The sequence below is a fragment of the Leptospira sp. GIMC2001 genome (assembly GCF_028462125.1).
Classification (GTDB): Bacteria; Spirochaetota; Leptospiria; order Leptospirales; family Leptospiraceae.
Window position 1 is genome coordinate 1 of sequence record NZ_CP115467.1, and the last position, 57,671, is coordinate 57,671.

Consider the following 57,671-nt stretch of genomic DNA (forward strand, 5'->3'; position numbering starts at 1 on the left):
AGTCAGTTTCCTTTAGTTAATTACAAAATCCAAGAATTCAATTTGCGATGTCGGATATCCGACAATTGAAGAGAAAAATAGATTTTTCCTTGATGAAAAACGACCTATAACTAACGCTTCAAGAGGAGAGCCCAGGCAATATGATCACAGTTTCAATAGCAAATCAAAAAGGTGGAGAAGGCAAAACTACTACTTCACTTAACCTTGCCATAGGCTTAGCCAGACGTAAAAAAAGAACCTTATTGGTTGATATGGATCCTCAGGCTAATTCCACAGGAATTTTTATTAATCCAGAGACTGCCTCTAAAAATATTTATCATGTTTTCCAAAAGAAAGCAAAGATGAAGGATGTTATCGTTCCCGTTTACAATGAGAGTCTGTTTCTCGCTCCATCGTCAATGAACCTTGCAGAGATGGAAGCTATGAGCAATAATTCTGTCGAAGCTCCCTATATTCTACGAGATTCCCTCCAGACAATAGAAGCGGATTTTGATTTTTGTATAATTGATTGTCCTCCAAGTTTGTCCATATTTACGATCAACTCTCTCGTTGCCTCTAGTTTTGTGATCATCCCTCTCCAAGCTGAAAAATTCTCCGTGGACGGAATTGTTGGACTCCAGCAAACCATTACAAGCATAAAGAAGCGGATAAATCCAAATCTTGAAATTATGGGAGCATTGATCACTCAGCTCAAGCCTCAGACACTTTTGACCAAAACAATAGTTCCGGTACTAAATAAGTATTTTAAAATATTCGAAAATAGTATTTCAGATGGAGTAGCTGTTGGAGAAAGTCACTTAGCCAAAAAGTCCGTTTTTGATTACAATAAATCAAGCAGACAAGCGCAAGAATATGAAGGATTCGTCGAGGAGGTTCTAAGTGAGCTCAAAGGGTAAAAGATTAGGTTCTCTTGCAGATGTTTTTAAATCGGAATCATTAGATGGTACTATTCGCAAAATTAGATTAGATAGAATTCGACCCTCAACTCTTCAGCCCCGACAAGACCGGAAAAAAGGTGTTGAGGAATTGGCACTTTCACTCAAAGCAGAAGGACTTCTGCAGCCTATTGTTGTTGCCCGAGATGTCAACGATGAGGATGGATTCAAAATCATTGCTGGTGAGAGAAGATATCACGCCGCCTCGAGTCTTGGCTGGAGTGAAATTGAGTGCAAAATTTTTGACAGAAATGAAAAAGAAATCTATAAATTGGCCATCATCGAAAACCTTCAGAGGGAAGATCTTTCTGCTTTTGAGGAAGCGGATGCTCTCAACCATTTAAAAAAGGAATACAAATATACGGATTCGGAACTTGCCGACATGTTCAGCAAAAGCCGAAGTTATATGACAGAGATCATTAGTATAGTCGGAATGTCTGCCAAGGCAATGAAGACTTGCAAAGAACTGGAAATCAAAAACAAAAATCTCTTGGTTCAAGCAGCTCAAGCGGAAAAAAAAGGCAATTTCGAAGAATTCCTCGAAAGATACAAATCGGGAGAACTCAGAACCGTAAAAGAAGCAAAGGAGTTCAATCGAAGCCCAGGAATCGAAGAAGTATCCAAAAGTTCTCCCCAACCTTCTCCCTTGTTTCCAAATCTAAAAAATTCGGATCAGAACAAAAATCCGGGGATTCGCTTCATCAAAAAACCAGACTCCGTGAACATAGAATGCTCAGATCCGGCCTTATTGATGGAAATTTACAAATTTGTAAAAAAAGAAATACCGAAAAAATTCAACCTCTAACTAAACATGTACTAACTTGACATGTACTTAGACATATTTTTTCCCAATTTTTGCCACGAATTGGGTTGACAGAAAGGAAGAAATAGAGATAATGTGACATAATCTAGTAAACACCAATGTAGTACTTCTTTGGTGTCTGGGAAAGCTATACCTATATACAAGTAGCACCCAGTTAGAAAAAAAACCCCTGGGAATCCAGGGGTCGGGTGATCCCGAAGGAATGTTGTTGGATGAGACATAATTTAACTTATGTCGTATTAAAGTCAACTCCCTTTGGGCATTTTTGATTAAAATTAGGATTTTTTTTGCAGAATCCTCAAAGGGGTGAGATATGAGCGAACACCAACCATACATTCGTATCATGACGGATGTTATAGACTCAGGGGTCTGGGCCCTGCTGTCTTCTTCTGCCCGGACACTTTATCCGGTGCTATTGAAATTCTCAGACTTCCATTTTAAGCCTGTTTGGCCGAATACAGAAACATTGATGGGTCTGACTGGATTCAAAACCAAGAAATCTATTGTGGAGGCAAAGCGAGATCTGGAAAAGCACGGACTTATTCATACGATCGCAGGATCCGGAAGGAAAAGCACAAAGTTTTATTTTCTTTTTGATTATGAGGGTTCTAAAATTACACCTCTGGGCGATACAGGAATACCCCACAGGGTGGCAAATCAGTATGCCTCTGGGGATTATGAGGGTAGTTCAAAGGGGGTTATGGATGGAACCCCGAACCATATTAAGATAACTATTAACAATAACCAACATAATAGAACCAAAGAATCAGGAAATGAATCTGACGATTCGGAGTTTTCAGAAGAAAAAAAACAATCCAAAGAGTTATCGAATTCTAAGATGAGTCTGGCTTCCCTTTTGGAAGATTTCGGTGCAGATGTTTTCTATTATGCTTATCGTGAAGCAGAAAAGCGAGGACTTCATAGCAACCTTCAATATCTTAAAGCTATCTGCAAGAATCGAGTGCAGTTCTTGCAAGATTCGCTTAAAAATGGGCAGTATTCAGCTAATCGGATCCCTTCCCCTGTTTCTTGGAAAGGATTTTTGGAATGGGCTGAATCTCACCTTTCCACCTCTTCAGCAAACGAATTTAAAAAATTGGATATTTGTGTAGATGGATCTGTACTCTGCGTGAACAGTTCTATCTCAATTGCACAAAAAAGCTTAATTGAGCGGTATTTTTCGGAAGAAGCAGAATCGAATCTCACTGTGGTTTTTGCTTCCCCTAAAGTGGAGAACAGAATTTTTTGAATTATATGAGTAATGAACCGATCCGAATCAGTCATCCTAGGCTAGTCCAGCCAGTTGGCATCCAAACTGAAGGAATTTTCGAAGAAAAAAATGGACAAGTAGTATCTTATCTTCAAGAGACCGACAAGTCTGGTCTCACTTCATTGATTATCCAATTGAGTCCTGATAACAATCATTTTAACCGAATTGAACTGCACCCACTAACAGGCGAACACGATGCCTTCCCGGATGCCTTTCGCATCGAGATGTCTCAAGATGGAAAATATTGGGAACCTATCATTCAGGAATCTGGATATAAGCGTGCACAGAAAACAGTCGCTGCTTGGAACTTTTCACTCACATCAGCTAAGTATGTAAAATTCATCGGCAAAATTACAAGAAGAACGGACTCAGGAAAATTTCGATTGGCTTTTGGTCAATTCTTGGTTATGATTTCGGGGATAACGAAAATTGATGCGAGTAGTGAAGCAGATCGCCTGAGAGTAAAAGAAAATCTCATCGATACAAGACCTGATTACGGTTGGGCATCATTGGAGAAATCAGAGCCTAGCGAAGAATTTTTGACATTTGATTTATCTGCCATCCACCGAATCGAAGAACTGCGGTTGCTATCCAAGAAAGACGAAGAAACAAATTTCCCGGAAAAATTTACAGTTTTCTACAGCGAAGATGATCTTTCATGGCATCAGCTTATGGAAGAGCCGACTTTTATGGCTGAGCCTGGAACTTGGTACAGATGGAGATTTCTTCCAGTAAATGCAAGATTTGTTAAAATAATTTGCAAACAAGAAAGATATGGTCAAAAAACAAAGTATCTAACAGAGATTATAGAAGTAGAATTTTTTGCTTCTGCTGATGCTGGAGATTCTGAAAAGTCCAGTAAAACTCAAGGACCACTTCCTTATGCTTCCGTTCTTAGGTCGGGAATGGTTAGGCTTGCTGTTGACGGAGAAACGAGAGAAGGCGTTGCCGTACAAGGTAGCGATAGGAGACTCAGAGAATCTACTACTGAGTACAAAGGTATCGTCGAACTTGCAACAGATGGTGAAGATAGACAAGGCGTTGTTGTTCAAGGAAATGATCGTAGACTTAAAGAAGCAACTGAGCTTGCGCATGGTTTAACTAGACTTGCTCGTTCGGGCGAATCTAAGTCTGGTGTAGTAATCCAAGGAAATGACGAGAGACTTCGCAAGGCTACGACTGAAAATCCCGGAATCGTTGAGCTTGCATCCGACGGAGAGACACGCCCTGAAGTTGTTGTTCAAGGAAATGACAGGCGTCTAAGACGAGCAACTTTTCAAGATCCGGGTTTGGTAATTTTGGCACAAGCAAACGAAACAATTCCTGGCAAAGTAGTGACGGGTGATGATCCACGACTGCGAGATGCTACAACTGAAGCAAAAGGGATTGTAAAACTTGCTTCAAATGGTGATGAATCACCTCTTTCTGCTGTTCAAGGTAATGATAAAAGGCTTCGTGTTGCAACAACCGAAAATCTAGGTATCGTACAACTTGCACGCTCAGGTGAGTCCAAATCGGGCGTCGTTGTTCAAGGTGATGATAAAAGGCTAAAAACGGCCACAGTGGATGATGCAGGAATTGTGACGATTGCTCTGGATGGATCTTCTACTCCAGGCAAGGTGGTTAGTTCTGATGACAAAAGGTTGAGTGATTCAAGGCTCCCCTTGCCCCACGAGCACAATTATGCGCCAAAAGATCACGACTATGCCTCACATACTGGATTGATTCGTTTGACCGGAAATGTTGCATCCCCATTCCAAGGTATATTTCCGCCACCTAATAATCATTCTGCGATTTTTGGTAAAAATGAAAATCCAGAAGGTGCTGGAATTTCGGCAGTTGGCGGAAGAGATGGAGTGATTGGATTTGGAGATCAATCTGGCGTCTTCGGAATGTCAGGTTCAACGTCTCAATCATCTAGTGGAATACTCGGAATTAGCAAAGCAGGTTATGGCGGAGTTTTTGCGTCACAGTCTGGTTATGCGATTCATGCTTCGGGTAACGGTATTCCTGAGCGTAATGTTCCTGGATCAAACAAAGCGGTTTTTGCTGAAGGTGACAGTGTTTTTAAAGGGAGCGTTGCAATTCATTTCCGTGAAAATACGGATTGTATCGCACGGATTTTTCAATTGGATACACGAGACGTAGTTGGTGTGGGAGATCTCTTGATAACAACTGACGAACCAGGAAAACTTGCAAAATCCAAAAATCCTTATGCGACCAATGTTATTGGAGTTTTGGTAAGTCATGCGAGTCTCGTTTTGGGCGCACCCAAGAAAAATAACAATGATGGATTGGTTGCAGTGTTTGGAGTCGTTATGTTGAATGTGGATCCTTCGATGGGAAATATCCAACCAGGTGACTTGCTTGTAAGTGGTCTTGTTGGCGGCTATGCAGTAAAAGCAGATCCAAACAAAATCAAGCCTGGATGTCTAGTTGCCAAAGCACTTGAACCTTCCAAAAAAGAGCGAGGATCGATCTTAGTTATGTTATCTCTGGGCTAGAGCAATATATTTATTTTCTAGTTCAGTTATTGCACGTTCACCTTCGCCTTTCAGTGATTTGGTGAACTGATTGACATATAGATCAATATGTGCTTGGACAACCGACAATTCCTTATTTTGAGAATTTTGCAAAATGTATTCTTGTGGAATAACCGGATTGTTCCAAGCGAGTTCTAGGCTTTTTTTTAAAGTTGCATCAACTTCCTTCTTTATATCATCGGAGATGGATTTCTTTATAGCAATGCAGCCGAGAGGAATCGGATAGCCCGTTTCATCTTCCCACCATTGACCAAGATCTGCGACGAGTTCTAAATTGAAGTTTTGATAGGTAAATCTTTCCTCATGAATGATTACACCTAAATCAGCTTCTCCATTCATTAACTTAGGGATCACTTCTTCATATCTTACAAAGGATATGGGTAGTTCTTTGGACAATTTGTTCGAATAGAGTTCGAGCAGCAAGTTTGCTGTTGTCATTGCGCCTGGTGAGAGAATTTTCTTTGCAGAATGGATTGATGTATTGCTTCCCTTTTTACGAATCAGCAGTGGCCCACAATTTCTTCCGAGAGCTGCACCCGAATCCAATAGTTCATAATTTTGCCTAAGCTGAAAGAAAGCAGCAAATGACAATTTCGTAATATCATATTTACTTGCGCGTGCTGATTGATTGAGAGCTTCCACATCCTTGAGTTCTTCTTGTATCGTGATCAGATTACTTAGATTGGAATGAACAAGATGATAAAATAAAAAAGTATCATTAGGACATGGAGAGTATGCAAGGGTAAGATTGCTTGGTTGATTCATGAAAAATTCTTTTCCTCCCATCCAGATTTTCTAAACTGACTTGGAATTCCAATTCCATAACACTAGGGGGAGATTGCTGTGGCTACAAAAATCCAAAAATACGGATGGTTTCCTGAATTTGTAATCAGTATTGTTTATTTGGTTTCCAAATTTGTTTTTTCGAAAGTGTATCACTATTTTCCCGATGGAAAAGTTAAAAAACTCGACCTACCCTACCCCACAGTCTATTTCGCAAATCATGTTGCTGAGTCCGATATCCCTGCTCTATCCAGCGTGCATATGTTGGTAAAAAGCCCTCGTGTAAAATATACAATTCCTACTCGTGAAGATATGATCCAAAAGAATTTTCTAGTGAAAGAATTTCGACCTAAGGGAATTGCAAAATTACTTCTGCATTTTATTGATAAAACGAATATTTTGCCTGCACTTTTTAAAATTGTTGGAGCTGTCCCCGTCAAACGGCCATTTCGCGACAATGCTCGCGCCCTTCTAAAAGAAGGATCTATGCGTGATCAGGTTGAGAAGGATTGGCAGGTGCTTGCGGATAATATAGAAAAAGGAAGAAATGTGGTAATTTTTCCAGAAGGTGCATTCAGCGATGATGGATACTTAAGACAAGTGAAGAATGGAATTGCTTATCTGTCCAAAAAACGCGATGATTTGAATTTTTTCTATTTCAACTTTACTTATGATTATCTATCTCGCAAGAAACCTTCAGTGCATATAAATTTTGGTGAAATTTTTCATGTTCCGCATTCTTTACAAAAAGAAGAGATTGCTGCCAATATTAAAGAGCGTTTGGGCAAATTATTTGTTGTAACTCCGGGCAATCTATTATCATTTTTTGTTCTAACGACAGAAGATTTCGTAGGTAAAACTCGAGATTGGATCAAAGATCGTGTCTATGAATATGCAACAGCAATTAAGAAGATAGAAGGCATAAGTATCGCAGAAGGTCTGCTAAATGGTAAAGATTCTCAGGCATTGGATAAGATTCTAGATTTGATGATTTCGAAGAAAATTATTTCCTTAGCTGGATCTGGCACTTTGAATAAAGGATCTCGTTATGATGATGAGAAATCTGGCGAGAAAGTAAGAAATTATAAAAAAGAAAGACCTTTTCTCTATCACAGAAATCAACTTAAGTTTCACGAAAAAACGATATCGGGTGCAATCAACCTTATCAAAGAGAATAGTGTATTACATACTTCATCGGTTGTGTAATTAATACGACCCTAACTATCAAAAATAGAAAAAGTATTCCGCAACTATAAAGAAATCCAAAATCTTTATAGTTCGGAAAGTAAGCCTTAGCAATGATCACGATTGGTACTGTCATCGTAAACATTCGAGCTAGATTATCAAAACTTCTCCAATAACCTTGTTCCCCTATGGTGATCACTCCGAGAGTCCCGGCAACTGGTAGTAATAATAAAGCCAAATAGACTCTTGATTTTGAAGTATATTGAAAGATATTCCAAGCGTTAGCGATCAATTGAAGATAGATGGCAAATAAAAAGAATTTGATAGATTCTCGTGCAATCTGCTTGACCGATATAGGATCAGTGAATTCTAAACTTTTGACAAAACCAAAAAGTGGATAGTCAATCATGTCCAAGAATCGCAGAGGTAATGTCCCAGCGAACGGAACTTCGAGAGACTGCGACCAAAGTAAAAAACATATGTAAGTGATAATTGGAATGAATAAATACAGAGTTTTTTTGAAGTTTTTTTCTATTATAAAGAATAACAAAAGAGGTGTGATGATAAAAAGTGCAGTTTCGCGAACGGTAAGAGCAAAGCAAAAAATTATCACACCAAATATAAAATAATAATCAATTTGTTTATTGTTCCTTGAATGAACTTTCCTTTCCATGATTTGCAATCTTTCAAACAATACTAAATAAGTTGCTATGATGGAAAGAGATACAAGCAAGGGATCGGAAACTAATAATAAAATTCCGAGCAATGAAAATGGTGAGAGAAAATAAAACAAACTAAGAAAGTTCAATCTGTCCGCTTTGAATTCCAGCTTTTTGATATTCGCTTTGTTGGAGTCTTCACTTGGTTTTATCCGTGAAGTGATTTTGTAGAGAATACAACTGGAAATAATATGCAGACTCGTGAGAATGAATAGGCTCGAATACGGATAGGATCTAGCACCGAAGAATGGAATTGTGATTCCTGCAATGATGGAGAGTCCAAGCCTATGAAAACGGAAATAAAATGAATCAAGGGTTGGAAAAGGGAGGCTTGATCCTTCATAAATATACCTAGCTATTAGAAAGAAGAATTGACCATCATATCCACCCTCTTTGAACAGAATGAACTCATCAGGAATATACAATGGATTCAACTGTGCAAATCCGCTCCAAATTCCGATCAAGGCTGAGAGATTCCAATCATATTGCGAAATCTTCCATAGTATTAAAAAAGATATTGTTATTAAGAAGACTACAGTTGACAATATGGGAAATCTCTTTTTCATAGAACCCAGTTTGTAAGATCTATAGGGAGTTGTCTTCTGAAAAAACTATTTGATACAATGCAGCATATGTACAAATCTCTTGAGGAGCTCGGCCCTAAGAAATCTTTTCAGATCATGAGAGGCTTAGGTTATGAGAAACTTTTTGCTCTAACCGAAAAAGCGGATCGGTCCAAGATGTTGTATCTATCCAAGAGATTGTCCGACGAAGTAATCATTGAGTTGGTTCAAAAATTACCGGAGCCTCTTTTGTTAGAGACAATGGAAACTTTACCAGAGGAAGACATTGCTTATTTTCTCGAAAATTTTTCTGTAGAAGATATAGTAAGAATCTCTAAAAAAATTCCGCCTGCCTGTGTTCGCTTGATGGTTATGGATCTTACTAGAGAGGCTTTGGTTGAATCACTCAATCAAGTTGGTATCGATAAAACGATTGCGTTATGGGAACTTCTTGGTACTGAAAAAGTAATTGAGCTTGCAAGCAAGTCTGGAATGGACAAGCTAACAAAAATTGCATCAACTCTAACATTGGATCAATCAAAGGAGTGGATTACAAAAAGAGGAATTGATGAGATTCCGATATTTCTTGAATTCTTTGGCGTAGAGAATATGCTATCGCTTTTTAAAACGATTGGCTTTGCTGCTTCACTCAGTCTCATTGAAGTCCTTGGAACAAAAAAGATGATGGAAGTTTCCAAAAAAATATCAGGTATGACTCTTGCGACTAAGATTCCTGAATTGCCTAAGTCAATGATTGCAGCATCGAACAAGAAAAAAGCGAAGAAGAAGACAAAGAAAACATCCACAAAAGCAAAGAAACCAGCAAAGAAGAAAACTAAGAAATCTATCTCGAAAAAAAAGACTTTAAAAAATAATAAAAATTGAATCTCTTATTATAAATATTCTTATTGTCGATGTATTAGGATTGGTATTACGAAAACGATAAAATTAGTTTTCGTATTCGCTAAGTTCTGGAGGAGTATAGTTGCCTTCAGATCCACCCAATTTGACTGCATCATTTAATTCATTCTCATAGGTTGCGAGTCTTTTTTGGATAGAATCTTTTTTCGATTCTAATAGATTTTTCGTTGTCTCAGAGAAGCCATTTCTCTGCTCAAATGTGGTTTTTACATAATCGAGTAATTCCAATTTTTCTGTGGATTCCAATCTCTTGTTTTGATAGAAATAGATCTTCTCATCAGGATTCAATTCATCACCGTACAATACTCGCTCATAGAGAGAGTTCATGGCTGCTTCACGTTTTTTCTGAGAAGCTTCTTGTTCTGGTGTGAGCTTTCTAGGAATATAACGGTTGTTAGGAAAGACTTTTGCAAGATTTTGGAATTTATCGATTGCAAGTTGTTTGCGTCTAGCTCTTTCTTCTGGCGTGATTGCTATTGGATTGGATGGATTACTGCTTGAGGATTGGGTATCTAATGTTGATGAACTAGAAAAATCCAAGAAACCATTCTCTGAATCAAATAGCGAAGAATCTTTTTTTTCTGATAGCAAAGCTTCTCGGCTATTGCTATAGTTTACATCCTTTGCTGATTCCAGAGATCCATCTGCATTTCTTTTTTTTTGATTGGATGGAAGGAAAAGAAAATAGGCAAGAATTAGAGAGATGATTGTTATTAAACTGTATAGAATGGTTTTCTGGTTCATTGCTTTAATTTAGGTAATTCTACTTGGAATGTAGAACCCTTCCCCTCTTCACTAAAGATCGTAATTTCACCACTCATTTTTTCAATTAAAGATCTTGTTATCGAAAGACCAAGTCCTGTTCCTCCGATTTTTCTGTTCGCATCACTTGGAACGCGAAAGAATCTTTCGAAGATAGAATTTTTGTATTTCTCTGGAATTCCAAGTCCTGTATCTTTTACTATGAAGAGTATTCTATCTTTATCTGTTTTCAAGTCTAGATGAATTTCCCCTTGTGATGTATATTTAATCGCATTTACAAATAGATTGGAAACAATTTGCGAGAATTCAAATCGAATTCCTTTAATAAAAATCCCACGTTCAAGTGTAGGAATAATTTCCAGTTTCTTTTCATTGAATAGATGAGAATTCATATGGATTACATCTTCGATTACTGTAGCTGGATCAAAAATTTCTATCGCTTCATTCTCGGGTTCAGGATTCACTTTCTCAATCTTGAGTAAGTTCTCGATGAGAAAGCTAAGTCTTTTTATATTTTTATCAATGATATTGAACATTTCTTCATTTTCCGGTTTGGATCGGATGTTAGGATCATCGCTAAGCAGTTCAAAATATCCACGAATATTGGTCATGGGTGATCTGAGTTCATGACTAATATTGGAAATAAATTCATGCTTAGCTCTCTCCGATTCGAGGCGTTCACGGTTATCACGAAGAATGATCTGGTATCGTTTTTTGGGACTAACTAACATCGAGTTGATGGAAATGTCCACACCTAATCTTGTTCCGTCCTTCAGAACAATTTCTCCATCTGGAATATGGAGCATTGAATCTGTGCGATCTTTTTTGAAATAGAGAGAAGACCGAATGTTCTGTCCGACAATGAGGTCATCAATTTTGATTCTTGAGAGATCTGTTCTTGAATATCCAGTCATCAATCTAAATTGTAGATTGGATTCGATGATCTCGCCTGAGTCCGCATCAACTATAAATAGAGCTTCTCTGGAAAACTCAAATAGATAGCGATACCTCTCTTCGGAATACTGCAAATTTACTGAGTTTCTGTCTAATTTGATTTCTAGAATCGAATTGATATTTTCTAATTCAATAATATGCTCATTTAGTTTAAAAATTTCTGAATTGAGATAGTCTAGCATATTATTCATATGAATACGAACTCGGTTGTCTATTCGAAGGCTATCATCCAAATTCAGTCTAGAATCTAAATTGCCTTCCAGGAAATCCAATGAAATGGAAATCGCATCGGTAATAAGATTACGAGTGTAATTCTGCTTACGATAGTTGATGAGACTTGGTGAATATTGCGTTGCTGCTCCAGGGGATTGAAATGTTGGAAGATTGGGAATAAATTCATTTGTTGCCTCGAGTGAATCCCATATTTCCGAGAAATCCATGATTGAATCAACTTCGCTAGGTGTGATCTCTCTCTTGATTCCTCGAAAGAAATGATCCTTCATAAGATGCCCAAGAGATGCAGTATTGCCTCTCCAATGAAAAAGTTTTTCGGAGTGAAGGTGGTTTCTCATCAAGAGCTGCTTGAATTCTCCAAGACGATAATGTGGATAATGAGTCGTCAAATTGAATTCTGTTGCGAGCATATCAATTCTTTCTGGGTTGCAGTTGTTGATAAATTCGATTCCGCTTTTTACCGCTCTCAGTAGTTGATCCACTTCTTTGGGAAATTTGCTAACAAAATGTCCGTTGAAGACAAGCATAGTAGCTGGAATATGTTGACCAGCAAGATCTGGTAGAGTGTACATTTCGTTCATCGCAAACGAATTGAATTTGTTCAAGAAAGGTATAAAAAATGAGTCACCAACCGTTCCAAGTGTATTGGCATTTCTTAGATACTTTTCGTACAGATAGTATGGAACTTCAACAAATCGAAGTTTGGGAATTTTGTCAGTAAAATACTGTTCTATAAATTTCTCCGTAAAAAACCTTTCGGGAGAGAGTGCATTTGGTACGGGAATAGTATAGGTTTTGTTCTTAGCGATTTCGTATGGCTTGAAATAGGCACGCGCATAGAAACTCATAGGCGAATGTGATAGATACATTCCTTTGAAAAGTCGCTTGATCTTGGATTTCTTGAGAAAGGAATCGTATATATAAGTTGTTGTTGGGATTTCCGCGCAATCAATTCGCCCAGCTTCAAGCAATGTTAGAATGCTTTTGTAGTCCACACAGGATCTGAGGTTTACCCCATTTCCTAAATTATCGAAAAAGCCTTTCTTTGCGGCTAGAGCAACCGGAAGAGAAGTAATCCGGTCGGTTATCATGATCTTTATCACTTCTACTAAAAGCTTATGGTTAGAAAAAAAACATAGAGTTTTTTTAGAAAATATACCGATGTGACATAATATGAAGATGACTGACATTCCCTCTATTTCTAAAATTTTCGATCGGATTCGAGAAATTGAGAATCTAGTATCACCGAAAAAACCCCAATCTGCGGTAGAAATTCAGCCAAATCTATCCAATCAAGAGAAAAGTTTTCAGGATTATATGCAAGATGGAGTCAAGAATTCAACGGAAATCAACGCTTTTGACTCGAATGCAGTTAGAGGTATAGAAAAAGAACCCTCCAGTCTATCCCCATTAGAGAATAAAATTCAAGTTGAGTCTGCCAAAAATGGACTGAATCCTGACTTGGTAAAAGCACTCATCCAGACAGAATCCAACTTCAATCCTCGTGCGGTGTCGCCTAAAGGAGCACAAGGTTTGATGCAGCTTATGCCAAGTACGGCGAAGATTCTTGGTGTTGAAGATCCAATGGATCCGATGGAAAACGTTGAAGGCGGAACCAAATATCTTGGAGATCTAATGAATCAGTTCCGTGATACTAAGCTAGCTCTTGCAGCATACAATGCAGGTCCAAACGCAGTTAAGAAATACAATGGGGTTCCACCTTTTCGTGAAACTCAAGACTATCTACAAAAGATTGAAAAGCTTATGAATCAAAAGACAAATATCAATATTGAGAATTTGAATAGCCTATAAATCTCTGCTGCCATCTTAGAAAATTTAAAAAAGGTCTTTTCTCTTGCATACTTGCAATTGTGTCTTCTAGTTTCTTTCTGTACAGATTTGTCTCAGGTTCTTTAGCAATTCGATCTTCTATAGTTTTGGAGATTAGAATGGATTTCTGGCCCAATGGATAGAGTTCTACTTTTCTATCCTTACGCTTGATCGTATAGCGCTTGTTAATCTCGTTGAGGTCAGCTTGCCATATATCATCAATATGCAAATAGCTAAAGTCTTCTCTAGTGCTTGCGCCAATGTATTTATGTGCGATCTTGGTCTGGAAGAATAGATAATTAGAAAGGACAGGATTGCTATACACTTGCCCAATCCCTTGGATTCGAGATTGCGATCTCACATAGTCTTCTTTTATATTTTCCAATTGGTCATCTAGCTTGCTATCATAGCTGCTATAATTGTAAAAAATCACTGCAAATATGGATATTATGAGAATGCCCGTAAAGGTTCGTGTGTTCAGTTCTTTCTCGGTTCCAAGCAATATATTCCCAATTGCGAGTATTAGAATACACGGACCAAGATGGAAAATTATGAGACTCCAATGTGCAATCAGATCATAGAAAGATGTTTGTGAAAAGAAATCGACTGCCGAAAAACTGATTAGCATAACTGCTAGGACTGAGAAGTAAGAGATCATGATGATGAACGGAATGTTCTTTCTTTTGTAAAACACTGTTGTTCTTGAACGCACTGCCTGCATGGATTTAGTGCCTTGATAGATTGTAAAAATACTAAACCCAAGTAAGAACATTCGAAAATCAGAAAAGAAAGCAACGATCACAAGTGCTGGAAACAATAAAAGATCGAGAAAAGTTTCCATTCGAAATGTATGAAAAATCAATAGAATAAAAACGAGTCCTAATAACTCATTGAAGTATGTTAGAGGAAATTCATGAGATAGAGGAAGAAAAGAAGCGAGATAGACCAAGAAGTAATGGTTCGCTTTCCATTGTGTTTTTCTAAATAGAAGTAGTAGAAGATGCAAGCTAATGCTAAAAAGTAAAGCTGCAAGTGATTGAAAAGCTGTAAGATAATTGAGTGAGAATAAAGACTTCCAAAAGTACAAAAGCATTATAGGAAGAGGTTCATCGATTCCAAAAAAACTTCCACTTTCAGTCACAGCCCGCAGATTTGCAAGATAAGAGTAGGTCTCTGGATTGGCAGGCACTGGTCTCTGAAACAAAAAGATCAGAAATATCACAAAAAGAATGAGAATGGAAAGGAAAAACTGAAGCGGATTGAGAGGTTTTTTATCTTGATTCATTTTTTTTCCAACAGTTTTTCTCAATCCTGTTTTAAAATTTAGCTGAAATTATTCCAGAAGATTTTACCTTTTACATAAGAAATGTAATAACTGGATAAATATGGATAAAAAAGACCACATTCTCTATGACGAAAAAGGTAACCCGACTAAGGACAAGCCTTGGATTTTTCGTACTTATGCTGGGCATACCAATGCTAAAGCTTCCAATGAACTGTACAGAAAGAACTTATCTAAAGGACAGACTGGTCTCTCTATTGCATTTGACCTGCCTACTCAATGCGGATATAGTTCGGATCATGATGTCTCCAAACCTGAAATAGGCAAAGTTGGGGTTCCGATCAATTCGTTAGAAGACTTCAGAATCCTCTTCGATCAGATTCCTATTGAGGAAATGAATACTTCAATGACGATCAACGGTACATCCATGTGGTTATTGTCTCTTTATATTGCTTTAGCTGAAGAACGTGGTGTTCCATTGGCAAAATTGCAAGGCACAACCCAGAATGATTTGATAAAAGAATACCTTGCAAGAGGAACTTATATTTTCCCTCCTGCGGAATCGATTCGTATAATCGTTGATATGTATGAATATTGTCTACATAACATTCCGAAATGGAATCCATCGAATATATGTTCATACCATTTGCAAGAAGCGGGTGCAACTCCAAGTCAGGAATTGGCTTTTGCTCTAGCAACGGCGATCGCAATCCTCGATTCTATCAAGGAAAGAAATTGTTTCACAGATGAAGAATTCGAACAATGCGTGGGTCGGATTTCATTTTTTGTCAATGCTGGAATTCGTTTTGTGGAAGAAATGTGCAAGATGCGCGCATTTGTTGAGATGTGGGAAGAAATCACAACAGAACGTTATAAAGTTAAGAATCCAAAGTACAGAGTGTTCAGATATGGCGTTCAGGTAAATTCACTTGGACTCACTGAAGAACAGCCAGAAAACAATGCTTGGAGAATACTCATTGAAACCTTAGGGGTTACATTGAGCCGGAATGCAAGATGCCGTGCTCTCCAGCTTCCTGCATGGAATGAAGCGCTCTCACTTCCGCGACCTTGGGATCAACAGTGGTCTCTTCGTCTTCAACAAGTTCTTTCCTATGAGACTGACCTTTTGGAATATCCTGACCTTTTTGACGGTTCAAAAGTTGTAGAAGGAAAAGTAGCCGCACTCAAAGCAGAAGCCTATTCCGAAATACATAAAATTTTGGATATGGGTGGTGCGATCAAAGCGATTGAAACAGGATACATGAAATCACAATTGGTCAAATCGCAAACGGACAGATTGTCCAAGATCAACTCGGGTGAGTTAATCATCGTTGGTAAGAATAAGTGGACAGATGGAACTAAGTCCCCTCTTCTCGAAGGAGAAGACGGCGGAGTTTTCAAAGTCGATCCTAAATCGGCAGAACAAACTCTATCGGTATTGAACCAAGTAAAATCGAAACGTGATGTTTCGCGAGTACAAGCTGCACTCACAAGATTGAAGTCAGAAGCTAAGTCTAACGTGAATTTGATGGAAGCATCGATCGAGTGCGCGAAAGCTGGAGTGACTACTGGTGAGTGGTCAGATACTTTGAGAGAAGTTTTTGGTGAATACCAACCACCTACTGGAGTTGAAGGACAGTCTCTCAAAATCGAAGATGAGAAAACAAACCGAGTTCGAGCAAAGGTAAATGCATTCCTAGAAAGAACGGGACATCGTCCCAAGATTGTTGTCGGAAAGCCTGGGTTAGATGGCCATTCAAATGGTGCTGAAATGATCGCTGTATCAGCAAAACATGCAGGCTTTGATGTGATTTACTCCGGAATTCGTTTGTCTCCAGAAGATATCGTTCAATCAGCTGTAGAAGAAAATGCGGACGTTATTGGAATTTCGATTCTTTCTGGTTCGCATAATGAGATTGCCGCACAGATCTTCAATGAACTAACACACTATAAGGCGGGAATTCCTGTCATTATGGGTGGTATTATTCCAGAGTCAGATTTTGCGAGTCTCAAGAAACAAGGAATTCGTGAGGTTTTTACTCCGAAAGACTATGATCTGATGACTATTATGGAGAAAATCATCGATTTGGTATCGTCTACACAGGCTGCTGCCTAAAAGATCGAATTGGACCATCAAGGAAATGATGGATTGCTTGATGAAACGGAGCTGACTGCCCTACTCCGTGACGCTTGCAATCTTGAGAAATATGCTATAGCACGTGTTATATCCCATCTAGAGCGTTCAGATGGGAGGATGCGTCGTCGTCAAATTTTCCAAAAACTGCATAAAATGGGAGTCCCTGAAAATAAAGGATTCACTGTAGGAATTACAGGTACTCCTGGGGCTGGCAAATCTTCCCTGATCGGCGAGATGATTCGACATTTTCTTGCTATCGAAAAAGACAAATCGATTGCAATTGTTGCGATTGATCCTTCCAGCCAGAGTTCGGGTGGATCAATTCTTGGTGATAGAACGCGCGTTATACTGCCAAGGCGAGAGAAAAGAGTGTATTTTCGTTCGCAAGCTTCTCAATTAGAGCTCGGTGGCGTCAATCCATATACTTATCATGTTATTCGATTCTTGCGCTATCTATTCGATTATGTGATCGTGGAAACTGTTGGAATTGGACAAAATGAGATAGAAGTGTCTCTACTATGTGATCTATCCTTTCTTGTTTTGCAGCCATTAGGTGGAGATCAAGTGCAATTTATGAAAAGTGGGATTATGGAGACTCCCGATGCCTTCATCATCAATAAATGTGATGAGGAGAGTCTTGCCAATTCCAGCTATCATTTGCTTCTAACTACTTTAGAGTTTCTAAAAGATGTTCTCCCTGGTCGCCAATTACCGCCGGTATTTAAGACATCGGTGGTCAAAAAAACTGGAATCGAAGAAGTATATTCGCATATTGCACAGCGACCATCACCCAAAGATCAAAAAGTAGAAGCTTGGAATCAACTAGAAAAGTGGATTCGAAACGAATACGGAAGATTTGGCGTGCGAATTGTCCGCTCTGATCGGGATTCCATTTTTGCTAATAGTAAAAACTACGAAGAGATGGAGAACCGCTTTTTGGAGTTACTCAAAGTTAAAGCAAGCGATGAGTTGGTTTAATGGCTACGCACTTACATTCCCCCAGCACAATTTCCTTCGGAAAGTTATGCTGGACAGGTCACGATAGATAGTTTACCGTTAAGTCCAGCACCACAACAACAAAAGAGCGTTAGCGGCTGAGTGGTGCTGGGGGATGTAAGTGCTCCGCACGGGCTGAAGAAATCCCAATTAATTGATGCAAATTTAATTTACATAAGAGCAAAGTGAAATTGGTAGACTACTTATCTTAATTAGGCACAATTTCCTTCGGGAAAAATACAGTTCACACAAAGACACCGCAGTACCTGCCCTAAGTGGCTGGATTAAATCGATGTATGGTATATTTTTATTTGCTTTAAATCACGTATGTCGTTTTCAAAAAGGCAAAGTATGATTAAGACAGGTTCAAATTTAATATCTTAATGTTCCAAACTTTCCGCGATAGATAAAATTCTATAATTTCCAATTGGTTTCTGCATCTCAAGAGCTGTATTTCTGCGAAATCCTTGATAATGGGTAACAAAATTCTTTTTACCAAAAGGAAACGGGATTCCATCCGGTAGACATACAAAAACCTCATTCATTTTAGCTGATTCGCATATATGATTGAGGTTTTGATCAGTTTAGAACTAATTAAGTCAGATTCTTATTCTTTTCTAAGTGTTACAGTTTCTGTTCCATCTGGATGCATATTCGATTTTTAGATCATTCTAATAAATTACTGATTTTGTATCGCTCTAGACAATATTCGCCAGAAGGATGCGAAATCTTTTGGATGGACTGCAATTGAGATTTCGTATCTTCTGCCCGTTTGGCTAGTTTCGCATGGAGATTTTCATCTTTGCATGAATAACTGATGAACACGAGTTCATCGAAGTCGCTCCAAGTCTTCCATTTGTGTTTGTTATCATTTCGTATCTTCTGAGTCTTGTAGCGATCCAATCGAATCTTTAAATCAATCTCAGATGCGATCAGACGCCCTGACTTGTCGTAATTGAATCCATCATGAAATCCATTGAATAGAATTAGATTCTTATTTTCTGGAAGTTGTGCGGCAATCCAGCGCGCTGGTTCAAAAATATTTGCATCTTCGCCACGAAGGCAGATATGTTTGTTTCCAAAAAATCGATTCGCCCAAAGTCCATTAATGCCAACAAGAGAAAGTAGAGAAACCAAGAAAACAATCGCAACCAAGGCCTGAATGATATAAGAATTCATCGAATTCAATTTTCGAATATTCAATAATTGAAATACCCAAACCCAAAGCAATAGCACTAAACTTGGAAGAAATTGAAGAATATGGCGTAGTTGCTTATTTCCTGTCGTAGTCTCGAGTATGAGCAGTTGCATAAAGAGAATCAAACTAACCGAGAGAAGCGGATTCGAAACGATTCCTAAAATCTTTGATTTCTTTAGGTTTTTTATAATATAAATTGATATAGATAAAAAGGCGAATACAAGTAATATTCGTATTGCCCAAGGCTCATCAAAGACTGCCATAGGCATCATCATATCCCCGGAATGAGAAGACACCAAACTCAAGAAAAAACTCTTAGTATAATGGTTCACAATCATCTGAGCATCGATAAGACTGGACACTCTGTCCGGATTGGTATAGATCCAGAATAAACATGGCAAAATTCCAAGTAGATAGATCCACTGTATGGATACACTTACCTTTTCTTGAATCTTCTTGCGATGTGACCATAGAAAATAATTAAAATCCAAGAATACAGGAAGAGAAAAATAGTATAAAAACAATTTGAAAGGCCTTTGATTTAGATTCAGTTCACCGAATAGTCTCAAGAAAGGAAGAGAAAGCACAGTAAGTACAACGATCAGGAAAAAAATTCTCCGAATGCCCTTGTAGTGATTCTCCATCGCATAACGAATGAAATTCCCAATTGATCCTGGTGATCTTAAAATTTCTACAAACAGGATCGCGATAAATAGCATAAGCCCATAAGGATATTTAGTAAAGAAGAATCCAACCAGAGAGAGTCCAAGTCCCCACCGAATTTTTGTAGAAGGAGATCGATCTGATCTTTGCGTATCTTCGTACAATTTGTACAAGAAGTATATACTCCAGATGAGAAAAAACATAGATTGAGTCTCAAGCATAGAGGACATACTGTACGCCGGCACTTCATAAGTTTGAAGGATGAACCCAACACTTGATAGAGTGATCACTCCTGAATACAGCCAAGACTTCAAAATTAGATAAGAAATTAATGCTATAGATACAAAAGAAGCAATAAGGAAAAGGAGTCCTACTAGCGAATCAAACTCTGTTATCAAAAGGTTTTCTGGTAAACCAAGCAATTTTGTTGGAATGTACAACAATCCCAATGTGATTATGGATCTTAACGGAGGCCATGTTGGTGATTCCAAAAAGGGATGGATCGCTCGGAAAATATTTCCATCTCGAAAATCCGAGTATTGATCTAAAACATTGTTAAGGCGAATATTTTCGTCCCAAGTTAGAACATCTGTATTCGGGCAAACTTCAAGAAAATAGTTCCAAGCATTTGTAGAAAAATGATAAATGCTTACAGCTGCAATCGTAAGTAATATAAATCCTAAAAGTTTATCAATAATCGAATGATTTCGTACCTGAGGATTCATTTCTTCTTCCTTGAAACGTTTTCATAGATGTCTTCAATGACATAGAGTGGTCGCTTCTTGCTTTCTTCATGAACTCGACTCAAATACTCTCCAATCAAGCCAATGGAAAGTAACTGTATCCCACCTAACAAAAGAATTATGATGACCATGGATGTCCACCCTTGAATCGTTTCCTGGGTAAACATTTTCAGGTAGATTGCATGGGCTGCGTATAGAAATCCAAGAAAGGCTGTCGCCATACCAAGATAAGACGCAAGTCGCAAAGGGATAGCAGAGAACGAGGTGATTCCATCTACGGCAAATTTTATCATTTTTCCTATAGAAAATTTGGTGCTTCCTTCGAATCTCTCTGCACGTTCGTATTCAATTCCAGTTTGTTGGAATCCAATCCAGCTAATCAAACCTCGAATATAGCGATGTGATTCACGCATGGAGCATAAAACATCGACTACACGACGAGACATGATGCGAAAATCACCTGTATCTAGAGGAATGTCGAAGCTGGTTATTTTTTTGAGAATTCTATAAAATATTTTTGCAGTAGCTAATTTGAATATGGATTCGCCTGGACGCTTTTTTCTTCTTGCATATACAACATCATATCCTTCTAACATCTTGCGATAGAGTTCGATTATAAATTCAGGTGGATCTTGAAGATCTCCATCCATAACTACAACAGCTTGACCTCGAGAGACATCGATCCCTGCAGTTGTCGCAAGTTGATGGCCATAATTTCGAGAAAGATTTACTAGCCTGTAACCCGCTGTAGTCTCGGAAATACTTCGCATAACGGAGAAGCTATTGTCTTTTGAGCCATCGTTAACTAATATGACCTCTACCTTATCTGGTGATATCTGCAAATCTTTGCGTATCTGAACTTTTACGGATTCCAACCGATCCACTAATTCTGGAATGATACCCTGCTCGTTGTAAATTGGAATTACAATAGATAGTTGAATGTTGCTATTTTTGCTCATTACGTCTCTAGTCATATTTTCATTTGATAAATAGGAAAATAGAATTTTTTTATAGGATTTATCATTGACCCACTCTTTTTGCTTAGTTTATTGGAACGGGGGCATTGAATTTTGAAACAACTTTTAGTAATCAGCCTTATCATTTTATTCTCTTTCCTAAGCAACTGTGCAACAGCAAGTGCTGGGATTGCAACAAGCAACATTCCCATCGTTGACCAGAAGTATTCAGTGATAGGACCAGTTGAAAAATCCAAACATTGGTTCACGATAGATTTTGCCTTCATCGGGATTCCTTTATCGAAACCCCCGGTTGATACAATCATCCAAGAAGCTATCAATGAGAAAGAAGCCGATGCACTTATCAATATCCGCCATTGGAATGATAAGATCATCATTCTCTTTGTTACGATCAATCGATTCGGTATCAATGCTGAGGCAGTCAAATTTGAAAACGATCCTAAGAAAAAATAATCGCTTCGCAAAATATTTACAACTTTCTTTTTCATTCCTTGTAATATTTTTTCTCATAGATTGTATGGGAGGATTTGTTGATAAAGGTGGGCATAGTCGAGTAATACGCCTGACTCCATCAGCAACGATTATTCGGTCTTCTGAATACACGAAACTCACTCATTCAGAAGGAGAATCCTCAACTCTATTCTTGTTCGGGTTGTTTCCTGTGACGAATAATTTGGATATTGAATACGCAATGAGCCAGGCCGTACAAAAAGTTCCTGATGGCCAATCCTTGATTGACATACAATACTGGCATGAAACTCATTATTATTATCCAGTTGGAACGGTTTCCGTACTAAAAGTTCAAGGAATGGTAGTTTCTCTCAAGAGAGAAACAGAAGTCATTGAGACGGACAACCGAAATAAAAAAACAAATACAAAAGCAGATACAAAAACTAAGCAAAGATAATGAAAAAAATCACACCAATATCTATACAAAAATATTTTAATCCTTATAGAAGATTTTTATTAAGTTTTGTTATAGGGTTGGTGTTATTATCTAGCCTCGGCTGTGTAGCGGATACAACTCTAGATTCTGATGAAGCCAATAGTCAAATCTACTCGGCAATTAGCTATAAAGCGAGAGAATGTGGCAATCCTATACCCAGTCAATATTTGTTTGTTGTATCCGAGAAGGTTCCACAAAGAAATATCGACTTGTGCACGATTGCAATATTGCGAACCGAATGTCCGTTGAATTCATTCCCGATCGCATGTGTGATGATTTACTTAGAAGAAGTTAGAGAGATACCCCCTGGAATCAATTTCTTGGATTTTATAGATGCGAAATTATAATATTAAAATTTTCACCACCCTAGTCTTCAGTTTTTTTTTCTTAGCTGAGAGTCTCCAAGCGATTGATTTTCGCGGAAGGATATATTCACGAGTTAAGGAAAAGGGCGAGCCCGAAGTTACGGTAATGATTTTTGAGACCAAGAAATTCGCTCAAACTGATGCCGACGGTTATTTTGAGGCAAGTGTTCCGGAAGCTGGAACATATACTTTTCGTATTCTAAGAGCTACTGGAATGCAAGAGATCAAAAGAAGTGTATCCGAACAAGGTGAACTCGTTACAGTCTATACCGATAAGGTCGAAGCACCAAAAGGTGGAATAACCGTAACAGGCGAGAAAGAAAAAACAGTTCTTTCTCGATACAAAGTTCGTGGAGCTGATCCTTCGCGTAACACCTATGTTGTGGACGATCTCCCGATTCTCTATCCTTTTCACCTTCTAGGACTCAACTCAGTCATCCACAATGACTTGATCAAATCCATTGATATATATACGGGAGCATATCCTGCACGCTTTTTTAATGCTACTGGAGGTGTGATCGAGATAGAACTCACCGATTCAGTCGTGAAGCAAGAAGGTGCATTTTCTGTTTCTGCATTTTCAACCAATGCAATGTTTCAAACGCCAACCTTCAATGGGAAGGGATATCTCATTGTTGCCGGGCGAGTGAGTTATCTTGAGAATACCATTGGACTCACTGGGCTCGTTCCTGAAGGAATTCGACTACCTCAATACCATGATGCACAAATTAAGTTTGTACACAATTTTGATACTGAACATCAGATTTCGTTTACACATTTGAGTTCGCAAGATGGTTTTGCAGCAGATCTCAGACCAAGACCCACAAACGATCCAACTCGCGAGCCCTCTCCTTTGCTTTCTGGCGCGAGAGTTGCACTGGGTCGCGGTTTTGCTACTCAAGGACTTCGTTATACTTGGACACCTTCGGAGAAGTTCAACAACCGTGTAACTCTAATTAACTTCTCTCCGTTTACCAGGTTCAATGGAGCGTTGGGCACAATCGACGCATCGAATATGACAAGGTCAGGATATATCAGTATTCGTGATGATGCAATCTATCAGTTCGCTGATTGGTTAAAAGTCGAATTCGGCGGTGAACATCGCGAATTGAATTATACTCTAGATGGAACAAGTGTGCGCGCAACCGATCCTTCGAATCGCAATCCCAATCCCTATGACACTGCGAATCCAGCTTTTGAATCCTATCGTGTAACAGACAAATTGCGAACGAATTATAGCTATGGTTATTCAACACTGCAATTCAAATTCGGCAATTTTAAATTTGAACCAGGAACTCGTTATGATTACCTGGGGGTCAATCGTCAAGGCGTATGGGGGCCAAGGGGGACAGTTTCCTATACTTTTCCTGAGGTTATGGAGGGTCTCACTCTTTTTGGTGGAGCTGGAGAATACTCACATTTCCCAGCTAATACACAAGCTTCTCGTTCCGGAGGCAACCCTGATTTACGATTTGAAAGAGCGACCAAGTATGGTGGCGGATTTGATCAACAAGTTACTAAAGAATGGTCGCTAAAGGTAGAAGTTTTCAAACAAGAATTCAGAGATAGTATAACTAATGATCCATATATATCTACACCAGTTGCAATCAATCCCGATCCTGTTGACTTTGTTCGCAATCCCATACTTTTCAACAAGAGACTGAACTTTTCGAATCGTGGTGAAGGGTGGTCTCATGGATATGAAGTCTTCATCAAGAAATCCAATCGTCCTGGAACTAGAGATTGGTTTGGTTGGATTGCTTATACTTGGTCACAGACTTTTCGAAATGCGAACACAGTGTTCGGAGAACAATTTTTCAATACTCCTGTTCTATCAGCAAATGAAAGACGAGTTCTTTATGATAGCGTAAGAACTTCGCCTGAGACATATTATAATTTTGATCAGACTCATATTGTCAATATCGTCTATGGTTGGAGAATCAACGATAGCTATCAATTGGGTGTGCGTTGGCAATACCGGTCCTCTTTTCCTATCACCCCAATTATAGGAGACGATGGCGGAAGATTTAGAAACCCAGCGACCAATCAAGTTTTCTTCAATCCGGTTACATCACCTGCTGAGAATTCCACAAGGCTTGCTGACTATCACCGAATGGATGTTCGTATAGATAAATTCATCAACTATGAATGGGGATATATGAATCTTTTCCTTGAATTAATCAACTTCTATGCAAGGAGAAATGAAGTGGGACAGAGCTTCAACAATGGCTTCCCTTACTCGCTTACTAATCCATCACCAAGTTTTGATTTTAGTACTTTGGAATTGCCTGGGGGTCAGATTATCCCATTGATCAATATTGGTTTGGAGACGAGATTCTAAAATGAATGTATTCAATATTCGATTCCAAGAAAAACGTTTCAGCAAATTTGTTCTGAGTTTACTGCATTCAAAGAAGTTCATTCAAACTTTTCAATTAATTATTTCCATCGGGATTCTATCATTCTTTTTGAATTGTGCAGAAAAGAGAGACTACCAAGAAGAATATAATGAGAGAATTCTTCTTCAATTGTTTCTGCAGCCGACTCCTAATCCTCAATCCCAATGCGAGAATTCCTTTGTTGCGAAATCAGCTTGCTTGAGTCAGACTAGCAGTCAAACTGCACCCACTGATTCATTATCGTTAGCAACCGTTTATTATGTCCTATTCAACCAGGTCAGTCCTAACACAACAGAGCTTAGCTCAACTTGTTCCAGCCTTCTTTCGGGCAGATTTTTTTCAAGATTCACTCCGGCTGCCGCTGACTGTTTTTTTTCTTGTAAGCAAAATATTTGGGCAAATTTGAACACCAATAGCAGATGTTCTGTTCCATTTACATCACTCTATAATCTCGAATTAGAAAACAATCGAAACCTTGACTGCATTCAATCCTGTCAGGCGATAACCAACACTCCATCTCTTTAAAAAGGTTGGAAGACTTAATAATATTGAGAATCATGGTCAAAAAGGGGTACCTATGCAAACTTACGTTGATTTAGGTGAGACACTGATTTTTGTTATCATGGGTTTAGCAAGCGTCCTTGCTGTTGCTGTGTTTGTAGAAAGATTGATTGTCTATAGAAAAAGCATTTCGAAAGAAACCGAAGCCTATCTTACTGATCTAGTAGGATTTCTTAGAAAAAAAGATATCAAATCGGCAAAAGAACTTGTTACATCATCTCCTGATTCCGTCTACAATCGATTCACGGATTTCACTTTAGAAAGACTAGAAGAAAATCCTGAAGGCATTCCAGTTCTTATGGAAGGCAAAATCTTAAAAGAGAAAATTGATCTTGAAGAACGTCTTCCCATTCTCAATACTTTAGGCAATAATGCTCCCTTTATTGGATTGCTCGGAACGGTGTTAGGTGTGATCAAAGCTTTTTATAGCTTGGGAACTCTTGGCAATACTGGTTCAGAAGTTGTGATGAGATCTATTTCCACGGCTCTTCTCGCGACTGCTGCAGGACTTGCAATCGCAATTCCAGTTGTAATGGCGAATAACTTTTTTTCAAGAAAGATGAAAGTGATTCTTGCCAATTTAGAAATTTTATCTAGAGAATTCGTAGGTAATTTTCTTCCGGGCGGACGCTCGGGCAAATCTTCTCACTAAGATAAGGAGGAAGTTATGGGTGCAACGTCAGGTGGCGATGAAGAAGAAATAGGGAATATAAATATCACACCGATGGTGGATGTGATTTTGGTTCTACTTGTGATTTTTATGGTAACAGCCAATTTCCTTAAGAAAGAATCTATCAATATAAATTTACCAAAAGTTGCAGCAGCTGATCCCAACATAGCTGAGTCCAAACAAGTAGCACTCACTAGGGATGGCAAGATTCTGTTCGAAGGTAAAGAAAGCAGTTTGGAACTGATGATACGAAACTTAGAGAGAGACGCAAAGCTACAACCAAATATGCGTCTAACACTTTCTGCAGATGAGAAACTCCCTTATGGTAAGATAACAGAAGTTATGGGATTGATTCGAAAAGCTGGTGTGACACGGATTGCACTCTCGGTAAAAAAATAAATTTTTATGAATATAGATTGGTTGAAAATCAAGAAAGAAATCAAAATTTTCGGAGTTTTTCGATTCTGTCTATTGGCATCTATATTTTTGCATGTAGGAACTTACGGGACTTATTACATTGCAACCTACGTTTCTACACAAGAATCGGAAGAAGTTGACACCTCTGATATGGAAGTGGATTTCGAAGAGATTCCACCTGAATTATTGGGAGGAACTTCTAGTCCAGCACCAGTAGAAAAACAAGAATGGGTTGAAGGTTCTAGTAAGGATCAAGACAAAGAAGCGCCTGATGATTCGGACATCAATCCGAACGCTTTGTCCGGAGATGGAACCGATAAAGACGGGTTCTTGTATTCCTATAATGGTGACAGACCACCTACTCCAATCATTGATTTTGATCTGCGAGATTATTTTCCTGATCAGGCAAAAGCCGCAAGCATTACCAACAAAACAATTGTCGTAATGGTTCAGATCGATGAACGTGGACAATTGCTAGGTACAAAAGTTGTATCTGGTAAGGCAGGTTACGGATTTGACGAAGCCGCCATTAAAATCGTGAGACGTGCCAGATTTGCTCCAGGATATCTGGATGGCAAACCAACTCGCATGGCTCATAGATTGCCTATAAATTTCACTCTGGAGGATTAATATGGGAATACCCAGTCTTCGGAGGTTCACTCTGTTCGGAGTGCTCCTGATTTTTGTCTCCTCGTTGCGTCACCACTCATCCTTGGTTGGTTCTGAAGATCCTGAATTTGAAGGTTACAGAGCAGGAATTATTTCAGATTCAGGTGAGCTAGAAATTTCGATTCCTACAGCCCCTGCTTTAGAAATAAATAATTTACCAAGTAAATCTGATCTGTCTTCTCAGCTACCCCTTCCCTACCCTCAAGGCAATCAAGCTAGTTCCGTTGGTTTTGCGTTAGGCTATGCTCTCAAATCTTACACAGAAAATCGTAAACTTCCAAAACCGAAAAATCTTTCCAAGCTATCAGTTTCGAATCCAGATAATCAAAATATTTTCTTTTCTCCTTCGTTTATATACAACTCGACCAATCAAGGCAAGGATCTTGGTGGATCTCTCCTTGACGGTCTTATTCTTCTTGCAACAAAAGGAATCGCTACTTGGTCGGAGATGCCTTATAAGTTGAATGATTATCGAAGTCAACCGAATCCATCACTGACTACCAACCTACAATACAAGATTCATGATTTTCGAAGATTCCAAGTCTCAGACTTGGCTATGATGAAAGCATATATAAACAATGGTCATCCACTGCCAGCGTCTTTGCTATTTTATGAAGGCTATACCAAAGCACGAGATCGCGATATATTAAATAAGTTGGATGGCAAATTCATTGGCGGACAGGTTGTTCTGATTTGTGGATACGATGATTCTAAAAAAGCATTTAAATTTTGGAATTCTTGGGGGCCAGATTGGGGAGATGATGGATATGGTTGGATTAGCTACTCTCATTTCCAGAAAACGGCTAAAGCAGTTTTCTGGGTAGATGACTCCCCTAATCTTCGTTCACCGATAGAAATTGCGAAATCCTATCCAATGGAGATAGTTGCAACAAGAGGCAATTACAAAGATAGAGTTCGAATTTCTTGGACTTCAGTAAATAATGCAATTGGTTATGAGATCTACCGTAAGCGAACATCGGAATCTAAATTTCAATTAGTTGGGTTATCCGTGAATCAGAATTTTGAGGACTTTGGTGTTCAGAAAAATCTTGCCTATAACTATTCTGTGTCCTCTGTATTTGCAGATGAATCTTCTGCTTTATCTCAAGAATGGGTTGAGGGATATGCATCGGAGAAAATTCTTCCGAGTCATACCCAAGAAATTACAGGACTTACAGCAACTCATGGGAATTTCAATGATAGAATTCTAATTCAATGGGATCCAATCCCGGGAGTCAAAAGCTACCATCTCTATAAATTCAATCGATATTCACAAGAATTTAGGCTTCTATCCAAAACCAATAAGCCAGAACATATTGACCGACGCGCAGAACGAAATGGAAATTTAGAATTCTATCGTGTGTCCGTTGAAGGGCCTTATGCTAAATCTCAATTGAGCCCAGCTAAATTCGGCTATACTTCATCTCGTAGCATGTCTCTTCCTCCACCGCACGAAGTTGAGGCAAGTAAGGGTGATCATATCGATCGTATTACGGTGAATTGGGCGCCTGTAAACGGTGCAGCAGAGTACAAGGTGTTCCGAATGAGTAGCAAATCGGGTAAAACTTGGGAAGAAATTGCAAGCACTGTGAATAATATCTACGATGATATCTCCCCTTCTTCGCCTAGCAATTATTACTCGGTAGCCTCTCAAAATAAATTAGGAACTTGGAATCGAGGCTCTACCCCAGTTCTAGGAACACTTGCACAATCAACGGAGAGAAATACCGGACTAAAACCTCCTAGCGCAGTAGAAATTCGGGAATTAAAAACTCTAAATTCTAATGAACTATTATTGCGACTCAGTTGGAAGGTGATAAAGGATGCGAAATCTTACTATATCTACAAGCGTAGTGTTGCAACTTCATGGGTCAAATTGGGCGAATCGAAATCTAGCTACTATCAATTCCCTCTAAAACTAAACGACAAATTCACACAATATGCAGTAAGCTCTGTAAATGAATATGGTATTGAAGGAAGAAAATCCAAGAGAATAACTTTTGCAAAAATGGAACCGATCGTTGATGAAGTAACAACAAGAGCATTCGGTGCAGAATCCAATCTGGAGAAATTCAAAGGACCTTGGACATCTTTGTATTGGGATGGAAAAGCAAATGTAATCAATGTTACGCTGAAGATAGATTCCAAAGACGAAACGAATGAGACTTGTGAGATCCAATTCAATCAAAAAGTTATTTACGAGGGTGACTATATCCAGGAAGCCAAAATCGTAGATCCGAATGGTAGCTTCCAAATAGAAATTTCTAATTCAGGGGAAGCTTTAATGATGGAGATTAAAGACAAAAAAGTCTTCAAAGAAAAGACTGTTCTCTCATTCTTGCGAGAATAATATCTAATCTAACATTCACTGAATGTTAAATTCTTCCTCAGTACAAATGCTACAGTCCGTTTGATTTTATTTCAAACGGACACAAACTGGTTTCTGAATTCAAAAAATAGTCGATGACTCACAATTTTTGCGACAGGTCTTCTCGAGACCATCGCATGTTCCTAGAAGAATTGCTACGTCTTCTCCCGCCGGGGAACGATCTCCTTGAGTGAAACGAAAGAATAGTGAATTCTGCAAATAGCAGTTGGATTCAATTTCTGAACATTTATTTCTCTCGTAGCATTCCTCCCGAAATGAAAGAGGGGTGCCGCATTGAATTTGCAATGCCAACGCTATTCCAAAACTCATTAAGAAAGCTAATTGCTTAAATGAGTAAAAAATTTGGAATCGGAAGTTGCACCAATTCTGAACTACTATTTTTATTTTCATTTTTTGAATCAAAGTATTACAAAAGAAATCTAAATTATCTAGAAATAGTTTCATTTTCAAAATTCAATTTACCTAAGCTTGAAATTTTTATCTGAACATTCGATGAATTCTCAAATGTTACCTTGCCTTTGAGTTGAATTTCTATATCGAATAACCAATCTCCTTTGACTAGCAAGGATTCACATGCAAATAATGATGGAACAAAAACAAAACGCGAGTCATAGTCATTGATCTTTTTATAAAAGGCATCATCTAGTTCAACAATTGGCTCTCCCAGTCCTAGTTTCTTTCGAGCAAGGGGCATGGTTAGAGAATAGTCTTCGTTCAAATCATAAGCATCAGATCTGCGTACTAGATAATCTTCTGTTTTCTTAACAGGCGCAAAACGGTCACGAGGTATGATAATTCCTTTAAAGTTTGGAAAACTTCCGACAGCAGATCCCATGGCGGTTTCAATTTGTATTACGTCTTGTGCTTCCACTTTTTTCGGATTTACAATTAGAGATAAACGGAACTTTCCTTGATTCCATCGCTCTTTGAGGGAATGAAGATTTATCCATAAATTATTGGTTGAAAAGGTTCGGAATTTACCCATGCCAGTGAATTCTGATTCAAATTCTGGAGGAACTTGAGCAGTCTCAAGCAATTCGTAATGAAGGAATTTTCCGTCGCGGATCTTACGATAGATTGCCCCACCCTTCTTGTCTGCGAGAGTCTTGGGTGTCATCTCCATTGCAAAATCCAATTTATTCTTAAGCATAAAATTCACAACAGATGTATCAACTGTCGCACCCAAGTTGTCTCCATTGGAAAGAAATGCAATTTCATATCCATTAGATAACAATTCATCTAAGATTCCCGTTTCCACCAATGTAAAATAGATGTCACCATGTCCGGGAGGACACCAATCTTCTTTTGGATCTTTGCAGCTAATCGGGGTTAATCCATTTTTTAAGAGTCTCGGAACTTTGTGTTGAAGAAAGCTAGTTGGAATGGATTGAGATATTCCGGATGACTTGAGTTCTTCTTGCGAATCGGCCTGTGTATTAAAGCTGTCCATTAATAGCAGCGGAATCTCAACTCCGTATTCTTGTCTTAGATATAAAACTTGGTTTGCGATGATTTTTAGAAAGGAGAGTCCATTCTTGATAGGAATCAGAGATTTCGCTTTCGACAAACCCATAGAAGTTCCAAGACCACCGTTCAATTTTATTATAACAAGTTTTGATAGGTCTTCTTTGGATGCCGAATAGTCCGTACGGATTTGTTCATAAGTTATTTCGTCTTCTTCTGGAATTAGATCACCAACTTCTTTCCAAACTGCGATTCCAGTCTCACCATTTTTTACTTGGCTCACTTTAGATAGAAAATCTTCAATAAACTCAGGACTGAGATTTGCCTCTTCCATCTTTTCCTTAATCTTTATTTCATGACTTTCCATTGTATCTCCTAATTGACGTATTTTATAAAATTATTACGGTCTAATTCTTCATCCAACTCTCCGAATTGAATCCAATATGGTTTCTCTTTATTGAGTGGATCAAAATACAATTTAACAAGCATCTCTCGTCCACCTTTAGCTTTAACAATTTGTTTCTCTAAAGGTTCGTAGTTGGACATGTAAACTAGGAAAGTATAAATATATACGATTCTTTTATTTGATAATCTGTATTGAAGTATCCCTTTGTTATTGATGTTTTTCTTTTTTATCGAATCGTAAGGTAGCGGAATCTGTTCGTCCCAAGTTTTTTTTAGAATAGGATCGATTTTGCCATAGCTTGTATAATTTGAATAGACAGGAAGTGCTAAGAAGAAAAGTATAAAAAGTACAAGAGCAGAAGATCCGAATCGATTCATGTCTGTCGTCCAGAATAGAAGAATCCTTGCTCTTGGCAAGCAAACCATTTCAAGTTGGAGATTACAAAATGTCGATGCTCTTAGAATTTTGGGAATTTGTAACGGGTCTTCTATTCGGTTTATTCAATCAGAAGAAGAGCCTTCCGAGTGATCTCAGTTCACGCGACGTAATGATTTTACCAGGGATGGGAATGTCGTCAGGTTTCTATTCTAAATTGGAGAAATATCTTTCCAAAGCAGGTTACAGACCAATTACAATTCCACTGCCTGCTTGGAAATCCGAAAAAGAAATCCTACCTATACTTGCGAATTATTTGAACCGTTCGGCTCCATACACAATTGTTATTGCCCACAATACTGCTGGACTTCTAATGAGCGCCTTACCCGATTCTTCAAGAAGAAATGTGGACACTTTGATCACATTGGGCACACCATTTCACGGATACAAAGTTCTAGGTTTCTTACAAGAACAAGGCCGTGAACCACAATCAAGCAGGTTGTCTGCAAGACATCCAGCGTATTTATTTTTTAATAGATTCCAGCCTCTGTCACCTATTCAAGAATTTATTTTCAAATCAACCGATACAGCATATGGACAAGGAAGAGATCAATGGTTCGATATACCAGGCAACTACAATCTAGTTAGGCGATCGGAAAACCTAAGAACACTCGTGGAATTTCTATTTTCCATTCGTCCACCAATTCCAAAAATGCCAAAAGATACTACAATACTTACCAATGATGTGAAACTTGCTTCAGCCAAATCTGCTGAAAAACCTACTGGTATTACAGATTCTAAATCATCATCGAATTCCAAGTCGAAACCAAAAGCGAATGCCAATAAACCAAATTCCAAAAATGCGAAGAGCAATCATAATCCGATCAAGTCTTCAAAGGATTCTGGTAAAAAACTATCTTCCAAAAAGTCTTCCAATTCGAAGAATAGTAAGCAAGCCAAGAAAAAGAAGAAATAGATTATAAAGGTTAAGTTATGAAAATCGAATTAGATTTAGTCAATGCCCCCTTCGCGATGGTTGCAAAGAACCCAGATGGCAATACAGTATCCATTGATGCAAGCCCAGAAATTGGTGGTCAAGGTAAAGGAGCTCGTCCAACAGAACTTTTGCTCATGGGTGTCGCTGGTTGTAGCGGAATCGATATTTTGTCCATTCTCGCTAAGATGAAGGCTGTTGTAGATAGCTTCCATGTGGATGTGGTTGGTGACAAAGAAGAGGTAGGAACTGTAAAATTATTTACGAAAATTTCTATCCATTATAAATTCACAGGTGATCTTGAAGCAGATAAAGTGAAGAGAGCAATTGATTTATCTCTAGAAAAGTATTGTTCTGTTTCTAAGACTCTTGAGAAAACCGCCAAGATCAGCTATACCTTTGAAATCAATGGCGAGAAGCATTGATTTATTTTAAGTAGGATCAAATTTTCCTTACAACGCTTAAGAAAGGAGCTTGATCCCCTACCCTACTCTCAGAGCATCGAAATATGAATTCTGAGACGCCTCCAGATCCCAAATTTGAGACACTAGCTGTTCGCACCCAAATGAGCCGTTCTCATCATAGAGAGCATTCTACTCCACTATTTATGACATCTAGTTTTGTCTTCGATGATGCAGAACAGGCGAGAGCCTTGTTTGCAGACGAAGTACCTGGCAATATTTATACAAGGTTCTCGAACCCCAATACAAACGAACTGGTAGATAAAATTTGTCAAATGGAGAAAGCTGAGGATGGGATCGCAACGGCTTCTGGCATGAGTGCAATATTCACGAGCTTTATGGCTCTACTCCGTCAGGGTGATCATGTCATTGCATCTCGATCTGTTTTTGGATCTACACATCAAATACTTACTCAGATTCTACCTCGCTACGGAATCAGCTTTGACTATGCAGACATTGCAAATCCTGATTCTTGGGAAAAGCTTTTCAAACCTAACACTCGTATGGTGTTTATTGAGACTCCATCCAATCCAGCCTTGGATTTAATTGATCTTGAGTGGCTAGGGAAATTGTGTAAATCTAAGAACGTAATCTTAAATGTTGATAATTGCTTTTGTACGCCTTATCTTCAGACACCGCTTGAATATGGTGCTGATCTATCCATACATTCAGCAACCAAGTTCTTAGATGGCCAAGGTCGCACAATCGGTGGCTTAATTGCTGGAAGGCGTGACCTACTGAAGGAAATCCGTTTCTATGCAAGACATTCAGGACCAAGTCTGTCACCATTCAATGCATGGATTCTATCCAAAAGTCTTGAAACTCTCGCAGTTAGAATGGAGAGACATTGCCAGAATGCATTGGAACTCGCTAAATATCTAGAAACATTAGATGATATCGAAGTTGTTAAATACCCATTTCTTCCATCGCATCCTCAATATAAATTGGCTAAGAAGCAAATGAGATTGGGTGGTGGAGTGGTAAGTTTTCAAGTTAAAGGTGGCATCAGTCGTGGAAGGAAATTTTTAAATTCCTTGGAGATGTTCTCACACTCAGCGAATTTGGGTGATTCCCGAACGATTGCTACGCATCCAGCATCAACAACTCATTCCAAACTGAGCGAAGCCGAAAGACTTGCAGTAGGAATTGAACCCGGACTCATTCGAGTGTCTGTTGGTCTCGAGCATATTGACGATATTAAAAATGAGATTGATATGGCTATTGTGAAAAGCCGATCTTAATAAAGATCCGAATCGGTTTACTTTACATTCTCTGCTATCAATTGAGACATGCGGTCAGCCACGCTGTCGTATGCACATGACTCAATAAAAATATCTTCCTTGCTCCAGATAAGACTCAAACCTAATAGATATTTGGCGATCCTAAAAGGTGTCCAATCGGTACCAGGGCTCTTTCTTGATTGAAGCAATATCGATCCTGACTCAACGAGTACTACTTTCATTGAAAAAGTATCTACAAGATAGTTTATCGGTTGTTTATCCACCGACACATAATTTAGAGCGGTGCCTCGTCCAACTATAATCGCATCGACGCCAAGAATCCTTCCGATCTTTGTAGAAGTCTCTGTGTCAATGACTCCAGATCTTGAGAGTTTTTGTTCATTTAGAATTTTGAAAATCTGTTCACGCTCAATAATCTCCCAACGAGAATACTTCAATAAGCGATGAACAAAAGAATCAGAAAACTCAGCTCCCCAATTTGCATTATTCATATCAAAATTGAGAACTGCTACTTTTCGAACTGGTGGAACTTGAGCCTTGGTCTTACTGGTAGAAATTGTTGAGCAAGAAATTGACAAGGTTAGAAAGAGAATAAACAAATATGGATTCAAAGATTTCATTTGCCATCAATTCTAACTTGGTAAAAAAATTGTAAAGAAAATAATAGAGCAAAACAGAATTCCTTCAATCATATAGCTGTGAGTATAAAACTCAATAATTTACACTCACAGCCACTCAATTGCAATCTGGTAATTTCAATGCAAAGGTTCTTTATTTATCCTTCGGAATTTCTTCTTGAATCAATCTTGCACCAGCGCGAACGGATACATAGCTCCAAACCCAAGTGATCAGAATCGAAATTTTATTCTTGAATCCTACTTGGTAGAATAGATGGACAAACAACCAAGCAAACCAGCCGAGCAATCCTTTCATTCGCCAATTGCCTACTTCAGCAACAGCATCTTTACGGCCAATAGTTGCCATGCTTCCCTTGTCATTGTATACGAAATCTTTGGATGTTTTGCCTTTGATGTCATTGAGAATCCAATCAGCGACATATCTTCCTTGTTGCATTGCAACGGGTGATACGCCAGGAAGCGGTCTTTCTAGTCCCTCAGAAAAATTCGCAGCATCACCAACAACGAAAACATTCTCTTTCCCTTTTGCCCTACATTGTTTATCAACAAAAATTCTTTTCCCGCGATCTAAACCTAATCCTAAACTTTCCGCAAGTGCAGTTCCTTGAACACCCGCAGCCCAGATAACAGTTTTAGATTCTATCAACCCTTTGGGGAGGTGCACACCTTTTGCATCAATTTTCTTGACTGGTGAATTGGTAAGAACCAGGATTCCTCTTTTTTCTAGTTTCGCTTGTGCAAATGCAGAAAGAGACTCATGGAAAGTTCCGAGAATTCTTGGGCCTGCTTCAATCAAAGTAATTTTGGCAAGACCTGGATCGATATTACGAAAATCCTTTCTAAGAATTTGGTAACTCAATTCAGCAATAGCGCCTGCAATTTCCACTCCAGTGGGGCCACCACCAACAATAGTATAATTGAGAAGCCGACGAGCAGTTACTACATCACCTGCGAGTTCAGCTTGTTCAAACGTAACTAAAAGCCGTCGCCTAAGGGCAAGTGCATCCTTTAAATTCTTAAGTCCGAATGTGTACTTTTCCCAAGAATCATTACCGAAAAAACTCGTCCTTGCTCCCATTGCCAATACTAGATAATCATAATCGATTTCTCTATCTTGAAAATGGACAATATTCGATTTGAAATTTACTTTGGTCACTTCACTCATAATTACTTTCACGTTCTTAAAGTCAGTTGTGAGGGATCTTGATGGGATTGCGATATCTGCTGGACTGAGAACTGCGGAAGCTACTTGGTAAAGCAAAGGTTGGAAAAGATGGTGATTGGTTCGATCAATTAGCACGACTTCCAACTCATCATAATTTGCAAGTTTCTTAACAATTTGTAATCCGGCAAAACCTGCCCCAATTACCACTACTCTCTTTTTGTTGATCATTTATAAAATTCCTTTCTTGATTAAATATTCTAAAAAACCATTTGATGACTCAATTACAATTTTTTGTACTGCTTTGAATCCATCTAACCCACCATAATATGGATCGGGAACGGACATTTCTCCGCCATTATTTTCTTGGAAAGTTCTAAATAAAAAAACTTTCCCTTTATCTTCATCCGACTTTGCAAGATTCAAAATATCTTTATAGTTTGAATCATCCATTGCCAGTATGTAATCAAATTTTGAAAAATCATCACGCGAAAATTGCCTAGCTCTATGCGTAAGTTCGATTCCATTCAAGCGAGCAACTTCTCGAGTGGTTTTGTGTGGTAGACTGCCAATATGATAACCTGCTGTTCCGCAAGAGTCAATCGTGAAAGTCTGCTGCAATCCTTTTTCTTCAACTAACTTAGAAAATGCGCCTTCAGCGGCAGGAGATCGGCAAATATTGCCCAAGCAGACGAATAAAACCTTAACCAATATATCCCCCCTCCCCTATTACCACTCACCAGTATTTGGCATAGATAGCCAAGGTTCAGATGGCTCCAATGCTTCACCCTTCTGCAATAATTCAATGCTGATCTGATCAGGGGATCTTACAAAAGCCATTCTACCATCTCTTGGTGGTCTATTGATGATAACTCCATTGTCCATAAGTCTCTTGCATGATTCGTAGACATTATCAACTTCAAATGCCAAGTGACCAAAATTTCTTCCAGTACTATATGCATTTGTTTGATCCCAATTATAAGTGAGTTCAATTTCTGCTGAGTCCTCTAGATCTCGAGTCGATAAAAATACGAGAGTGAAGCGTCCAGCTTCATGTTCTTTTCTTCTGACTTCCTCTAATCCCAAATATTCGCAAAAAAATCTTAAAGTATTTTCTAGATTTTGTACTCTGATCATTGAATGTAGAAATTTCATAATTGCCGTATTCCTTAATCTCTCATAGTTTTGTAAGAGCTTTACCCTGCCATCCATAAAAATAAGAGAGAATATCCAATTCATTCTCTCTTAGCCAATGCTTAGCTTGCCTATAATTCGGCATCAGAAGTTCTACTTCTTTCCAGAATCTGGAAGAATGATTTGCTTCTTTTATATGGCAGAGTTCATGAACAACAATATAATCTAAAATTTGAATTGGAACAAGAGCTAATCCTATATTAAAATTTAGATTACCTAGTGAAGAACAGCTCCCCCAACGAGATTTCATTTTTTTGATTCTATATGTTTTGAATTGAAATCCAGAAATCTCGGAATACTTTTTCAAACGATGTGGAAGAACTTCGTTCAAAAGCTTCTTTAAAAGTTTTTCAGTATGATTCTGAATTTTCCTTTTGGCGTCGTTGGCATTTTTCGAAGGCTCTAAATGAATTTGTATACAGCTTTTTGTTAATAAGGCTCTTTCTCTGCTTCTTAATTTCTCATTAACCACCAGTGGAACTTGCATTCCGAAAAGAGGAACGATTTCACCTGGGCGAAAAGCTAGGATCTTCTTCTTGTCCCCCGTTACGCTCTTCTTCTCCTGTGTTGGTGTTGAATTCTTCGGCATTGCGTCTCTCTATAACCTTTGGAGTCTCTAAGGAAGGGTTCCCCCAATCAGGTCTATAGTCAACTCCAAATTCTATTCTATATTCTTTTGCATTAATATGGGCTTTGTATCTTCCGAGAAAATTCGCTGCTATATCTTCTTGTGTAAGACCACCAACAGCTTCGAAGCTTCCTTTAGTAAAATATCTCATTTGATTCATTCTTGTAAAGAAGCTCATTTTGGGATTGAATTTATAGCCTAATTCCAACTGAGCAAGAATCCCTGGACCTGCCGTAAGAGAATTAAAATTTATATTTCTCTGAGCATGGAAATCGCGAGTTTTATCGTAGACTATCATGAAGTGAAAAGTACTATCCAAATAGAATTTCTCCCCATTTAATCGATATCCGAAACCAAAAGGAATCTGTAGAATTGAATTGGTAAAGCTAAGTCCGTAGCCTATGGGGCCATAGAAAATTGGATTACTCGCGACCCATTGCACGACGTCATAGAAAATAAATTTGTTATAAGTATATCTTAGTCCTCCGGATAAGTAGAAACCGTCGCCAGATTTATTCAGGTCAGAGCGAGCATCACCAAAATAGTATCTAGCCAATAAATCAATATTGTATTCAGACATAGATGATTTACCAATTCCATCTGCAAAATTTCTTGTACCAGAGTAAACATTTACAGAATCATAATAAGTAGTCTCATTTATCATTAGATGATGAGCTTTCTCCTGAGAGGTTGCGAATAGAAAGAAGTCCTCATCGCGAGCTCGACCAGTTGGGACATACCAGCCCGTTGTTGTGAATTTGCCGTAGATTTCAAAACGATTATTGGAATACCGACCACCCAATCCGAATAAATTGTAATTACGCTCAAAGCTAATTCTAGAACCTCCTCGAACCCCAGATAAATTAGGAAAGCGATTGCCAGTCTCGAAATTAAATTCTCCACCATTCCTTGCGCCAATTGCTTGGATTGTATAGTCTGCAGATAAGTTTGTTGTTATCAGAAATAAAACTAGAGGAATAAGTTTATAGAAATTGAAATATTGATACATCTGCAGCTAATTTTGATCTATTTTGAATGCTGTAAAGTCCATTTTTTGAATCAAGTGGTTCGATACTCATTGGGGTGAAATGATTTCACCCCAATGAGACATAATCCTTGACAGCCATTTTATTGAATTTAGATTGGAGAACTATGGCAGCTCAGTCAGAATATACGATAGAAGAATCAGCCAATTTAGTTGGCTTAAGCTTGAATGAATTTACAAAGAAAGCAAGCAGTTATAAGCTTCCAGGATTTAAAACCAATAAAATTAAAAGAACAACTCTAGAGAAATATTTTACTATAAAATCGGATGAAGTTTTTGATTCACAGATAATTGCAATATCTAATCAGAAGGGAGGAGAAGGTAAGACTACACTATCAATATGTCTGGGAGAGGCACTGTCACAGACGGATCGTACTCTGCTAATAGATTGGGATCCTCAAGCCAATGCGACCAATCTATTTCACAAAGATCTCGATAAATCAGTAATGGATGTTCTTGGTTACAGAGGGAAGAAGACAATACCTATAGATAGAATTATTGTTCCACTTTCCAAGAACTATGACCTTATTCCCTCGTCTTTAGATCTCGCCAATCTTACTACTCCGTATGAGAGAGATGATTTTGAATTACTGAAAGAAGCAATTTTGCCAATACGCTCATCATATAAATATATTATTATCGATTGTCCCCCATCGCTCGGTCTTATCTTAGAGAATGCACTTATTGCAGCTGATCATGTCTTGGTTCCGATTCAGACTAGGGCATTTAGTGTCCAAGGTCTGAAAGATTTGTATGAGACGATAGAGAAAATTCGAAAAAAAGCAAATCCAAGACTAAAGTTACTAGGAGCAGTTCTAAATCAATACGAAGGTCAGAAGGCTCTTTCTGGACTTGCGGATTCGATACGAAAATATTTTCCAGTTTTCAAGACGCATATTTATAGAAGAGAAAGTATACCTCAATCACAAGCTAAGATGAGTCTCCTATCTGCATATGATCCACAAGCAATGAATTATTTTCTAGAATTAGCTGATGAGGTAAAAGGAAAAATCAATGTCTAAGAAAAATGATTTCTCATCACTCGATCTTATATCTGCTTATACAGAAAAGAAGAAGAATCCTTCTCGAATAGATTTATCTAATATTTTTGTGAATCCTAATCAACCTCGAGTGTTCAATCGAGAAGAGGTGCAAGATTTAGTTGATTCCATGGACAGATTGGGACTTATAGAGCCTATTCTTCTAAGAAAAGATAAGAATAAATATATCGTTGTCGCAGGAGAAAGAAGATTCCGAGCTGCAAGCAAACTTGGATGGAAAGATATACCAGCGATTGTTACTGATGCAAATGAAGAAATATGCTACGAGATGGCACTTGCAGAAAACGAAAAGAGAAAGAATCTAAACCCTTGGGAAGTCGGTCGTTCGATTGCTTATTTACGAAAAGAAAAGAAGAAAACAGCAGAAGAAGTTGCTGCCTTATTGGGATACACAGAGAGATATGTAAAACAGCTTAGCTCTATCGCTAGATTAGATCAGAAAGCAGTTTTTGATATGATTAGAACTGGAACACAAGTGACAGTCAAGTCTCTTGAAGCAGTGCTAAAAAGAAAAGAGGGTAGGGGTGAAACGATTTCACCCCAGAAGAAAACAAATAACGTAAAAGTTACACTTGATTTATCAGTCCTACCATCGAAAACAAGAGAGAATTTTATAAAGGATTTAAATACTCTTAAGAAGAAATACGGTATACAAGTCTAAAGTAACACAGGAAAATCATGAGAAAAATAAATACCATCAATGATCTAGAATTCGAATGCGGATTGCTAGAAAAATGTAACCACAAAACCAAATCTAAGATATCAGTATCGCAACTTTTGAATTCGGTTGCAGAAGGAATCGAATCTTCAATAACCGGGAGCTCAGATAAAACCGATTCCTTTATATCTAAAATTATTAAGAATTTTAAACTCAAAAAATTCTCAAGCCAGGCGTCTTGGGATCCAAAATGGAAAATCCATGGAGTTCCAACTGAATTCTCTGAAGGTGATTGGAAAGATTCTTTGGTCAGGCTTAAGACATCAATTACTGCTTTCAAATTGCACTCAGGACCTTTTGCAAATCATCCAGATTTCGGACAGCTTGATAAACCAAGTTGGGAAATTGTGCATTTGAAGGTAGCTGATTATCTGCTAGGACAGATCGAAATTGAGGGTAGAGAGAAATTTCAACAACCAAGCGCAGCAAATCCTAAGAATAAAAAATACTACAAAAATAAAAAATTCCATCATAAGAAGAAAAAATTCAAAGGTGAAAAGCACTAGGCATTTAAGAAATTCAATCCAATAATAAATCTGATGCCAATGATTGAAAGGCATTCAAACTAATATTCGATTAGAATTGAGTAATTCATTTAGAAATGATGTAGAGAATTTATTTCGAATATAATTGAATAATCCGTTGGACTCCAAGCCATATCGTCCAAGGAACTACGACATTGACAATGGTTGTCAGAATTATGGAAATATATCCTCCTCCCAAAGAGTATGGATCGATCGAATGCATCATATGAATTATGAAAGGGTGAATGAGAAAAATCCCCAGACTGTTCTGTCCAATACTTTCCAACAAAGGCAATCGTAGTTTAATAAAAGAATAGATCGCAATAATCGCGAGAGTTGGATAGACTAAGTGATGGTTGGTTAGAATGATTTTATCGGCAGCAGTATACCAACTAATATAAATTAATAGGCAGATGAATCCGAATGCGGATATCCATTTTAGAAAAGGTAGATCTGATAGGAAGTTGATACCTTTTTTCTCGCTTAGATAGAATCCTAGAAAGTAGAAAAATGCAAAGTCTCCAATCCAAATGGGTTTATAATCATTTGTCATAAAGGCAAAATATCCAGCATTGGAAATAATATTTATGATCAGGGCAATTATAAGAAGGATTAGTCGGGACATCTCATTTGCTTTGCGAAGCAGAAAATAGTGAATTATATAGAATTGGAAGAGTAGGGGAATAAAATAATAAGGTGTGAAAACTTTTCCCATAAGTAACTTATATAAGAAATCAAAAGCATCCCAGTCATTGAATTTAACGAAGTAACCTATAGTGGATGCGATACAATAGGGAATAATGACTAGTAGAATTCTAGATTGCCAATAACTCAGAAAAGTACGATCTCTAGAAAATAAACCGGCAGCAAGTATAAACACAGGAACAGAGAATCGACTGATATTTGCTAGAATCATTGTAATAATGACCGGAATATCCTCTATTGAATGGAAAAATAAAAAATAGGAGTGAACATGGATAAGAACAATGCCAACCATTGCTAATCCTCTGATCAAATCCAGTTTTTCGTCTCGATTGGTTGTTGACATTAATGAGATTTTATTTGAATCAAGTCTGATTTCAACCGAAAAAGATTACAGTTTACAGACAAGATGCCAAAAATAACTATAGGAGAACAAATGAGTAAAGCAGTCTTCCCAACAGGAAAGTTCATATTCAAAGAGAACGAACTCAATAACGCCATGTATATCATCCTAAAAGGCAAAGTAGAAATCTTTCTTACAGTTGGTAAATCAGTCACTCGTTTAGCCATAATGGAAGAAGGAGATTTTTTCGGAGAAATGGCTTTGTTTAGTTCTAGACCAAGAAGTGCTTCAGCAAGATGTCTTGCCGATACTGAACTTGCTATAATCGAGAGCAAACAACAACTTCAAAATTTTCTACTTAAAAATCCGAAATTTTCTGCAAAGATGGTTTCAATTATGGCTGATAGACTTGCAAAAACCAACGACCTTCTGACTGAAACGATGTCAGGTAAATCGGCTGTAGAATTGGAGTATTCAGCTCAAGGAAGTAGATAGGCAGCACTCAGAATTCAAGCGGAAAGGAATCAAATTTTTACATTTCTTTCCGATGAAAATTATGCTATGACTGCAAGGATCGACCAATCATTCTCATTCTTCCTCTTCGGGAAGCTCCGAAAATTTTTTGTCAAGGCTTGCTTCCAAGTTTATTATTTCTTCCATATCAGTAAGACCAAATTTTTTGAGAACATCCGGATCTATAATCGCAAAATTGGTTTTCTTACGATTTAGATTTGCAAGGAAGTCAGCGACATAGACCGCTTCACATTCTGGTATATATTTTGTATCAGCGAGCCAAGGTCTATGATGATAGATGATGACTTGAGCAAGATCTTTCGGGAAATTCCATTTTTCAACAAGGATCTGACCGATTTCTGTATGACTTGTCCCCAATGAAATCTCTTCAACGAATTCGGAACTATTCATCAGTCGATCTCGTCTTAGCTTATTAATAATATCAATCACATGTTTATCAAGAGTCACAAGCGCCATTCTTCCTAGATCATGCAACAGTCCTGATACCGAAACTAGATCTTTCTTGGCTTGAGTAGGTTGGCGTAGTTTGGCTATTTCTATGCTATAAAATGCTGTTCGAAGAGCATGATTCCAGATATCTCTGACTTTCTGATAGCTCATCGGGAAGACTCGTTTAGCGCCCGTTATATATAGAATTTTTTCTAGATTCATTAGTCCAATTCGTCTTATAGCTTCAATAGCTGTGGATACTTGAGATTGTCCTTGAAAGAGTGGTGAATTGGCTAATTTTAAAACTTCTACTGTAATTCCTGGATCTTTTTCTATTTCTAATGAAATTTTTTGAATGGTAGTCGCAGAATCCTTAATGATATTTAGAAGTCGGTTTACTTTATCTGGAAAGGGCGGAAGACCTTCTACTCCATTACGAAGAACTTCTCGGATTTTCTCTTTAGCCTCAGCCGGTAGAATGTCCTTTGGTATTTCGAAATATGCTGTGGTTAGAAATCCTTCCGACTCAACTCGAAATTCATTTTCTAATATTCCGGAATTCCTAAGAAGCAATTGAACAAGAACGATTCCTAATCCAGAACTTTCTTCAGTGTCCAAGGTTTCTTGATATGCTTCTGATAGATTCTTAACTTTTGAAGAGGATTGAATTCTAAAATCAATTCTACTTTTTTCTTCCGTGAGAATCTGAGCGTTATTGGTTACCCAAAATTTAATCTTATCTTTCTCATTAGCAATTTTTAATATTATTCGATAGTTCGAATTATCGAGTGAGTCGATTAAGCTTTCTCGAAATTCTCCAAATGCATCTCGGAATTCTCGAAGGGCATCTGCATAAGAGCTCTCGTCATTGATATCAATTCCTTTGTTTTCAAAGAATACACGCTTGGCATTGGCCTTAAAAGCGTTGACCAAAAGTTCATTTAGTATCGTGAAAATGATTTCCAAAAGGAATTCTAGAGAAATTGATCTAAGTAAGGATGCCAAATAGGCTTCAAGTTGGGGGCAATCAAGCTCTGAAAAATGGCTGTATTCAGTTGTAACTGGAATTCCTTTTATGAAATTCTCTTTTTCCTTTCCAAAGTTTAACTGAACCATGTATGAAATTATAAAATTGATGGAAGGAATCCTAAAAACAAGAGTTTTTTTCCTTTTCTGATAAAAAGAATGAACCGATATTTGCAATAGGATGAAATCAATTATTCTAATAGCCCTTTTTCTGTTCTCTGGTGCAGGTTTTATCGCTCAAGACGTACCAAATGAAACAAACACTACTGCAGGACAGCCCATTCTAAATGATGAAGAAGAGCATGATTCAGCCGCGGGTTTGGATCGAGATTACTATGAAAAATATTATAAATATTTACCAGAAAATATGGCGAAGTCTAAAGCCAAATTAGAATACAATCTTATCAGAAATATAAAAAGAGAAATCATTGGACGAGATTATTCAAAAGCAAATCTGGAGCTAATCAAGAATATCAATCCTTCTAACATACAATATGAACGGGTGACCAGAAATAGCAAATGGGTTCGAGGTATCAAGAAAGCACTTCCTCATATCTTAGAGAAAGACTATATGTATGTGGTCAAACATGGTGTCTATACTTGTTTTATAACTTTTGAAGTGAATCCTGAAAATTACTTATTCGAGCCACACTATCGAGAGTTGGTATATGATGGGGCAGGGAAATATGACATCGTCATCCCTCCATATTGATTAACGAAAACTATTTTTTATTTTTTGGACTTTATAAAAAGCATTCCGCAAAGACTTACAAAGCAAGCGAATGTAGAAAACAAAATTCCCGACATTACTAGATTGGACAATGCATTTAAAGGATTGAATGGTCGGGAATTATTCTTAAGCTTCGACATGATTTCTTTTCTTCCGAAACTAACGAATGTTTTGCGATAAACAGGAACTGTGTCTCCCACCCTCATTCGCCGGCTGAGCGCTGCATCTACTGATTCGGTAAATTCATGAATTTTTCCTTTCTCGTCAATGACTGTATAGGAAAATTTGCGGGACTTAGGAAGGAATTCTTGTAAGACAGCGAAGTTAAAATTCTGCGGAGATTCAAGACTTTCGTAATTGAATCTCAATTGAGTAATTTCCCTTCCTATCCAAAAATACAGTGAAGTAAATAATAATAATCCGAAAATTGAAGTAAGAAAAAAAGGAAAGGCAATATTCTGAAATCTAGATTTCAGTTATTCACTCCTAATTTCTTTAATCCCTCTTCTTCTTGGTCATAGATTGCAAAGGTTTCATAAAGACCTAATAGTCTGAAGACTTGTCGAATGGCTTCACTTGCCCCAATGATAGCGAACTGAATTCCATCTTTGGATAATTCATTCTTGATATCATAAATATAACGAATACCTAAGCTGGAAATATATTTCAAATTGGAAAAATTCAATAGAACACCGGACGCTTTGTTCTGGATTGCGTCTTTTAAAACTGACTGATCTAACAAATCATAAGGATGGAAATCAATTCTGCCCTCGAAATCATAAATAAATATATTCTTGATAATTCTTTTATCTACTTTCATTTTTTCTGCACAACAACCTTTAGCTTTTTGTCTCCAAGTCGAAAAACTGCTCTCGCACCTGGAGGAAAATTGTAATTTCTTTCTGTTAGCGAGTCAATGGAAATCCCGCCATTCATTTCCGAAACAACTTCAAATTGATCCTTAACCCTAAAGTCAATCAGCTGAAAATGCTCTCTCGTCTTATCTTTTCTTCTTGGCTCTCTGGCGTAAACCTGAAAATATCCTGAGTCCTTGCGAAATGGACCCGACTTACGAGGAAAACAGGATGCAATCCAACCCGTTGATCCCGCTCCTGTATAGACCAAAAGCCCTGAACTTTTCTGTTCTTCACTGTAGTTTTGGAATTCAACAATATAGCGACTGATCAAGTCAGGACTATTGTTTCGAATTGAAATCTCGGATATAGTCGGAAACGTCTCGACCACATCTCCTGAAGGATAATGTAAAGTTGTGTAGATGAGATCCCATTCTTCAACGACAACATTTTTCCAATCTTCTTGAACTGCCTGCTTGAGTTGATTCACAGAAAAACTGAGCAGAGCTCCAACAGATGTATCTGGATCACTATTGCATCCCAATATGGGAGTCGAGATAGATTGATGAGCGACATAAGTGAAATAGTTATCTCCGCCCAGTGATACAATTAGGTCAAAATCACTTAAGCGCAATGAGTTGAGTTCTTCGCGGAAAATATACAATGCGTTTGGAAAAACCTGCGTTCTAAGAAAGACTCGACTTTCTTCTTGTCGTATATGTGAATCATAGATTCTCTCAAATACATTGTTCTGTAGCTCACATATTCTTTTGTATTCGTCGAGTGAACCATAAGATTCTAAATCCAATTCGAATTTGGATTTCTTTTGTACAACCAAAACCTTAGAATCCTTGGATAGAAAAAAATCTGCTTTACTCATAGAATCAGAAGAATTTAACTTTATTAACAATAGGAAAAACAGCAAGCCGAAACTCTACTATGCAAAATGATGCACAAAAAAAAATCTCCGCTCTTGAAGAAGAGAATCGAAAGCTAAAAGAAAGAATCAATTCGGTTGTAGACTCACCCTACTTACGTCATAGCTTAGATAAACTAGTTCTAAAAATTTCATTACGACGAGAAGAAATAGTAAAATTAGAATTCGGCAAAAGTATCCAAGAATTCCAAGGATCATTATTTGAAATCAAAGAATTGATCCGCAGATATGCTCCAGTTGTCGGAGTTGATCCAGATTCAGCACGTATATCAGCGACTGAGGCTTTACAAAACATTATCGAACATGGTGATGGTCCATTCGCTGAATTTATGTTAGAGATAAATAATAGTTTTTCGAATCCGTATTTGAAAATGTCCTTCAAACATGAAGTAGCACCAGGCAAGAAATATACTCTCACTGATATGAACAAGAACGCTTTGAAAGGAGACATCACATCAGAGACTTTTGATTTTGAAAGTGCTAGGGGTAGGGGAGAATTCATCATGAAGGAACTATCCGATGAGAGAAGGATCCTCAATGGTGTTGAAGTTCTACCCGATGGAAGAAAAATACACTATTTTCAAAGGATTTTGATCAATTATAAACATTCTGATGGTGCGCGTGCTGAGACAAGTTTCGATGAGATACGTGAAGAAATTGGCAGATTAGATAATGAAGATGTTGTATGTTATTTCCATCTTGATCATAAGAAAAGTAAATTGAGGAACTTGACTGTTGCAATTCCAAAGACTCGAGAAGAAATTGTCAAAAAAATTCTGACTGATGCAGGTTTTGAACTTGTACACAAAGATACGTACTATAGATGTTTGTTCTTATCCTTTGTACCCGAGAATGATAAAAACATAGAAAATCTTGACAAACTTTTCCAAAAGATAAGAAAAAAAGTAGAAACAGAAGCAGAAACTTGAGCAAATAGTGGAATTTTAGTTGATTTATTGTGTTTTTATCTAAACATAGCTTAAGAATAAAAGAACCTAAAGGTATACAATGGCAAACGCAACACCAACTCCTCTGAAGAAATCGGAAATGCTTGGAGTAATGGCAGAAAGTACTGGACTCACTAAAAAACAAGTGGCAGAATTTTTAGATACTCTCGTCGACCTCAGTTATAAGGAAACTAAAAAGAATGGAGCTTTCATCTTACCAGGATTAGGTAAGCTAGTTCTTAGAAAGAGACCAAAAAGAAAAGGAAGAAACCCAGCAACGGGCGAATCCATTAACATTCCTGCTAAAACTGTAGTTAAATTCATGTTATCTAAAACATGCAAGGATGCAATAGTTCCTCCTAAGAAATAATCGAATTAGATGGGTTTCCCCTATCTTCCATTCGAAGACTCGTTGTTTGGTGAATGCCTAAACAACGCTTGGAAGAAGCACGGACGGGATGATTATTCCCTTACCCGTGCTGTTTTTTCCTTTCTCAATCCTCCAGAAACCAATTTTGTATTCACCTCGAATATAAAAAAAGAAATCATCTTATCTCAAGCTCCGCAAGAAATACGAGAATTTATTTCCAGAAAAGATTGGAAGGCAATCGGGGATATGCTTCGATCTATTTCGCTTGGAGTATACGATAATCAAGATTCCAAAGGCATCGACATAGCGTTCGAGCTCGCAGAATGGTTGTTAACTGGATATGAAAGTGAGATTGATTTCCGAGAGATTCTCAACATCTTCCTTGTATTGGATCCACCTATAACAGATGATATCATCGATTCTATTCGGGAATATTATAATATCAAAATGTTGGAAGGGTAGAATCCCAGCCGTGGGCTTAAGCCCATGGCTTTCAATAAGAAACCCAAATTCAAGTTAGAACTGGCCTCTAAATATTGAATAGATTAAAACTAGCGAACAAATTATGTTATCTGTGCAAAACATGCTATAATACGAAAACAAGGCTCTCAAAAAAATATTGAGCTAATTCTTTATGGTTCTGATGAACCTACACATGACAATTTCTTTTGAATAAGAAGAGGAAAGTTGATAATATATTTTTTGATTTCTATACTTATTTTCTTTTTATTGCTAGCAAAAAGAAAAGACAGCCTAATGGATTCTCGTATATTCTTGAGAAGGTGGAATTTTCCGATGGTTATTCCCGGATATGAAGCTATTTCAGCTCTATACCATTAATATCAGAAGGCTATGTTTCCTCCATGTTTTTAGTTCTTGCTTTTGTATTATATGTTTTCTATTCTGTTTTTGAGAGTTAACATGATAATATGATTAAGTTTATTTTGACCTGTATTCTAGTATTGCATTGTATAAATTGTGTTAGTATTGAACTGGATTTAAAAAAAATCAAAAAGCCAATATTCTATTCGAATATAAGCAGCAAACACTCTATACCGTTTGAGGTTGATCACACCAATTTTTATTTTTATTCTATGGGATTTGAATCAAATAAAACAATTGAGGAATTGATTGAATCTGAATTTTCAAAAAATAATCGTGCAGTGGGTATAAAGAATTTGCAAGTAACTATTTACAATAAATCATGGCTTTCCTATTCCTTACTGCCGAATCCACTTGGAATATTTACATCAACTTTTGTCCTCATTGGAAACATTGTCGGAATTTCTAATAAAAGTATGTATATTACTGGGGAGTTCTTCTACGATGATTAGAAAAGAGCGATTCATTTATACAACAATTCTTTCGGTTTTATTGAGTTCATGTTATCATATGGATTTTCATCCAAAAATACTTAGAGGAACAACTATTTATCAAAATCGTGCAGAATTAAATAAAAGAGATGATGTTTCCGTTTTTTTTGCTGCTAATCAGATAGAAATTGGAAAGGAGATGGGTACTTTTAAAGAGCCAATATATGAATATTTTTTTCTTTCAATTTATTTAGGGCGATTGTTGGGCTCATATACGAATGGAGACTTGGCTACCAGTGTACAAGATATAAATAGCAAAATTGACTATACATTACAACAGGATGAAATGTATCTTGTTGAGGTTCTAAATGTCAAATACAAATCTTCGGCTATTTTAGATTTCTTTCTTGATTATATTCCAGGCGGATTTTTTAGAGTTCGTAGATACAATAAAGAATTTAAAATTAAAATTATAAAAAAGAGAGAATTTCATAATTTGTTAATTCAAGACAAAACAAAGAAATTAAGTTTTGAATGAAAGTTAGAATTAGCATATCATGAATCAGCTTTTCTAGATAGTTCCGATTGCATAAGCGTCAAGTCGCAATCATCCTAGAAATTATTCCAGGTGAGTCGCAGAAAAATTCTAAGCGCTAGAAAAAGAAATGAAAAACGTATCGACTTCGACCAATGTAGAATTTTTTAATTGGCCGAAAAATTTTGTATAGTTAGTTCTATTCTTTAGCAAAGCTAAATTCTGTTTCTTCACCCAACTCGCTGGTTGTGTCAAAACGTACGTTTGCATTTCCAGCAATTGTTGATAGATCCAATTGCAGTCCTTTGGTTCTGATACCACTGCTACCTTGGCTCCATGTTCCCTTGAATTGTTTAGCTGTCTTATCATTGATTTTTAAAATTGCACTAAATTCTTGATTCTGTCCTGTTACTTCTAAGCTTAAATTTAACGGACCAGAAGTTGGATGCCAGTAATAGCCTGCCCATCTGCCCAACAGGTCGTTTGGAATTGGTTCAAGATTTACAGCTCTTTTCTTAACAAGGGTAGGGGGCTCATTCCAAAAAGCAGTTGTTATATTGGAGTCTTTGGATTCTGATCCGAATTCTGACTTGGAGCGTACGGAGTAGAAGAAAAGATCTCCAGATTTTCCTGGGAATTTTTCTGTAAAATTTGTTTTTGAAGCTGGAACATTTGCAACAAATTTGTATTCCGAGTTTTTGGAATCTGAGTTTGCTAGTTTTCTAAAAATATAGTATTCGTGTGCGTCTTTGACAGGTTCCCAACTTAAATTAACGAGTTGAGATGTGGACTGAAAGTTTGAGGTTAATTTTGTTGGAGGGGCAAGTGCAACACCTGCGGATTTATTTTTTAGATCCGATTCGATTCTGCCGATTGCGAATTCACTTTGATCTGAATACCCCAAATTGTTGTATGCGTAAGCCGTGTAGTAAAAATACTTTCCGTCCAATACTTTTGGGTCTTTATCTTCATAGAATGGTTTTTTTGTTTGGAATTCTCCATCTACGACATTGTCTTCATTGAAGCGAAAAAGAAGATATCCAGAAGCACCCGGTGATTCATCCCAACTAACTACAATTTTGTCAGAATGCTTACCATCTGTAGCAGTTATAGAATAAATTGCATCTGGAATTTTCTGATCAGACCCAATATCAATTCCAAAGCTATCACTCCAGTCTCCATTTTTTTTTCTTCCTTTAGCAGCACTGATTCTATAAACATTTGTAGAGCTCTGACTTGGGGATCGATCTATATATTCAGCAGTATTGACCTGAGCAATATTTTTCCATTTGTTGGATGCTGTAGCTTTGGACACAATGTAACCAGTCGCGCCACTTACTTCTGACCAAGTTAAATGAATTCTAGAAGATTTTTTTTCTGTAAATGCAGTTCCTTTTATACCAACTACTTTTTCTAATTTCCCTGAAGCTTGACTAGGTGCATTTGTAAATCCTTCAATTTGATTGGACCAAGATGATCGGGCAATTTTGGATATGGCAACGATTCTATAGAGAAAGGTACTTTTGCTCGATACAGTATTGTCTGTGAAAGTAGGTGAATCAGAATAAGCAAGGTCAATAAAATCGGTTTTCGGATCCTTTCTTTGGATTTGATAGGTAATCGCGCCTTCGCTCGCAGTCCATGTAAGAATGATTTTATCTGAAAATTCGCCTCTGGACGCAGATAGATCGTTAGGCGGAAGTAAAGGTTTCTCAACTGTGGGAACTACAGTTGTGTTAGAATTGGATATAAATGGTTCTTGTTCGATCATGGAATATGCTTCTTGTCCGACTTTTGCAAGCATAGAATAGGATATCCAACCAAATCCTTTATCGCCCCAATTCGTTCCCCAAGAATTCTGAAATTTGAAAGCTCCCTTCTTGCCTGACTTCGAAGTTTTATTATCATCATAGCCAACGATCACCATACCGTGGCCTCCATAACTTTGTCCGCCATTGCTATCGTAGACTTCAGAACCTTTCAATTTGTAGAATTCATCATCGATTATGATCCCGAATAAAACAACATTATTGTCAGCTAATACATATTTGATGTCATCTGGTTTTTTGTGATTGAGTCTTGTATAGGATTTGATTCTGTGCGCAAGTGCTTCTTCTTTGGCTGCAGCTGATGGTTGCTTTCTATAATCTGTTTCCGTATATGGTGTGCTACTCCAAGATGCTACACCACTCTTTTGTAAAAAATCTAAAGTTTTATAATAATAAAGCCCAGCATCTTTTCCACCGTTTTGTTGGTTATAGATAAACGCTGGAGAAAAAACATTCTTTCCGGAACCACCAGAGAATGGAGGGTCGTAGTCTGGAATTTTACCGGTATTCTTTGCAAGATAGGACTTCATTGAATATCCAGTCGCCCATGCGATGCAGCTATTCTGTCTTCCTTGGTTACCGACAGGAGGCATCTGCGAAGATAGATCTTTCGATGAGGGCAAAGAATCCAAGCTACGGAAACTTCTTGATAATGGGATTGCATCTTGGATTTCTTTATTGCTAGGAATATAACCACATAAATAGGTTCCAGGCTTACATTCTGGAGATCTAACTGAGCTTGGATCAAATTCTTGAGCTATAAGTGTTGAGTATGTTGGAATAATGATAGCAACTAAGGATAAGAATGTTACAATAAATGATCTAACGATTGGTTTTTTTACGAAATCTTTTTTCATGGTTTTATTTCCTTTAAAATTCTTATAATCTCTTTCTTATTTTTATTTTCTTTTTTGTCTATATCTTGCAGTAAATAATAGAATTGTTTCTTCTGATTCCCAATTTTGTAGGATATGGAATTATAACTGACACCTAGGATTCTTACCTCAGGTAATTTTTCATTTTCCATCAAATGAATATTATTCTTTAATAATTTTGTCACTATTTGTAAATATTCTTTTTCTGTGATTCTCTTCCGCTGGGGCTCTGAGATATGATCACCTTTTGATTCAGATCGATAAATAAAAAAACCTTCTCTAATCGCTTGAATATAAATTTTAAATGAATAATGAAACTCTGGAGAAACGGGACCCGATGTTTCTTCTAACTCGATATGGAGAGTTCTCCATTTATTCTCATTATTTTTTAGAATATCCAAAGGAAATTTTCTTGCAGGAGTTGCAATTGCAGTTGAAAAGCAAAAAATTGATAAAAGACAAATAAGATATTGCAAATGATTCCAATTTAAGAATATATCCATAGATTTTAAATTAAATCGTTGTAGTAGGAGCACATTTATAATTTGCCCAGTTGGCTTGATGCCAATTGCATCAATTGATCAACTCGATCACGATGCTTCCCAATTAATTTTGGAGTTTTTAGAATTTCCGTGAGATCACTAATTGCAGATTTATAGGAAGTTTGTTTGTAATCTTTCTTATGACTCACCTTAAGATTTATTTCGTCACCTTTATATCCAGTCTCTCCACCAGCTTCTAAGATGATATATTCGGATCTATCAATGATTGCGAAAACTTTTGCTTGCTCTCCGTCCGATGGTTTCCAAAAATGCAGTGCCCCATCTAGGTAACGAATTTTATTTCTATAAATATCAGTATTTGTAGATTTTTGTACACAAGATTTGAAAGAATCACAATTGGTTGGAATTGTGATTGTTCGCTCTGCAGCTGCGCAATGAATCCATGAAAGAATTAAACCGATGACAAAAATTTTTTGTAGCATGGGATTGAAGTTAAAAAGTTATCCATCAGATATCAAGTAATTTTCTGGTCTCGAAAATGAGTTTGCTGTTTTAATATTGATTTTAAATAGGTTTCTTCTATTTTTAGACAATGAGAATTGATTATTGGAAAGGTAAGACTGTCATCATCACCGGTGCATCGAGTGGGATCGGGGAAGCAATCTATCATAGATTGGATGGAGTTGTTTCAAAAATTTATTTAGTATCAAGAAAGCCAGGTAAGCTACTTTCTAATTCTTCTACATCAACGATCATTCCGATAGTTTGCGATCTCTCCAAGCAAGATGATGTCGAAAAAGTTATATCAAAAGTTTCCAAATTAGAAAAAAACTCAGGAATAGATGTTCTATTCAATAACGCAGGAATCACTGCTCACGGAAGATTTGATTCAACAGAAATGTCTGTTTTTCGTAAGACATTTGAGACGAATTTTTTTGGTCCACTTCGTTTAGCTCAAGGTTTAATGCCATTGATTTTATATAAAAAAGGTGCAGTCGTGTCTACGTCTACTGTGTCCGGATTGTATGGAGTTCCTGGACGTGCGGCTTATTCGTCATCTAAAGCCGCATTGCATTCTGCAATGGAAGCTATGAGAATAGAAATGATGAAGACTGGAGTTCGATCTATAATTGTATGTCCTCCCTACACACGAACCAATCTCCGAACATCGGGCTTGGATTCAAGTGGCAAACGATTGTCTGAAGAGCAGGCAGAAGGTAAAATCAAAACTGCAGATGAAGTTGCTTTAGCAATTATTAATTCTGTAGAAAATCCAAATTCTAGATTGGTAACCTTTGATAAATCGGGATTTGCAATGAAGCTGCTACGATTGTTTTCTCCAAGATTACTTGAATCGATTATGTATAAAAAATTATACAAAGATTTTAGTAATTAAATCTTAAATATAAATAATTATTTGATCTATTTAGAATATTCGATCAATCAAATCTACTTCTTAATTTCAACGAATTGTGGAGTTAGAGAGTTCCCAATAAATTTAGGTCCATAATTGCCTTCACGACCATTATGACTTCTATCTATGCGAGGTCTTTCGTAGGTAAAATGCTGTTCGATATTGAGTTTAAACGGTGCATTTCTTGGGCTTATACCAAATTGCTTAAGTCGAAGATAATCGGTTTTCTTCTGAGGATGTTTGCCAATGCGACCATTGAATCCTAAGAAAAAAGCGACCTTTTCATCAACTTTATGATGACCATCTGGGTCTTCAAACGAAGTTTTGTTGATCCAACCAGGCTCTTCCCATAATACCAACTTATCGATGTTACGGATAACTTTATCAGACAAATTCACATATTCACCCAATTCCGGGCTTGCTCCAATCAATACACGGCTTAGATTCGATTTGGATAGATTAGATGGGATAATGACTTTGATATCAGCACTAGCATTCGGGAATATATCTCGAGGATCTGCAAGTGCATTGAAAAATGCATTACCGGCCTCTAATTTGACTTCATAGTCTCCGTAAGCTGAGGTAGGATTCCCGCCATCGGATTTACGACCTGAGCCTATATATAAGATAGGATGGTGATTCACAGAATTGATATTTTTCCATTCAGTATCGAGCATAATATGATCATGTCCAGTTACCATTAGCCTTAATGGATTTCCTTTAGGATCGCATAACACAGAATAGGATTCTAAATCACCCTGATGCACATTGCCCATAGGACTTGGCCCATGATTGTAGTCATACCAGAACCAATAAGAGACAACGATTCTTCCATCTCCCTGTTCATACCAATAATTGCTATCATCACGATAACCTGGTAAAGCCTCTGCTTGAGTACCTGACACAGTGGTATTCGCATATCTTGCATGGACATAAATATGTGTAGGATCCGATTCGATTTTGTAATTTTCGAGATCTTCTCTTTCCGGGAGGATCATATACGGTAAAACATTATGCTCATATCGTGTGATTGGTTTACCGTCAGCAGCAAGCAATGGAGTTGTATCGGACAGGCTAAACTTATTGTAGTATTTTTCTATATTTGTTGGAATTTCTTTTTTGTCACGACTGAGAATAATGATCGGAGCAAATTTCTGAGCAAGTTCCATTTGTTTTTTGTCGGGGATCATATTTTCTTGCGATCTAAAAACAAAATCATGCCTGAAAGTAATTATTTCCCCTTTTGCAAAACTAAACCAATTAGGATTGTATCCGGGAGAAAACATCCCACTAACTGTGCTTAGGTCAAGAAGCTCAACATAGGCATGAGTCCAATCCGAAGGAACATCTAGATCGATTTTGTATTCGGCTGCTTTGAACTCGAGAATCTTTTCAACAAAGCTACTCATGCATTCGGGATATTCGCGTAGTGCTACACGAGGAGAATAATTCTCATCCCAATCCTTGCAAGAATATGCACGTGCGCGAATGCGAAAGGGTGGAGTGAGGAGGGAAGGGATCTTCTGGATTGAACCACGAAATTCTAAACGAATGTCTGTCGCAGGTAAAACAATCGGATCTTGTGCTGTGCTGGACAACTGGCAACTGAAATACTGCAGGAATATTATTAAATAACTGAATATTCTAAGTTTACGAAATGGAAAAAATTCTAGCTTGTCCCTCATTGACTCCTTACCAGAATCTTACCAGCAAAGTTGAGGGGCAAGTTTTTTCTCTAAAATTTACAAATGAGACGAAAATTCTACAATTATTGTCTCATTGAGCGAATTGATCTCAATCTACACTGATTTTTTTCTGAGAATTTCCGTTCCCATCTAAGCATTTATCTTTACCAGATTGACATGAACCAGAATAACCAGTGATATTTCCACAATCTGATTTTTGTGCCTTTTTGCATGCCGCCATTGCTTGACCACGTGCTTTGTTGTCGTTTCCAGGAACACATACTTTAACGTCTTTTGCTTTGTTGAAACTAAAACATTTCGCAGATAAACTTGTAGTAGTGGTTATTGATGCGAAAAGAAATATTATCGTTATTGCCAAATTTTTTTTCATAGTAAAAAGAAATAAATTGATTAGAGCGTAATTTGTCAATAAAAAGTTAATATGATTTCAGACCTTTAATAGTAAAGTTTTAGCATATTCACTAGGAGACATTTCTTCTAGTGATTGAAAAGCTCTATTGAAGGCTGATCTTGATCCAAAACCAGAATCATATGCTACGCGTAGAAGATTTGTGTTAGGATTTTTTTGAATCAGCTTCTTTGCTTCAGCTATGCGATATTCTGTGATCAAGTTCCAAAAATTTGTTTGGAGTTCCTTATTTATAACAGCTGATAATTGGTCTGTTCGTAGTCCAAGCGAATTCGCGAGATTATAAATTGAAAATTTCTCATCCAAATACGGCTTTTCATTTTCCAGTAGATAGATAATATCTTTCATTATCTGGTGGATATCGATTTTG

General features: G+C 37.6%; 60 protein-coding genes (1 of these 60 running past the window's edge). 32 read left to right on the forward strand and 28 right to left on the reverse strand.

Annotated elements, in window-relative coordinates:
- The first annotated feature begins 140 nt into the window (after positions 1 to 140).
- The 4 genes from O4O04_RS00005 (at position 141) to O4O04_RS00020 (ending at position 5,532) form a co-directional block, all read left to right on the forward strand.
- Positions 141 to 896, forward strand: coding sequence for a ParA family protein (locus O4O04_RS00005; protein ID WP_272531495.1), 756 nt, complete (start codon positions 141 to 143; stop codon positions 894 to 896).
- Entirely contained in the window at positions 880 to 1,740 is an 861-nt protein-coding gene (locus O4O04_RS00010; RefSeq protein WP_272531496.1) for a ParB/RepB/Spo0J family partition protein, read from the forward strand. Before O4O04_RS00005 ends, O4O04_RS00010 begins: the two co-directional genes overlap by 17 nt.
- A gap of 331 nt (positions 1,741 to 2,071) precedes the next feature.
- Positions 2,072 to 3,007 carry a helix-turn-helix domain-containing protein gene (locus O4O04_RS00015; RefSeq protein WP_272531498.1) on the forward strand — a complete coding sequence of 312 codons (936 nt, stop codon included), beginning with the start codon at positions 2,072 to 2,074 and terminating at the stop codon, positions 3,005 to 3,007.
- A 5-nt stretch (positions 3,008 to 3,012) separates the two neighbouring features.
- Positions 3,013 to 5,532: a discoidin domain-containing protein gene (locus O4O04_RS00020; RefSeq protein WP_272531691.1), complete on the forward strand. Its 2,520-nt coding sequence runs from the start codon at positions 3,013 to 3,015 to the stop codon at positions 5,530 to 5,532.
- Here O4O04_RS00020 and O4O04_RS00025 read toward each other — a convergent pair.
- On the reverse strand, positions 5,518 to 6,336 hold the full coding sequence (locus O4O04_RS00025; protein WP_272531499.1) for a 1,4-dihydroxy-6-naphtoate synthase: 819 nt from the start codon (positions 6,334 to 6,336) through the stop codon (positions 5,518 to 5,520). The two genes, O4O04_RS00020 and O4O04_RS00025, sit on opposite strands and share 15 nt — an antisense overlap.
- Positions 6,337 to 6,414: 78 nt before the next feature.
- Between O4O04_RS00025 and O4O04_RS00030 the strand changes: the two genes are divergently transcribed.
- Positions 6,415 to 7,560: a 1-acyl-sn-glycerol-3-phosphate acyltransferase gene (locus tag O4O04_RS00030; protein ID WP_272531501.1), complete on the forward strand. Its 1,146-nt coding sequence runs from the start codon at positions 6,415 to 6,417 to the stop codon at positions 7,558 to 7,560.
- Here the strand turns inward: O4O04_RS00030 and O4O04_RS00035 are convergent.
- On the reverse strand, positions 7,520 to 8,824 hold the full coding sequence (locus tag O4O04_RS00035) for a hypothetical protein (RefSeq protein WP_272531503.1): 1,305 nt from the start codon (positions 8,822 to 8,824) through the stop codon (positions 7,520 to 7,522). The genes O4O04_RS00030 and O4O04_RS00035 overlap by 41 nt on opposite strands.
- Positions 8,825 to 8,890: 66 nt before the next feature.
- Here O4O04_RS00035 and O4O04_RS00040 point away from each other — a divergent pair, with 66 nt between their 5' ends.
- Positions 8,891 to 9,706, forward strand: coding sequence for a hypothetical protein (locus O4O04_RS00040; RefSeq protein ID WP_272531504.1), 816 nt, complete (start codon positions 8,891 to 8,893; stop codon positions 9,704 to 9,706).
- Positions 9,707 to 9,769: 63 nt separating this feature from the next.
- On the opposite strand, the gene O4O04_RS00045 is transcribed toward O4O04_RS00040, so the two are convergent.
- Positions 9,770 to 10,486 carry a hypothetical protein gene (locus O4O04_RS00045; RefSeq protein WP_272531506.1) on the reverse strand — a complete coding sequence of 239 codons (717 nt, stop codon included), beginning with the start codon at positions 10,484 to 10,486 and terminating at the stop codon, positions 9,770 to 9,772.
- On the reverse strand, positions 10,483 to 12,783 hold the full coding sequence (locus O4O04_RS00050) for a sensor histidine kinase (protein WP_272531508.1): 2,301 nt from the start codon (positions 12,781 to 12,783) through the stop codon (positions 10,483 to 10,485). Before O4O04_RS00050 ends, O4O04_RS00045 begins: the two co-directional genes overlap by 4 nt.
- Positions 12,784 to 12,865: 82 nt before the next feature.
- On the opposite strand from O4O04_RS00050, the gene O4O04_RS00055 reads away from it, so the two are divergent.
- Entirely contained in the window at positions 12,866 to 13,504 is a 639-nt protein-coding gene (locus O4O04_RS00055) for a lytic transglycosylase domain-containing protein (protein ID WP_272531509.1), read from the forward strand.
- Here O4O04_RS00055 and O4O04_RS00060 read toward each other — a convergent pair.
- Positions 13,476 to 14,807, reverse strand: coding sequence for a hypothetical protein (locus O4O04_RS00060; RefSeq protein WP_272531510.1), 1,332 nt, complete (start codon positions 14,805 to 14,807; stop codon positions 13,476 to 13,478). The genes O4O04_RS00055 and O4O04_RS00060 overlap by 29 nt on opposite strands.
- A 100-nt stretch (positions 14,808 to 14,907) precedes the next feature.
- On the opposite strand from O4O04_RS00060, the gene O4O04_RS00065 reads away from it, so the two are divergent.
- Both O4O04_RS00065 and O4O04_RS00070 read left to right on the forward strand, forming a co-directional pair.
- Positions 14,908 to 16,920, forward strand: a complete 2,013-nt coding sequence (locus O4O04_RS00065) for a protein meaA (protein ID WP_272531511.1) — start codon at positions 14,908 to 14,910, stop codon at positions 16,918 to 16,920.
- A gap of 33 nt (positions 16,921 to 16,953) precedes the next feature.
- On the forward strand, positions 16,954 to 17,919 hold the full coding sequence (locus O4O04_RS00070; RefSeq protein ID WP_272531692.1) for a P-loop NTPase family protein: 966 nt from the start codon (positions 16,954 to 16,956) through the stop codon (positions 17,917 to 17,919).
- A 398-nt stretch (positions 17,920 to 18,317) separates the two neighbouring features.
- Here O4O04_RS00070 and O4O04_RS00075 read toward each other — a convergent pair whose 3' ends face one another.
- The 3 genes from O4O04_RS00075 to O4O04_RS00085 form a co-directional block, all read right to left on the reverse strand.
- Complete coding sequence (locus tag O4O04_RS00075) at positions 18,318 to 18,482, reverse strand: hypothetical protein (RefSeq protein ID WP_272531512.1); 165 nt, start codon at positions 18,480 to 18,482, stop codon at positions 18,318 to 18,320.
- 121 nt (positions 18,483 to 18,603) lie between these two features.
- Positions 18,604 to 20,523 carry a hypothetical protein gene (locus O4O04_RS00080; protein ID WP_272531514.1) on the reverse strand — a complete coding sequence of 640 codons (1,920 nt, stop codon included), beginning with the start codon at positions 20,521 to 20,523 and terminating at the stop codon, positions 18,604 to 18,606.
- Positions 20,520 to 21,500, reverse strand: coding sequence for a glycosyltransferase family 2 protein (locus O4O04_RS00085; RefSeq protein ID WP_272531515.1), 981 nt, complete (start codon positions 21,498 to 21,500; stop codon positions 20,520 to 20,522). The genes O4O04_RS00080 and O4O04_RS00085 overlap by 4 nt, the downstream gene beginning before the upstream one ends.
- A gap of 111 nt (positions 21,501 to 21,611) precedes the next feature.
- Here O4O04_RS00085 and O4O04_RS00090 point away from each other — a divergent pair, with 111 nt between their 5' ends.
- From O4O04_RS00090 to O4O04_RS00130, 9 genes are read left to right on the forward strand one after another with little or no spacing between them, the layout of a single operon-like run.
- Complete coding sequence (locus O4O04_RS00090; RefSeq protein ID WP_272531516.1) at positions 21,612 to 21,971, forward strand: LIC20211 family lipoprotein; 360 nt, start codon at positions 21,612 to 21,614, stop codon at positions 21,969 to 21,971.
- A complete protein-coding gene (locus O4O04_RS00095; RefSeq protein WP_272531518.1) occupies positions 21,946 to 22,425 on the forward strand; it encodes a hypothetical protein in 480 nt (159 codons plus the stop codon). The genes O4O04_RS00090 and O4O04_RS00095 overlap by 26 nt, the downstream gene beginning before the upstream one ends.
- Positions 22,425 to 22,811, forward strand: coding sequence for a hypothetical protein (locus O4O04_RS00100; RefSeq protein WP_272531519.1), 387 nt, complete (start codon positions 22,425 to 22,427; stop codon positions 22,809 to 22,811). The genes O4O04_RS00095 and O4O04_RS00100 overlap by 1 nt, the downstream gene beginning before the upstream one ends.
- Positions 22,798 to 25,170: a TonB-dependent receptor gene (locus O4O04_RS00105; protein ID WP_272531521.1), complete on the forward strand. Its 2,373-nt coding sequence runs from the start codon at positions 22,798 to 22,800 to the stop codon at positions 25,168 to 25,170. The genes O4O04_RS00100 and O4O04_RS00105 overlap by 14 nt, the downstream gene beginning before the upstream one ends.
- A 1-nt stretch (position 25,171) precedes the next feature.
- Entirely contained in the window at positions 25,172 to 25,753 is a 582-nt protein-coding gene (locus O4O04_RS00110) for a hypothetical protein (protein ID WP_272531523.1), read from the forward strand.
- A 52-nt stretch (positions 25,754 to 25,805) separates the two neighbouring features.
- Positions 25,806 to 26,441: a MotA/TolQ/ExbB proton channel family protein gene (locus O4O04_RS00115; RefSeq protein ID WP_272531524.1), complete on the forward strand. Its 636-nt coding sequence runs from the start codon at positions 25,806 to 25,808 to the stop codon at positions 26,439 to 26,441.
- Between the two features lie 15 nt (positions 26,442 to 26,456).
- Positions 26,457 to 26,858, forward strand: a complete 402-nt coding sequence (locus O4O04_RS00120) for an ExbD/TolR family protein (RefSeq protein WP_272531526.1) — start codon at positions 26,457 to 26,459, stop codon at positions 26,856 to 26,858.
- A gap of 6 nt (positions 26,859 to 26,864) precedes the next feature.
- Positions 26,865 to 27,506 (forward strand): energy transducer TonB, encoded by a 642-nt coding sequence (locus tag O4O04_RS00125; RefSeq protein WP_272531527.1) that lies wholly within the window; start codon positions 26,865 to 26,867, stop codon positions 27,504 to 27,506.
- A 1-nt stretch (position 27,507) separates the two neighbouring features.
- Positions 27,508 to 29,895: a C1 family peptidase gene (locus O4O04_RS00130; protein ID WP_272531528.1), complete on the forward strand. Its 2,388-nt coding sequence runs from the start codon at positions 27,508 to 27,510 to the stop codon at positions 29,893 to 29,895.
- A 99-nt stretch (positions 29,896 to 29,994) separates the two neighbouring features.
- Here the strand turns inward: O4O04_RS00130 and O4O04_RS20440 are convergent, their stop codons facing one another.
- The 3 genes from O4O04_RS20440 to O4O04_RS00140 all read right to left on the reverse strand — a co-directional run bounded on the left by O4O04_RS20440 (position 29,995) and on the right by O4O04_RS00140 (position 32,181).
- The gene (locus O4O04_RS20440; RefSeq protein ID WP_442915889.1) at positions 29,995 to 30,243 is read right to left on the reverse strand and encodes an LA_0364 family Cys-rich lipoprotein; all 249 of its coding nucleotides are present in this window, start codon (positions 30,241 to 30,243) and stop codon (positions 29,995 to 29,997) included.
- Positions 30,244 to 30,358: 115 nt separating this feature from the next.
- On the reverse strand, positions 30,359 to 31,765 hold the full coding sequence (locus O4O04_RS00135) for a UTP--glucose-1-phosphate uridylyltransferase (protein ID WP_272531529.1): 1,407 nt from the start codon (positions 31,763 to 31,765) through the stop codon (positions 30,359 to 30,361).
- Positions 31,766 to 31,773: 8 nt separating this feature from the next.
- On the reverse strand, positions 31,774 to 32,181 hold the full coding sequence (locus tag O4O04_RS00140; protein ID WP_272531530.1) for a hypothetical protein: 408 nt from the start codon (positions 32,179 to 32,181) through the stop codon (positions 31,774 to 31,776).
- Positions 32,182 to 32,213: 32 nt separating this feature from the next.
- Here O4O04_RS00140 and O4O04_RS00145 point away from each other — a divergent pair, with 32 nt between their 5' ends.
- The 3 genes from O4O04_RS00145 (at position 32,214) to O4O04_RS00155 (ending at position 34,875) form a co-directional block, all read left to right on the forward strand.
- The gene (locus O4O04_RS00145; protein ID WP_272531531.1) at positions 32,214 to 33,155 is read left to right on the forward strand and encodes an esterase/lipase family protein; all 942 of its coding nucleotides are present in this window, start codon (positions 32,214 to 32,216) and stop codon (positions 33,153 to 33,155) included.
- 17 nt (positions 33,156 to 33,172) lie between these two features.
- Complete coding sequence (locus O4O04_RS00150) at positions 33,173 to 33,598, forward strand: OsmC family protein (protein ID WP_272531533.1); 426 nt, start codon at positions 33,173 to 33,175, stop codon at positions 33,596 to 33,598.
- Positions 33,599 to 33,681: 83 nt separating this feature from the next.
- Complete coding sequence (locus O4O04_RS00155; protein WP_272531534.1) at positions 33,682 to 34,875, forward strand: trans-sulfuration enzyme family protein; 1,194 nt, start codon at positions 33,682 to 33,684, stop codon at positions 34,873 to 34,875.
- 17 nt (positions 34,876 to 34,892) lie between these two features.
- On the opposite strand, the gene O4O04_RS00160 is transcribed toward O4O04_RS00155, so the two are convergent.
- The 6 genes from O4O04_RS00160 to O4O04_RS00185 form a co-directional block, all read right to left on the reverse strand.
- Positions 34,893 to 35,495 carry a CsgG/HfaB family protein gene (locus O4O04_RS00160; protein ID WP_272531535.1) on the reverse strand — a complete coding sequence of 201 codons (603 nt, stop codon included), beginning with the start codon at positions 35,493 to 35,495 and terminating at the stop codon, positions 34,893 to 34,895.
- Between the two features lie 151 nt (positions 35,496 to 35,646).
- A complete protein-coding gene (locus tag O4O04_RS00165; protein ID WP_272531536.1) occupies positions 35,647 to 36,906 on the reverse strand; it encodes an NAD(P)/FAD-dependent oxidoreductase in 1,260 nt (419 codons plus the stop codon).
- Positions 36,907 to 37,386 (reverse strand): low molecular weight protein-tyrosine-phosphatase, encoded by a 480-nt coding sequence (locus O4O04_RS00170; protein ID WP_272531537.1) that lies wholly within the window; start codon positions 37,384 to 37,386, stop codon positions 36,907 to 36,909.
- Positions 37,387 to 37,404: 18 nt separating this feature from the next.
- A complete protein-coding gene (locus O4O04_RS00175; RefSeq protein ID WP_272531538.1) occupies positions 37,405 to 37,830 on the reverse strand; it encodes a VOC family protein in 426 nt (141 codons plus the stop codon).
- A gap of 22 nt (positions 37,831 to 37,852) precedes the next feature.
- Complete coding sequence (locus tag O4O04_RS00180; RefSeq protein WP_336297478.1) at positions 37,853 to 38,458, reverse strand: M48 family metallopeptidase; 606 nt, start codon at positions 38,456 to 38,458, stop codon at positions 37,853 to 37,855.
- A complete protein-coding gene (locus tag O4O04_RS00185) occupies positions 38,376 to 39,506 on the reverse strand; it encodes a putative porin (protein ID WP_272531540.1) in 1,131 nt (376 codons plus the stop codon). Before O4O04_RS00185 ends, O4O04_RS00180 begins: the two co-directional genes overlap by 83 nt.
- A gap of 143 nt (positions 39,507 to 39,649) precedes the next feature.
- On the opposite strand from O4O04_RS00185, the gene O4O04_RS00190 reads away from it, so the two are divergent.
- Genes O4O04_RS00190 through O4O04_RS00200 form a run of 3 tightly spaced genes read left to right on the forward strand, consistent with a single transcriptional unit; the run spans position 39,650 to position 41,827 of the window.
- Positions 39,650 to 40,564 (forward strand): ParA family protein, encoded by a 915-nt coding sequence (locus tag O4O04_RS00190; RefSeq protein ID WP_272531541.1) that lies wholly within the window; start codon positions 39,650 to 39,652, stop codon positions 40,562 to 40,564.
- Positions 40,557 to 41,264 (forward strand): ParB/RepB/Spo0J family partition protein, encoded by a 708-nt coding sequence (locus O4O04_RS00195; protein ID WP_272531542.1) that lies wholly within the window; start codon positions 40,557 to 40,559, stop codon positions 41,262 to 41,264. The genes O4O04_RS00190 and O4O04_RS00195 overlap by 8 nt, the downstream gene beginning before the upstream one ends.
- Before the next feature lie 17 nt (positions 41,265 to 41,281).
- Positions 41,282 to 41,827, forward strand: coding sequence for a DUF1569 domain-containing protein (locus O4O04_RS00200; RefSeq protein ID WP_272531544.1), 546 nt, complete (start codon positions 41,282 to 41,284; stop codon positions 41,825 to 41,827).
- A 109-nt stretch (positions 41,828 to 41,936) separates the two neighbouring features.
- Here O4O04_RS00200 and O4O04_RS00205 read toward each other — a convergent pair whose 3' ends face one another.
- Positions 41,937 to 42,893 carry an acyltransferase gene (locus tag O4O04_RS00205; RefSeq protein ID WP_272531545.1) on the reverse strand — a complete coding sequence of 319 codons (957 nt, stop codon included), beginning with the start codon at positions 42,891 to 42,893 and terminating at the stop codon, positions 41,937 to 41,939.
- A gap of 90 nt (positions 42,894 to 42,983) precedes the next feature.
- Between O4O04_RS00205 and O4O04_RS00210 the strand changes: the two genes are divergently transcribed.
- Entirely contained in the window at positions 42,984 to 43,385 is a 402-nt protein-coding gene (locus O4O04_RS00210; protein WP_272531546.1) for a Crp/Fnr family transcriptional regulator, read from the forward strand.
- Between the two features lie 93 nt (positions 43,386 to 43,478).
- Here the strand turns inward: O4O04_RS00210 and O4O04_RS00215 are convergent, their stop codons facing one another.
- Positions 43,479 to 44,969, reverse strand: a complete 1,491-nt coding sequence (locus O4O04_RS00215) for an HDOD domain-containing protein (protein ID WP_272531547.1) — start codon at positions 44,967 to 44,969, stop codon at positions 43,479 to 43,481.
- Between the two features lie 91 nt (positions 44,970 to 45,060).
- Between O4O04_RS00215 and O4O04_RS00220 the strand changes: the two genes are divergently transcribed.
- Positions 45,061 to 45,591, forward strand: a complete 531-nt coding sequence (locus O4O04_RS00220) for a hypothetical protein (RefSeq protein ID WP_272531548.1) — start codon at positions 45,061 to 45,063, stop codon at positions 45,589 to 45,591.
- Positions 45,592 to 45,608: 17 nt separating this feature from the next.
- Here the strand turns inward: O4O04_RS00220 and O4O04_RS00225 are convergent, their stop codons facing one another.
- The 3 genes from O4O04_RS00225 to O4O04_RS00235 all read right to left on the reverse strand — a co-directional run bounded on the left by O4O04_RS00225 (position 45,609) and on the right by O4O04_RS00235 (position 47,343).
- Complete coding sequence (locus O4O04_RS00225) at positions 45,609 to 45,977, reverse strand: hypothetical protein (RefSeq protein WP_272531549.1); 369 nt, start codon at positions 45,975 to 45,977, stop codon at positions 45,609 to 45,611.
- 104 nt (positions 45,978 to 46,081) lie between these two features.
- Positions 46,082 to 46,429: an STAS domain-containing protein gene (locus O4O04_RS00230; protein ID WP_272531550.1), complete on the reverse strand. Its 348-nt coding sequence runs from the start codon at positions 46,427 to 46,429 to the stop codon at positions 46,082 to 46,084.
- On the reverse strand, positions 46,426 to 47,343 hold the full coding sequence (locus tag O4O04_RS00235) for a diacylglycerol kinase catalytic domain-containing protein (protein WP_272531551.1): 918 nt from the start codon (positions 47,341 to 47,343) through the stop codon (positions 46,426 to 46,428). Before O4O04_RS00235 ends, O4O04_RS00230 begins: the two co-directional genes overlap by 4 nt.
- A 59-nt stretch (positions 47,344 to 47,402) precedes the next feature.
- Here O4O04_RS00235 and O4O04_RS00240 point away from each other — a divergent pair, with 59 nt between their 5' ends.
- The 5 genes from O4O04_RS00240 to O4O04_RS00260 all read left to right on the forward strand — a co-directional run bounded on the left by O4O04_RS00240 (position 47,403) and on the right by O4O04_RS00260 (position 50,568).
- Positions 47,403 to 48,329: a RodZ family helix-turn-helix domain-containing protein gene (locus O4O04_RS00240; RefSeq protein WP_272531552.1), complete on the forward strand. Its 927-nt coding sequence runs from the start codon at positions 47,403 to 47,405 to the stop codon at positions 48,327 to 48,329.
- 79 nt (positions 48,330 to 48,408) lie between these two features.
- Positions 48,409 to 48,717, forward strand: coding sequence for an HU family DNA-binding protein (locus tag O4O04_RS00245; RefSeq protein WP_272531553.1), 309 nt, complete (start codon positions 48,409 to 48,411; stop codon positions 48,715 to 48,717).
- A 9-nt stretch (positions 48,718 to 48,726) separates the two neighbouring features.
- Entirely contained in the window at positions 48,727 to 49,179 is a 453-nt protein-coding gene (locus O4O04_RS00250) for a hypothetical protein (protein WP_272531554.1), read from the forward strand.
- A gap of 467 nt (positions 49,180 to 49,646) precedes the next feature.
- Positions 49,647 to 50,051, forward strand: a complete 405-nt coding sequence (locus tag O4O04_RS00255; protein ID WP_272531555.1) for a hypothetical protein — start codon at positions 49,647 to 49,649, stop codon at positions 50,049 to 50,051.
- A gap of 58 nt (positions 50,052 to 50,109) precedes the next feature.
- Positions 50,110 to 50,568 carry a hypothetical protein gene (locus O4O04_RS00260; RefSeq protein ID WP_272531556.1) on the forward strand — a complete coding sequence of 153 codons (459 nt, stop codon included), beginning with the start codon at positions 50,110 to 50,112 and terminating at the stop codon, positions 50,566 to 50,568.
- Between the two features lie 196 nt (positions 50,569 to 50,764).
- Here O4O04_RS00260 and O4O04_RS00265 read toward each other — a convergent pair whose 3' ends face one another.
- Genes O4O04_RS00265 through O4O04_RS00275 form a run of 3 tightly spaced genes read right to left on the reverse strand, consistent with a single transcriptional unit; the run spans position 50,765 to position 54,254 of the window.
- Entirely contained in the window at positions 50,765 to 53,251 is a 2,487-nt protein-coding gene (locus tag O4O04_RS00265) for a C1 family peptidase (RefSeq protein ID WP_272531557.1), read from the reverse strand.
- Positions 53,248 to 53,772 (reverse strand): hypothetical protein, encoded by a 525-nt coding sequence (locus O4O04_RS00270; protein WP_272531558.1) that lies wholly within the window; start codon positions 53,770 to 53,772, stop codon positions 53,248 to 53,250. The genes O4O04_RS00265 and O4O04_RS00270 overlap by 4 nt, the downstream gene beginning before the upstream one ends.
- 35 nt (positions 53,773 to 53,807) lie before the next feature.
- On the reverse strand, positions 53,808 to 54,254 hold the full coding sequence (locus O4O04_RS00275) for a hypothetical protein (RefSeq protein ID WP_272531559.1): 447 nt from the start codon (positions 54,252 to 54,254) through the stop codon (positions 53,808 to 53,810).
- A 110-nt stretch (positions 54,255 to 54,364) separates the two neighbouring features.
- On the opposite strand from O4O04_RS00275, the gene O4O04_RS00280 reads away from it, so the two are divergent.
- On the forward strand, positions 54,365 to 55,168 hold the full coding sequence (locus tag O4O04_RS00280) for an SDR family NAD(P)-dependent oxidoreductase (RefSeq protein ID WP_272531560.1): 804 nt from the start codon (positions 54,365 to 54,367) through the stop codon (positions 55,166 to 55,168).
- Between the two features lie 53 nt (positions 55,169 to 55,221).
- Here O4O04_RS00280 and O4O04_RS00285 read toward each other — a convergent pair whose 3' ends face one another.
- From O4O04_RS00285 to O4O04_RS00295, 3 genes are all read right to left on the reverse strand, one after another.
- Positions 55,222 to 56,871, reverse strand: coding sequence for a hypothetical protein (locus tag O4O04_RS00285; RefSeq protein WP_272531561.1), 1,650 nt, complete (start codon positions 56,869 to 56,871; stop codon positions 55,222 to 55,224).
- A gap of 109 nt (positions 56,872 to 56,980) precedes the next feature.
- Entirely contained in the window at positions 56,981 to 57,250 is a 270-nt protein-coding gene (locus O4O04_RS00290; RefSeq protein ID WP_272531562.1) for a hypothetical protein, read from the reverse strand.
- 69 nt (positions 57,251 to 57,319) lie between these two features.
- Positions 57,320 to 57,671, reverse strand: the final stretch of a protein-coding gene (locus O4O04_RS00295) for a 7TM-DISM domain-containing protein (protein ID WP_272531563.1). Its footprint extends 1,340 nt past the window's final position; 352 of the gene's 1,692 nt are visible here — the last part of the coding sequence; the start codon falls outside the window, past its right edge — the gene reads right to left on this strand; it ends in the stop codon at positions 57,320 to 57,322.

Coding starts and splice junctions, on each gene's coding strand:
- O4O04_RS00130 (WP_272531528.1), top strand. CDS start 27,508: ATGGGAATACCCAGTCTTCGGAGGTTCACTCTGTTCGGAGTGCTCCTG.
- O4O04_RS00205 (WP_272531545.1), bottom strand. CDS start 42,893: ATGTCAACAACCAATCGAGACGAAAAACTGGATTTGATCAGAGGATTA.
- O4O04_RS00110 (WP_272531523.1), top strand. CDS start 25,172: ATGAATGTATTCAATATTCGATTCCAAGAAAAACGTTTCAGCAAATTT.
- O4O04_RS00165 (WP_272531536.1), bottom strand. CDS start 36,906: ATGATCAACAAAAAGAGAGTAGTGGTAATTGGGGCAGGTTTTGCCGGA.
- O4O04_RS00245 (WP_272531553.1), top strand. CDS start 48,409: ATGGCAAACGCAACACCAACTCCTCTGAAGAAATCGGAAATGCTTGGA.
- O4O04_RS00215 (WP_272531547.1), bottom strand. CDS start 44,969: ATGGTTCAGTTAAACTTTGGAAAGGAAAAAGAGAATTTCATAAAAGGA.
- O4O04_RS00075 (WP_272531512.1), bottom strand. CDS start 18,482: ATGAATGAGGTTTTTGTATGTCTACCGGATGGAATCCCGTTTCCTTTT.
- O4O04_RS00050 (WP_272531508.1), bottom strand. CDS start 12,783: ATGATAACCGACCGGATTACTTCTCTTCCGGTTGCTCTAGCCGCAAAG.
- O4O04_RS00185 (WP_272531540.1), bottom strand. CDS start 39,506: ATGTATCAATATTTCAATTTCTATAAACTTATTCCTCTAGTTTTATTT.
- O4O04_RS00125 (WP_272531527.1), top strand. CDS start 26,865: ATGAATATAGATTGGTTGAAAATCAAGAAAGAAATCAAAATTTTCGGA.
- O4O04_RS00175 (WP_272531538.1), bottom strand. CDS start 37,830: ATGAAATTTCTACATTCAATGATCAGAGTACAAAATCTAGAAAATACT.
- O4O04_RS00140 (WP_272531530.1), bottom strand. CDS start 32,181: ATGAATCGATTCGGATCTTCTGCTCTTGTACTTTTTATACTTTTCTTC.
- O4O04_RS00065 (WP_272531511.1), top strand. CDS start 14,908: ATGGATAAAAAAGACCACATTCTCTATGACGAAAAAGGTAACCCGACT.
- O4O04_RS00105 (WP_272531521.1), top strand. CDS start 22,798: ATGCGAAATTATAATATTAAAATTTTCACCACCCTAGTCTTCAGTTTT.
- O4O04_RS00020 (WP_272531691.1), top strand. CDS start 3,013: ATGAGTAATGAACCGATCCGAATCAGTCATCCTAGGCTAGTCCAGCCA.
- O4O04_RS00190 (WP_272531541.1), top strand. CDS start 39,650: ATGGCAGCTCAGTCAGAATATACGATAGAAGAATCAGCCAATTTAGTT.
- O4O04_RS00150 (WP_272531533.1), top strand. CDS start 33,173: ATGAAAATCGAATTAGATTTAGTCAATGCCCCCTTCGCGATGGTTGCA.
- O4O04_RS00080 (WP_272531514.1), bottom strand. CDS start 20,523: ATGAATCCTCAGGTACGAAATCATTCGATTATTGATAAACTTTTAGGA.
- O4O04_RS00265 (WP_272531557.1), bottom strand. CDS start 53,251: ATGAAAAAAGATTTCGTAAAAAAACCAATCGTTAGATCATTTATTGTA.
- O4O04_RS00255 (WP_272531555.1), top strand. CDS start 49,647: ATGATTAAGTTTATTTTGACCTGTATTCTAGTATTGCATTGTATAAAT.
- O4O04_RS00085 (WP_272531515.1), bottom strand. CDS start 21,500: ATGAGCAAAAATAGCAACATTCAACTATCTATTGTAATTCCAATTTAC.
- O4O04_RS00155 (WP_272531534.1), top strand. CDS start 33,682: ATGAATTCTGAGACGCCTCCAGATCCCAAATTTGAGACACTAGCTGTT.
- O4O04_RS00135 (WP_272531529.1), bottom strand. CDS start 31,765: ATGGAAAGTCATGAAATAAAGATTAAGGAAAAGATGGAAGAGGCAAAT.
- O4O04_RS00195 (WP_272531542.1), top strand. CDS start 40,557: ATGTCTAAGAAAAATGATTTCTCATCACTCGATCTTATATCTGCTTAT.
- O4O04_RS00160 (WP_272531535.1), bottom strand. CDS start 35,495: ATGAAATCTTTGAATCCATATTTGTTTATTCTCTTTCTAACCTTGTCA.
- O4O04_RS00235 (WP_272531551.1), bottom strand. CDS start 47,343: ATGAGTAAAGCAGATTTTTTTCTATCCAAGGATTCTAAGGTTTTGGTT.
- O4O04_RS00180 (WP_336297478.1), bottom strand. CDS start 38,458: ATGCCGAAGAATTCAACACCAACACAGGAGAAGAAGAGCGTAACGGGG.
- O4O04_RS00280 (WP_272531560.1), top strand. CDS start 54,365: ATGAGAATTGATTATTGGAAAGGTAAGACTGTCATCATCACCGGTGCA.
- O4O04_RS00210 (WP_272531546.1), top strand. CDS start 42,984: ATGAGTAAAGCAGTCTTCCCAACAGGAAAGTTCATATTCAAAGAGAAC.
- O4O04_RS00200 (WP_272531544.1), top strand. CDS start 41,282: ATGAGAAAAATAAATACCATCAATGATCTAGAATTCGAATGCGGATTG.
- O4O04_RS00240 (WP_272531552.1), top strand. CDS start 47,403: ATGCAAAATGATGCACAAAAAAAAATCTCCGCTCTTGAAGAAGAGAAT.
- O4O04_RS00120 (WP_272531526.1), top strand. CDS start 26,457: ATGGGTGCAACGTCAGGTGGCGATGAAGAAGAAATAGGGAATATAAAT.
- O4O04_RS00025 (WP_272531499.1), bottom strand. CDS start 6,336: ATGAATCAACCAAGCAATCTTACCCTTGCATACTCTCCATGTCCTAAT.
- O4O04_RS00040 (WP_272531504.1), top strand. CDS start 8,891: ATGTACAAATCTCTTGAGGAGCTCGGCCCTAAGAAATCTTTTCAGATC.
- O4O04_RS20440 (WP_442915889.1), bottom strand. CDS start 30,243: ATGAGTTTTGGAATAGCGTTGGCATTGCAAATTCAATGCGGCACCCCT.
- O4O04_RS00045 (WP_272531506.1), bottom strand. CDS start 10,486: ATGAACCAGAAAACCATTCTATACAGTTTAATAACAATCATCTCTCTA.
- O4O04_RS00270 (WP_272531558.1), bottom strand. CDS start 53,772: ATGGATATATTCTTAAATTGGAATCATTTGCAATATCTTATTTGTCTT.
- O4O04_RS00035 (WP_272531503.1), bottom strand. CDS start 8,824: ATGAAAAAGAGATTTCCCATATTGTCAACTGTAGTCTTCTTAATAACA.
- O4O04_RS00115 (WP_272531524.1), top strand. CDS start 25,806: ATGCAAACTTACGTTGATTTAGGTGAGACACTGATTTTTGTTATCATG.
- O4O04_RS00060 (WP_272531510.1), bottom strand. CDS start 14,807: ATGAATCAAGATAAAAAACCTCTCAATCCGCTTCAGTTTTTCCTTTCC.
- O4O04_RS00275 (WP_272531559.1), bottom strand. CDS start 54,254: ATGCTACAAAAAATTTTTGTCATCGGTTTAATTCTTTCATGGATTCAT.
- O4O04_RS00285 (WP_272531561.1), bottom strand. CDS start 56,871: ATGAGGGACAAGCTAGAATTTTTTCCATTTCGTAAACTTAGAATATTC.
- O4O04_RS00100 (WP_272531519.1), top strand. CDS start 22,425: ATGAAAAAAATCACACCAATATCTATACAAAAATATTTTAATCCTTAT.
- O4O04_RS00220 (WP_272531548.1), top strand. CDS start 45,061: ATGAAATCAATTATTCTAATAGCCCTTTTTCTGTTCTCTGGTGCAGGT.
- O4O04_RS00005 (WP_272531495.1), top strand. CDS start 141: ATGATCACAGTTTCAATAGCAAATCAAAAAGGTGGAGAAGGCAAAACT.
- O4O04_RS00250 (WP_272531554.1), top strand. CDS start 48,727: ATGGGTTTCCCCTATCTTCCATTCGAAGACTCGTTGTTTGGTGAATGC.
- O4O04_RS00015 (WP_272531498.1), top strand. CDS start 2,072: ATGAGCGAACACCAACCATACATTCGTATCATGACGGATGTTATAGAC.
- O4O04_RS00055 (WP_272531509.1), top strand. CDS start 12,866: ATGAAGATGACTGACATTCCCTCTATTTCTAAAATTTTCGATCGGATT.
- O4O04_RS00230 (WP_272531550.1), bottom strand. CDS start 46,429: ATGAAAGTAGATAAAAGAATTATCAAGAATATATTTATTTATGATTTC.
- O4O04_RS00260 (WP_272531556.1), top strand. CDS start 50,110: ATGGATTTTCATCCAAAAATACTTAGAGGAACAACTATTTATCAAAAT.